At 74.3% G+C, this 54,275-nt stretch carries 58 protein-coding genes and 2 pseudogenes; 37 read left to right on the top strand and 23 right to left on the bottom strand.

The annotated features are described in order from the left end of the window. Positions 1-203 (top strand): annotated as a pseudogene (locus ACL02R_RS25155) (SAM-dependent methyltransferase); the annotation flags it as partial. A gap of 149 nt (positions 204-352) precedes the next feature. Here ACL02R_RS25155 and ACL02R_RS25150 read toward each other — a convergent pair. Continuing rightward, positions 353-829, bottom strand: a complete 477-nt coding sequence (locus ACL02R_RS25150) for an SRPBCC family protein (RefSeq protein WP_412799245.1) — start codon at positions 827-829, stop codon at positions 353-355. 16 nt (positions 830-845) lie between these two features. Between ACL02R_RS25150 and ACL02R_RS25145 the strand changes: the two genes are divergently transcribed. Next, a complete protein-coding gene (locus ACL02R_RS25145; protein ID WP_412799244.1) occupies positions 846-1,181 on the top strand; it encodes an ArsR/SmtB family transcription factor in 336 nt (111 codons plus the stop codon). Between the two features lie 24 nt (positions 1,182-1,205). Next, positions 1,206-1,667 (top strand): nuclear transport factor 2 family protein, encoded by a 462-nt coding sequence (locus ACL02R_RS25140; RefSeq protein WP_412799243.1) that lies wholly within the window; start codon positions 1,206-1,208, stop codon positions 1,665-1,667. A gap of 8 nt (positions 1,668-1,675) precedes the next feature. On the opposite strand, the gene ACL02R_RS25135 is transcribed toward ACL02R_RS25140, so the two are convergent. The 4 genes from ACL02R_RS25135 to ACL02R_RS25120 form a co-directional block, all read right to left on the bottom strand. Then, the gene (locus ACL02R_RS25135) at positions 1,676-2,407 is read right to left on the bottom strand and encodes a hypothetical protein (protein WP_412799242.1); all 732 of its coding nucleotides are present in this window, start codon (positions 2,405-2,407) and stop codon (positions 1,676-1,678) included. 112 nt (positions 2,408-2,519) lie between these two features. Then, positions 2,520-3,455: an ABC transporter substrate-binding protein gene (locus tag ACL02R_RS25130; protein WP_412799247.1), complete on the bottom strand. Its 936-nt coding sequence runs from the start codon at positions 3,453-3,455 to the stop codon at positions 2,520-2,522. A 65-nt stretch (positions 3,456-3,520) separates the two neighbouring features. Then, positions 3,521-4,258 (bottom strand): ABC transporter permease, encoded by a 738-nt coding sequence (locus ACL02R_RS25125; RefSeq protein WP_412799241.1) that lies wholly within the window; start codon positions 4,256-4,258, stop codon positions 3,521-3,523. Between the two features lies 1 nt (position 4,259). Further along, positions 4,260-5,006: an ABC transporter permease gene (locus tag ACL02R_RS25120; RefSeq protein WP_412799240.1), complete on the bottom strand. Its 747-nt coding sequence runs from the start codon at positions 5,004-5,006 to the stop codon at positions 4,260-4,262. A gap of 41 nt (positions 5,007-5,047) precedes the next feature. Between ACL02R_RS25120 and ACL02R_RS25115 the strand changes: the two genes are divergently transcribed. Further along, a complete protein-coding gene (locus ACL02R_RS25115; protein WP_412799239.1) occupies positions 5,048-6,229 on the top strand; it encodes an ABC transporter ATP-binding protein in 1,182 nt (393 codons plus the stop codon). Between the two features lie 100 nt (positions 6,230-6,329). Here the strand turns inward: ACL02R_RS25115 and ACL02R_RS25110 are convergent. From ACL02R_RS25110 to folB, 4 genes and pseudogenes are all read right to left on the bottom strand, one after another. Next, positions 6,330-6,425: pseudogene (locus ACL02R_RS25110) on the bottom strand (TetR/AcrR family transcriptional regulator); the annotation flags it as partial. Positions 6,426-6,490: 65 nt separating this feature from the next. Beyond that, positions 6,491-6,994 carry a DUF3180 domain-containing protein gene (locus ACL02R_RS25105; RefSeq protein WP_412799238.1) on the bottom strand — a complete coding sequence of 168 codons (504 nt, stop codon included), beginning with the start codon at positions 6,992-6,994 and terminating at the stop codon, positions 6,491-6,493. Between the two features lie 53 nt (positions 6,995-7,047). Next, a complete protein-coding gene (gene folK, locus ACL02R_RS25100; protein ID WP_362960795.1) occupies positions 7,048-7,656 on the bottom strand; it encodes a 2-amino-4-hydroxy-6-hydroxymethyldihydropteridine diphosphokinase in 609 nt (202 codons plus the stop codon). Then, positions 7,653-8,012: a dihydroneopterin aldolase gene (gene folB, locus ACL02R_RS25095; RefSeq protein ID WP_412799237.1), complete on the bottom strand. Its 360-nt coding sequence runs from the start codon at positions 8,010-8,012 to the stop codon at positions 7,653-7,655. The genes folK and folB overlap by 4 nt, the downstream gene beginning before the upstream one ends. Positions 8,013-8,195: 183 nt before the next feature. Between folB and folP the strand changes: the two genes are divergently transcribed. Together folP and ACL02R_RS25085 are read left to right on the top strand one after the other, a co-directional pair. Further along, positions 8,196-9,053 carry a dihydropteroate synthase gene (gene folP / locus ACL02R_RS25090; RefSeq protein WP_412799236.1) on the top strand — a complete coding sequence of 286 codons (858 nt, stop codon included), beginning with the start codon at positions 8,196-8,198 and terminating at the stop codon, positions 9,051-9,053. Next, a complete protein-coding gene (locus tag ACL02R_RS25085; RefSeq protein ID WP_412799235.1) occupies positions 9,050-9,574 on the top strand; it encodes a nuclear transport factor 2 family protein in 525 nt (174 codons plus the stop codon). Before folP ends, ACL02R_RS25085 begins: the two co-directional genes overlap by 4 nt. A gap of 11 nt (positions 9,575-9,585) precedes the next feature. Here the strand turns inward: ACL02R_RS25085 and ACL02R_RS25080 are convergent, their stop codons facing one another. Beyond that, a complete protein-coding gene (locus tag ACL02R_RS25080; RefSeq protein ID WP_412799234.1) occupies positions 9,586-10,953 on the bottom strand; it encodes a PH domain-containing protein in 1,368 nt (455 codons plus the stop codon). After that, a complete protein-coding gene (locus ACL02R_RS25075) occupies positions 10,950-11,462 on the bottom strand; it encodes a PH domain-containing protein (protein WP_412799233.1) in 513 nt (170 codons plus the stop codon). The genes ACL02R_RS25080 and ACL02R_RS25075 overlap by 4 nt, the downstream gene beginning before the upstream one ends. A 71-nt stretch (positions 11,463-11,533) precedes the next feature. Between ACL02R_RS25075 and ACL02R_RS25070 the strand changes: the two genes are divergently transcribed. Next, a complete protein-coding gene (locus tag ACL02R_RS25070) occupies positions 11,534-12,688 on the top strand; it encodes an NADH-quinone oxidoreductase subunit D (RefSeq protein ID WP_412799232.1) in 1,155 nt (384 codons plus the stop codon). 15 nt (positions 12,689-12,703) lie between these two features. Here ACL02R_RS25070 and ACL02R_RS25065 read toward each other — a convergent pair whose 3' ends face one another. Next, complete coding sequence (locus ACL02R_RS25065) at positions 12,704-13,663, bottom strand: SAM-dependent methyltransferase (RefSeq protein WP_412799231.1); 960 nt, start codon at positions 13,661-13,663, stop codon at positions 12,704-12,706. A gap of 97 nt (positions 13,664-13,760) precedes the next feature. Between ACL02R_RS25065 and ACL02R_RS25060 the strand changes: the two genes are divergently transcribed. The 13 genes from ACL02R_RS25060 (at position 13,761) to ACL02R_RS25000 (ending at position 26,790) form a co-directional block, all read left to right on the top strand. Beyond that, positions 13,761-15,038, top strand: a complete 1,278-nt coding sequence (locus ACL02R_RS25060) for a sensor histidine kinase (protein ID WP_412799230.1) — start codon at positions 13,761-13,763, stop codon at positions 15,036-15,038. A gap of 48 nt (positions 15,039-15,086) precedes the next feature. Beyond that, the gene (locus tag ACL02R_RS25055) at positions 15,087-15,764 is read left to right on the top strand and encodes a response regulator (RefSeq protein ID WP_412799229.1); all 678 of its coding nucleotides are present in this window, start codon (positions 15,087-15,089) and stop codon (positions 15,762-15,764) included. A gap of 116 nt (positions 15,765-15,880) precedes the next feature. Continuing rightward, a complete protein-coding gene (locus tag ACL02R_RS25050; protein ID WP_412799228.1) occupies positions 15,881-16,816 on the top strand; it encodes a Rossmann-like and DUF2520 domain-containing protein in 936 nt (311 codons plus the stop codon). Continuing rightward, entirely contained in the window at positions 16,813-17,685 is an 873-nt protein-coding gene (gene panC, locus ACL02R_RS25045; RefSeq protein ID WP_412799227.1) for a pantoate--beta-alanine ligase, read from the top strand. The genes ACL02R_RS25050 and panC overlap by 4 nt, the downstream gene beginning before the upstream one ends. A gap of 44 nt (positions 17,686-17,729) precedes the next feature. Next, a complete protein-coding gene (locus tag ACL02R_RS25040; RefSeq protein ID WP_412799246.1) occupies positions 17,730-19,466 on the top strand; it encodes an L-aspartate oxidase in 1,737 nt (578 codons plus the stop codon). Then, the gene (nadC, locus tag ACL02R_RS25035) at positions 19,463-20,512 is read left to right on the top strand and encodes a carboxylating nicotinate-nucleotide diphosphorylase (protein ID WP_412799226.1); all 1,050 of its coding nucleotides are present in this window, start codon (positions 19,463-19,465) and stop codon (positions 20,510-20,512) included. The genes ACL02R_RS25040 and nadC overlap by 4 nt, the downstream gene beginning before the upstream one ends. Before the next feature lie 2 nt (positions 20,513-20,514). Continuing rightward, positions 20,515-21,312, top strand: coding sequence for a type III pantothenate kinase (locus ACL02R_RS25030; protein ID WP_362960765.1), 798 nt, complete (start codon positions 20,515-20,517; stop codon positions 21,310-21,312). 84 nt (positions 21,313-21,396) lie between these two features. After that, entirely contained in the window at positions 21,397-21,660 is a 264-nt protein-coding gene (locus ACL02R_RS25025; RefSeq protein WP_412799225.1) for a hypothetical protein, read from the top strand. A 103-nt stretch (positions 21,661-21,763) separates the two neighbouring features. Continuing rightward, positions 21,764-21,937 carry a hypothetical protein gene (locus ACL02R_RS25020; RefSeq protein WP_412799224.1) on the top strand — a complete coding sequence of 58 codons (174 nt, stop codon included), beginning with the start codon at positions 21,764-21,766 and terminating at the stop codon, positions 21,935-21,937. Positions 21,938-22,164: 227 nt separating this feature from the next. Then, the gene (locus ACL02R_RS25015; RefSeq protein ID WP_412799223.1) at positions 22,165-22,584 is read left to right on the top strand and encodes a BlaI/MecI/CopY family transcriptional regulator; all 420 of its coding nucleotides are present in this window, start codon (positions 22,165-22,167) and stop codon (positions 22,582-22,584) included. A gap of 9 nt (positions 22,585-22,593) precedes the next feature. Further along, complete coding sequence (locus ACL02R_RS25010; protein ID WP_412799222.1) at positions 22,594-23,112, top strand: amino-acid N-acetyltransferase; 519 nt, start codon at positions 22,594-22,596, stop codon at positions 23,110-23,112. Between the two features lie 198 nt (positions 23,113-23,310). Beyond that, the gene (locus ACL02R_RS25005) at positions 23,311-23,670 is read left to right on the top strand and encodes a histone-like nucleoid-structuring protein Lsr2 (RefSeq protein WP_412799221.1); all 360 of its coding nucleotides are present in this window, start codon (positions 23,311-23,313) and stop codon (positions 23,668-23,670) included. Between the two features lie 597 nt (positions 23,671-24,267). After that, positions 24,268-26,790: an ATP-dependent Clp protease ATP-binding subunit gene (locus tag ACL02R_RS25000; protein WP_412799220.1), complete on the top strand. Its 2,523-nt coding sequence runs from the start codon at positions 24,268-24,270 to the stop codon at positions 26,788-26,790. A gap of 72 nt (positions 26,791-26,862) precedes the next feature. Here the strand turns inward: ACL02R_RS25000 and ACL02R_RS24995 are convergent, their stop codons facing one another. Then, positions 26,863-27,540, bottom strand: coding sequence for a flavin reductase family protein (locus ACL02R_RS24995; protein ID WP_412799219.1), 678 nt, complete (start codon positions 27,538-27,540; stop codon positions 26,863-26,865). A 145-nt stretch (positions 27,541-27,685) separates the two neighbouring features. On the opposite strand from ACL02R_RS24995, the gene ACL02R_RS24990 reads away from it, so the two are divergent. The 4 genes from ACL02R_RS24990 (at position 27,686) to ACL02R_RS24975 (ending at position 30,092) form a co-directional block, all read left to right on the top strand. Continuing rightward, positions 27,686-27,934 (top strand): hypothetical protein, encoded by a 249-nt coding sequence (locus ACL02R_RS24990; protein ID WP_412799218.1) that lies wholly within the window; start codon positions 27,686-27,688, stop codon positions 27,932-27,934. Positions 27,935-28,003: 69 nt separating this feature from the next. Then, entirely contained in the window at positions 28,004-28,594 is a 591-nt protein-coding gene (locus ACL02R_RS24985) for a DNA-3-methyladenine glycosylase I (RefSeq protein ID WP_412799217.1), read from the top strand. Between the two features lie 31 nt (positions 28,595-28,625). Further along, entirely contained in the window at positions 28,626-29,117 is a 492-nt protein-coding gene (locus tag ACL02R_RS24980) for a tetratricopeptide repeat protein (protein WP_362960738.1), read from the top strand. A gap of 549 nt (positions 29,118-29,666) precedes the next feature. Next, positions 29,667-30,092, top strand: a complete 426-nt coding sequence (locus ACL02R_RS24975) for an ATP-binding protein (protein WP_412799216.1) — start codon at positions 29,667-29,669, stop codon at positions 30,090-30,092. Positions 30,093-30,108: 16 nt separating this feature from the next. On the opposite strand, the gene ACL02R_RS24970 is transcribed toward ACL02R_RS24975, so the two are convergent. Beyond that, positions 30,109-30,474 carry a winged helix-turn-helix transcriptional regulator gene (locus ACL02R_RS24970; RefSeq protein ID WP_412799215.1) on the bottom strand — a complete coding sequence of 122 codons (366 nt, stop codon included), beginning with the start codon at positions 30,472-30,474 and terminating at the stop codon, positions 30,109-30,111. Between the two features lie 118 nt (positions 30,475-30,592). On the opposite strand from ACL02R_RS24970, the gene ACL02R_RS24965 reads away from it, so the two are divergent. Next, positions 30,593-31,234 carry an NADPH-dependent F420 reductase gene (locus ACL02R_RS24965; protein WP_412799214.1) on the top strand — a complete coding sequence of 214 codons (642 nt, stop codon included), beginning with the start codon at positions 30,593-30,595 and terminating at the stop codon, positions 31,232-31,234. A gap of 18 nt (positions 31,235-31,252) precedes the next feature. Here ACL02R_RS24965 and ACL02R_RS24960 read toward each other — a convergent pair whose 3' ends face one another. After that, entirely contained in the window at positions 31,253-32,185 is a 933-nt protein-coding gene (locus ACL02R_RS24960) for an A/G-specific adenine glycosylase (protein ID WP_412799213.1), read from the bottom strand. Between the two features lie 190 nt (positions 32,186-32,375). Here ACL02R_RS24960 and ACL02R_RS24955 point away from each other — a divergent pair, with 190 nt between their 5' ends. After that, positions 32,376-33,143, top strand: coding sequence for a hypothetical protein (locus tag ACL02R_RS24955; RefSeq protein WP_412799212.1), 768 nt, complete (start codon positions 32,376-32,378; stop codon positions 33,141-33,143). 30 nt (positions 33,144-33,173) lie between these two features. Beyond that, positions 33,174-33,605, top strand: a complete 432-nt coding sequence (locus ACL02R_RS24950) for a GNAT family N-acetyltransferase (RefSeq protein ID WP_412799211.1) — start codon at positions 33,174-33,176, stop codon at positions 33,603-33,605. A 260-nt stretch (positions 33,606-33,865) separates the two neighbouring features. On the opposite strand, the gene disA is transcribed toward ACL02R_RS24950, so the two are convergent. Together disA and radA are read right to left on the bottom strand one after the other, a co-directional pair. Further along, entirely contained in the window at positions 33,866-34,990 is a 1,125-nt protein-coding gene (gene disA, locus ACL02R_RS24945) for a DNA integrity scanning diadenylate cyclase DisA (RefSeq protein ID WP_412799210.1), read from the bottom strand. 42 nt (positions 34,991-35,032) lie between these two features. Further along, positions 35,033-36,442: a DNA repair protein RadA gene (gene radA / locus ACL02R_RS24940; RefSeq protein WP_412799209.1), complete on the bottom strand. Its 1,410-nt coding sequence runs from the start codon at positions 36,440-36,442 to the stop codon at positions 35,033-35,035. A gap of 125 nt (positions 36,443-36,567) precedes the next feature. Here radA and ACL02R_RS24935 point away from each other — a divergent pair, with 125 nt between their 5' ends. Next, positions 36,568-38,229 carry a BACON domain-containing protein gene (locus ACL02R_RS24935; protein WP_412799208.1) on the top strand — a complete coding sequence of 554 codons (1,662 nt, stop codon included), beginning with the start codon at positions 36,568-36,570 and terminating at the stop codon, positions 38,227-38,229. A 250-nt stretch (positions 38,230-38,479) separates the two neighbouring features. Here ACL02R_RS24935 and ACL02R_RS24930 read toward each other — a convergent pair whose 3' ends face one another. Together ACL02R_RS24930 and ACL02R_RS24925 are read right to left on the bottom strand one after the other, a co-directional pair. Next, entirely contained in the window at positions 38,480-39,139 is a 660-nt protein-coding gene (locus ACL02R_RS24930) for a TetR family transcriptional regulator (protein WP_412799207.1), read from the bottom strand. Further along, on the bottom strand, positions 39,136-39,969 hold the full coding sequence (locus ACL02R_RS24925; protein ID WP_412799206.1) for a sugar phosphate isomerase/epimerase family protein: 834 nt from the start codon (positions 39,967-39,969) through the stop codon (positions 39,136-39,138). Before ACL02R_RS24925 ends, ACL02R_RS24930 begins: the two co-directional genes overlap by 4 nt. 91 nt (positions 39,970-40,060) lie before the next feature. On the opposite strand from ACL02R_RS24925, the gene ACL02R_RS24920 reads away from it, so the two are divergent. Continuing rightward, the gene (locus ACL02R_RS24920; protein WP_412799205.1) at positions 40,061-40,855 is read left to right on the top strand and encodes an ABC transporter ATP-binding protein; all 795 of its coding nucleotides are present in this window, start codon (positions 40,061-40,063) and stop codon (positions 40,853-40,855) included. Further along, positions 40,852-41,589 carry an ABC transporter permease gene (locus tag ACL02R_RS24915; RefSeq protein ID WP_412799204.1) on the top strand — a complete coding sequence of 246 codons (738 nt, stop codon included), beginning with the start codon at positions 40,852-40,854 and terminating at the stop codon, positions 41,587-41,589. Before ACL02R_RS24920 ends, ACL02R_RS24915 begins: the two co-directional genes overlap by 4 nt. A 40-nt stretch (positions 41,590-41,629) precedes the next feature. Here ACL02R_RS24915 and ACL02R_RS24910 read toward each other — a convergent pair whose 3' ends face one another. Further along, positions 41,630-42,562, bottom strand: a complete 933-nt coding sequence (locus ACL02R_RS24910; protein WP_412799203.1) for a Ppx/GppA family phosphatase — start codon at positions 42,560-42,562, stop codon at positions 41,630-41,632. A 35-nt stretch (positions 42,563-42,597) separates the two neighbouring features. On the opposite strand from ACL02R_RS24910, the gene ACL02R_RS24905 reads away from it, so the two are divergent. Both ACL02R_RS24905 and ilvD read left to right on the top strand, forming a co-directional pair. Continuing rightward, the gene (locus ACL02R_RS24905) at positions 42,598-43,461 is read left to right on the top strand and encodes a hypothetical protein (protein ID WP_412799202.1); all 864 of its coding nucleotides are present in this window, start codon (positions 42,598-42,600) and stop codon (positions 43,459-43,461) included. Positions 43,462-43,603: 142 nt separating this feature from the next. Next, positions 43,604-45,445 (top strand): dihydroxy-acid dehydratase, encoded by a 1,842-nt coding sequence (ilvD, locus tag ACL02R_RS24900; RefSeq protein WP_412799201.1) that lies wholly within the window; start codon positions 43,604-43,606, stop codon positions 45,443-45,445. Positions 45,446-45,522: 77 nt separating this feature from the next. Here ilvD and ACL02R_RS24895 read toward each other — a convergent pair whose 3' ends face one another. Then, a complete protein-coding gene (locus tag ACL02R_RS24895; protein WP_412799200.1) occupies positions 45,523-46,290 on the bottom strand; it encodes a hypothetical protein in 768 nt (255 codons plus the stop codon). Positions 46,291-46,322: 32 nt separating this feature from the next. Continuing rightward, positions 46,323-48,461 carry a protein kinase domain-containing protein gene (locus tag ACL02R_RS24890; RefSeq protein WP_412799199.1) on the bottom strand — a complete coding sequence of 713 codons (2,139 nt, stop codon included), beginning with the start codon at positions 48,459-48,461 and terminating at the stop codon, positions 46,323-46,325. An 84-nt stretch (positions 48,462-48,545) separates the two neighbouring features. Between ACL02R_RS24890 and ACL02R_RS24885 the strand changes: the two genes are divergently transcribed. The 5 genes from ACL02R_RS24885 (at position 48,546) to proC (ending at position 51,712) form a co-directional block, all read left to right on the top strand. After that, positions 48,546-49,049: a hypothetical protein gene (locus tag ACL02R_RS24885; RefSeq protein ID WP_412799198.1), complete on the top strand. Its 504-nt coding sequence runs from the start codon at positions 48,546-48,548 to the stop codon at positions 49,047-49,049. 163 nt (positions 49,050-49,212) lie between these two features. Beyond that, the gene (locus tag ACL02R_RS24880) at positions 49,213-49,671 is read left to right on the top strand and encodes an ArsR/SmtB family transcription factor (RefSeq protein WP_412799197.1); all 459 of its coding nucleotides are present in this window, start codon (positions 49,213-49,215) and stop codon (positions 49,669-49,671) included. Next, positions 49,668-49,964 (top strand): hypothetical protein, encoded by a 297-nt coding sequence (locus ACL02R_RS24875; protein WP_412799196.1) that lies wholly within the window; start codon positions 49,668-49,670, stop codon positions 49,962-49,964. The genes ACL02R_RS24880 and ACL02R_RS24875 overlap by 4 nt, the downstream gene beginning before the upstream one ends. 64 nt (positions 49,965-50,028) lie before the next feature. Then, on the top strand, positions 50,029-50,862 hold the full coding sequence (locus tag ACL02R_RS24870; protein WP_412799195.1) for a class I SAM-dependent methyltransferase: 834 nt from the start codon (positions 50,029-50,031) through the stop codon (positions 50,860-50,862). A gap of 4 nt (positions 50,863-50,866) precedes the next feature. Further along, positions 50,867-51,712 (top strand): pyrroline-5-carboxylate reductase, encoded by an 846-nt coding sequence (gene proC / locus ACL02R_RS24865; RefSeq protein ID WP_412799194.1) that lies wholly within the window; start codon positions 50,867-50,869, stop codon positions 51,710-51,712. Positions 51,713-51,775: 63 nt separating this feature from the next. On the opposite strand, the gene ACL02R_RS24860 is transcribed toward proC, so the two are convergent. Beyond that, positions 51,776-54,275 (bottom strand): FtsX-like permease family protein (locus ACL02R_RS24860; protein WP_412799193.1); only part of this gene is annotated, 2,500 nt, incomplete at its 5' end.

Raw genomic sequence — 54,275 nt, 5'->3', positions numbered from 1 at the left:
AGGCGATCCTCACGCCGGACGGCGAGGACTGGCGCGTCGGGGAGCGCGGTCCCGTTCACCTGTGGAGCCGTGTGGAAGACGTACTCGACGCCTACGACGCCGCCGGTGCCCCAGGGGCGGCGGACTTCACACTCACCGTGACCCGAGACGGCCAACACCTCCAGCACCCCAAGATGCCCCGACTCTCCCTACCGCCCGCCTGAGAGCGTGGACGCCGGACATCGCCCTCCCCGCACCACAGGGAACGGCTGCTCCCTCGTGGACTTCACGCGAGAGGGGGAGTAGCGCCCTGGGGACACCCCCGAGTGTGGCCGGGGTTGGCCCAAGGGCGTTGTCTTGGAGGGCCGGTGGGTCAGCGGTAGAAGCCTTCGCGGAGGTTGATGCCGTGTTCGAGCCATGCCTTGAGTGCGGTGAGCATGCCCGTCCAGCCCTCGCAGTTGCCGAAGGCCGCCTTGGCGCCTTCGGGGGTGGGCTGCCATGAGGTCTCGGTGATCGTCACCAGCGTGCGCCGGCCCGCGTCGATGGGCTCGAACTCGAAGACCGTGCGCGTGGTGCCCTGCTCGCCGGTGGTCGCGCTGCCGTCCCACTCGATGGCCAGCCGCCGGGGCGGGGCCGCCTCGGTCACGGTGACGGGGAACGCGCCGGGGAAGTCGGCGAAGTCCCACGTCACCTCCCCGCCCGGTTCGAGGCGGCCCTTGGCGCCGCCGGTGGTGAAGTAGCGGGACAGCTGGTCCGGGTCGGCGACGGCTTCGTAGACCTGCTCGACGGGCCGTGCGACGCGTCCCGAGACGGTGAAGGACAGTTCGGTGAGGGGTGCGTTCGATGTCATGTTGTAAAGTTACAACATGATTGGCTCGACTGACGAGGACGCGGACGACGACCGCGTGTTCAAGGCCCTCGCCTCGCCGGTGCGGCGGCGCATGCTCGACGCGCTCAAGGCGGCCACCCGCACCACCGGGGAACTGTGCGCGCTGCTGCCCGAACTCGACCGCACCACCGTGCTCCAGCACCTCCGCGTGCTGGAACAGGCCGGGCTCGTCACCGGCCGGCGGCTGGGACGGGAGCGCCACCTGTCGCTCGCGCCCCTGCCCATCAAGCGCATCCACGATCGCTGGATCAGCGGCTACATGGCCGCCGCCGTGGACCTGCTCGACGCACTCGACCGGGACGCCCGGGAGTAGCGCCCCGGACAGCGGTGTGGCGGGATGGCGATGTCATCAGCTACGGACTCAGTGACGGTCCTCACCGGTATGTACGCGGCCGAGGCGGAGTATCTGGCGGCGGGAGGCCCCGGCCGGGCCTCGTTCGACCTGCTCGCGCCCTTCTTCGCACCCGATGTCGTGCTGCACCAGGCGGACGCCCTGCCCTACGGCGGCACCTGGCGCGGGCACGACGGCATGGCGCGGTTCTTCCTCGCGATGGCGGAGGCGTGGGAGTCGTTCGAGATGGAGGAGCAGGAGTTCCTCGCCACCGGGGAAACGGCGGTGGTGCTCACGCAGATCCGTGCCCGCGCGCGGGCCACCGGCCGCGAACTCGGCTTCCCCGTACTCCAGACGATCCGGGTCGAGGACGGGCGGATCGCCGAGGTCTACCCGTTCTACTGGGACACGCGGGCGATCGCCGACGCCTGCCGAACGGGCGGCGTGCCACGTCCGTTCGGCGGGTGAGGCGGGCGTCAGCGCGAGCCGGTTCCGGTGCTGGTGCCGAAGAAGTCGAAGCCGCCGCCCGTGCGCTGGATCGACGCGGGCTTGCGGGGTGACGGGGGGAGTTGGCGGCGTGCGGCCGGCTCCGGCTCCGGCTCCGGGGCGGCGGGCTCGGGAGCGGGCGCGGGGGCCGGGCGGGCGAGGCGGGTGAGCGCGTCGTGGGCCAGCCGGTACGTCAGCGGGGTCGGCGCCCCGGCGTGCGTACGGTGGTCGGCGGGCCCGGCGGCCAGGGCGCGCGGGGGTTCCGCCGCTTCGAGCGCGAGACGGCGGCGGCCCTCCAGGGCGCGGGCGCGTTCGCTCTCGGCGGTCGCGTAACGGCGCAGCAGGTCGGCGTGCTCGGAGCGCAGGCTTCCCAGCTCGGCGCGTTTGTCGCGGACCTTGTCCTCCAGCGCGGCGACCAGCTCCCGCGCCTCCTCCAGCTGGGACTCGCGCTCCTCGGCGCGCCAGCTGAGACCGGCCTTGTCGGCCCGTTCGCGGGCGACCTGGCGGCTCGCCTCGGCGTCCCAGCGGCGCAGCAGCGCGGCGCCGGCGACGGCGGCGAAGGCGGCCGCCGCGACGAGGACGCGGAGGACGAGGGCATCGCGGTCGGCGGGTTCGCCGCCGACCAGCCATGCGACGGCCGCGCACAGCAGCGCGACGCTGCCGAGCGCGGCCGGGATCAGCACACGGTGCAGTGCCGAAGTGCGGTGACGTCCACGGGCCATGGGGCGAAACTTACCGTGGTCGCGCAGGCCCGGGGGAGTGGCCCCGGAGGGTTGTGCCCTGCTGGTTATCAACAGCCGTGCGGGACGGTCCCTCCGGGGTTCCGGCGGGCGGTCAGGAGCCGATGAGGCCCTTCTCCTCCAGGTACTCGCGGGCGACGTCCTCGGCCTGGCGGCGCTCGCCGTCGACCTGGAGGTTGAGCCGGCTGAGGTCCTCGGTGGTGAGGGTCGCGGTCAGCTCGTTCAGCGCCTCGGCGATGGCCGGGTCACCGGCGCTCTCGGTGTTGAGGACGGGCAGCAGGTTGTCGGCGAGCTGGAGCTGCTTGTCGTCCTCCAGCAGGACCAGGCCGAACTGCTCCAGCGTCGCGTCGGTCGTGGTGACGAGCGCGAGCTGGTCGTCGCCGTCCGCGACGGCCTGCTTCGACTGGACGGTGCCGACGCCGCGCGGGTCGATCTCCGTGATGTCGATGCCGTAGACCTCTTCGAGGCCCGGCTCGCAGAAGTAGCGCTCGGGGCACTCGTCGCCCGCGGCGAGGACGATGGGCAGGCCCGACTCGCCCAGGTCGGTGAGCGTCCGCAGGTCGTGCTCCTCGGCGAACTCCTGGCTGACGGCGAACGCGTTCTGGTCCACCGCGTCGCCCGCGTCCAGCACGGTCAGGCCGCGCGGCTCGGCCAGCTCGCGCAGGGCGGCGACCGTCTCGTCCGCGTCGGAGGTGGCGACGGGCTCGGCGTCGGGGCCGTTGACCTGCGCGTTGAGGAACTCGGCCATCGTCGCCGCGTACTCGGGCACGATGTCGATGCCGCCGCTCTCCAGCTCCGGCTCGTACAGCTCGCGGCCCTGGACGGTGGCGATGTCCGTGTCGAACCCGGCGTCGGCCAGGACCTGGGAGTACAGCTCGGCCATGATGGTGGCCTCGGTGAAGTTGGCGCCGCCGATGGTCAGCGAGCCGCCGCCGCCCGCACCGCCCTCACCGGGCTCGGTGCTGCCGCCACCGCCGCCGCTGCCCTCCTCCTCCAGGCTGTCGCCGCCGCCGCAGGCGCTGAGCGTCATGGACAGCGCGGCGATGCCGCCGGCGGCGAGCAGCGCGGTGCGGTGACGGCGCTTGGGTGTCGAGGTCACGAGATTCTCCGTCCAACAGGTTCTGACTGGGTGGTTCTTGACGTACGGCGACGGGGCGCGGTACGGCGGGGGTTCGGGTCGAGCAGGCGCTGTGCGAGCACGAGCAGCCCCTCGATGGCGAGGGCCAGCAGGGCGACGAGCGCGGCGCCCGCCACCACCTGACCCGTCCGGTAGGTGGCGAAACCCGCCGTGATCAGGCGGCCGAGGCCGCCGCCGCCCGGCAGCGCGGCCAGGGTCGCGGTGGCGACGATCTGCACGGCGGCGGTGCGCACGCCGGTCATGATCAGCGGGAACGCGAGGGGCACCTCGACGCGGCCGAGCAGCTGCCACCGCGACATGCCCATGCCCCGCGCGGCCTGCACGACGTCGCGGTCGGCCGTGGAGACGCCGACGTACGCGTTGGTCAGCAGCGGCGGCACGGCGAACAGGACGAGCGCGATGATCGTCGGCAGTTCGCCCTGGCGGCCGAGCGGGCTGAGGGTGAGCAGGACGAGGACGGCGAAGGTGGGGACGGCGCGGCCCGCGTTCGAGATGTTGATGGCGACGGCGCCGCCGACGCGGCGGCCGCCGTTGTGGCCGAGCCACAGGGCGAGCGGCAGGGCGATGGCGCAGGAGATCAGCAGGCACAGGCCGGTGAGCTGGAGGTGCTCGTTCAGGCGGTGCCAGATGCCCGCCGATCCCGACCAGTTGGCGCCGTCGGCGAGCCAGTTCCAGGCTTCCTCGACACTTCCCATGTCACACCGCCTCCGGGGTCGCGAGCGCCGCGTCCTGGCGTACGGCGGAGCGCCGCCGCCACCGTCGCCGTCCGCCGGCGCGTTCCCAGGGCGTCAGCAGGCGCTGCGCGAGGAGCAGCAGCAGGTCGGACGCGACGGCGAGGGCGACGCACAGGACGGACGCGGTGAGGACCTGGGCCTTGAAGTAGCTGTCCATGCCCGAGTAGATGAGGTTGCCGAGCCCGCCGTAGCCGACGATCGCGCCGACCGTCGTCAGCGAGACGGCCGAGACGGTCGCGATCCTGACGCCCGCCAGCAGGGCGGGGAGGGCGAGGGGCAGCTCGACGGTGAGCAGCAGCCGCAGCCGCCCGTAGCCGAGGCCGCGGGCCGCCTCCCGTGCCTCGTCGGGGACCGCGCGCAAACCCTCCAAGGTGTTGCGGACGAGAATCGTGAGGGAGTAGAGGACAAGGCCGCAGACCACCACCGACATGGAGATGCCGAACACCGGCAGCAGCAGCGCGTACATGGCGAGGGTCGGCACGGTGTAGAGGATCGTCGTCACCCCCAGGATGCCGCCCGCGGCGAGGCGCCAGCGCCGCGCGAGCAGCGCCAGCGGGAAGGCGACGACGATGGCGATGCCGATCGCGGTCGCTGTGATGACGAGGTGCTCCACCGTGGCATCGGTGAGCTCGTCGGCGCGGTCGCGGACGTACTCGCCGCAGATCCACTCGTTCGCCTGTAGGCAGCTCACGCTGCTCACCGCACTCATGTACAACGACCCTAGTCGTTAAACCTGACAGAATGATGAACATGTTGCGGTTCGAGAATGTCACCAAGCGTTATCAGGACGGCACGGTTGCCGTCGATGACCTGAACCTGGAGGTGGCCGAGGGTGAGATCGTGACCCTCGTCGGGCCCTCGGGTTGTGGGAAGACCACCACGATGCGGATGGTCAACCGGCTGGAGGAGCCCACCTCGGGCCGCGTCCTGTTCGACGGCAAGGACGTCGCCGACCACGACCCGGTGAAGCTGCGCCGCCGGATCGGGTACGTCATCCAGCAGGTCGGCCTCTTCCCGCACCGCACCGTCCTCGACAACACGGCGACCGTCCCCGTCCTCCTCGGCGAGCGCCGCGCCACCGCCCGCCGCCGGGCCGCGGAACTGCTCGAACTGGTCGGTCTCGACCCGGCCGTGCACGGCGACCGCTACCCCGACCAGCTCTCCGGCGGCCAGCGCCAGCGCGTCGGCGTCGCCCGCGCCCTGGCCGCCGACCCGCCCGTCCTGCTGATGGACGAGCCCTTCGGCGCCGTCGATCCGGTCGTCCGCGAACGTTTGCAGAACGAATTCCTCCGGCTCCAGGCGGAGATGCGCAAGACCGTGCTCTTCGTCACGCACGACATCGAGGAGGCCGTCCGGCTCGGCGACCGGATGGCCGTCTACGGGCAGGGCCGCATCGAGCAGTTCGACTCCCCGGCCGCCGTGCTCGGCGCGCCCGCCACCGACTACGTCGCGTCGTTCGTCGGCAGCGACCGCGGCCTGAAGCGGCTGTCCGTCACGCCGGTGGAGCGCGGCGACCTCGAACAGCCGCCGGTCGTCCACCTCGCCGACCCGATGAGCGCCGCCGTCGCCGGGATGCGCGAGTCCGGCGCCCGCTGGGCCGTCGTCCTCGACGGCGACGACACGCTGCACGGCTGGGTGCCGATACCCGGTGGCCAGGACGGTGCCGCGCCGGCCGAGGGGCCGGTCTCCGCGCACGCCCGCCGCATGGAGGCGTGGCTGCCGCTCGGCGCCTCGCTGAAGACGGCGTTCAGCACCATGCTCCAGTACGACGCGGGCTGGATCGCCGTCCTCGACCCGGCGGACAACGACCGCTTCCTCGGCGTGCTGACCCCCTCCAGCCTGCACGAGGCCCTGCGCCGCTCCATCGACGCGGACGCCAACGCGATCGAGCGCGCCGATGTCGAGCTGGACATCGTCACCGCGGTCGGCTGACGGAGGCACGGGCACACCGGCCGAACGGGCGCTGCGGTACGTCGCGTCCCGTTCGGCCGGCGGCCCGCCGGACCCGGCGACCCGACCACGCGGTGGCCGACGCCGTGCGGCGGCAGCCGGTGAGGAGGGCGGCGACCATGTGCTTCGCGTCGGCCCGGTCGTGGCCGGGGCCGGTGACACAGAGGTTCCCGATGGCGCCCTGGGCCGCCCTCGCGGGCGGCGGCACGTGGAGCGTCGTCGGCAAGTGATCGGGCGGCGCGATCAGGCCGGGTGGCGCAGCGGGCCGCCGCCCCCGTCGTCGTCCTCGTCGCCGTCCGGCAGGCGGCAGACCCGTTCCAGCAGCAGCGCCGCCGCGATCACGGCCACCGCCGCGACGACCGCGAGACCCGCGTACAGCGCCTGGTCACGGCGGTTGGGCACGTCCATCCGGTACAGCACGAAGTACAGCCCGAGCCCGCCGTACGCGCCCCCGACCAGCGCCGACACCAGCGCGCTCGCCTGCCCGAAGACGACGGCCCGCGCCACCATCATGCGGTCGAGCGGCCTGGCGCGCGGGCGGCCCTCCCGCTCGGCCCGCAGCCTGCCGCGCAGCGACAGCGCCGTGGCCAGCAGCACGCCCGCGATCAGCGCCAGGATGACCGGGGCGAGCAGCGGGACGGCCGGGAGCGTGTTGTCCAGCGACTCCCACAGCCCGGAGGCCGCCCAGCACAGGGCGAAGGCACCGGCGAACAGTACGGCCAGCGTCCTGATCCGCAGTTGGTTCACAGCAGTCGGGGTCCGTCGTGGTCGGGGGCGGGTGGGAGTGACGCGGGTGCGGGTCAGTCCGGCAGGACGAGCGCCAGGTCGGGCCTGGCCGTCACCCCCCGCTCGGCGATCTCCGCGAGCAGCGACGCGACCGTGCCGTGGCCCGGCACCTCCGCGTCCGGATCGACATCGTGCCACGGTACGAGGACGAACGCCCGCTCGTGCGCCCGGGGATGGGGGAGCGTCAGCGCCGGGTCGCCCGACGTCACGCCCTGGTAGCTGAGGATGTCCACGTCCAGCGTGCGCGGCCCCCACCGGGTGTCGCGCACGCGCCGGTACGCCTCCTCGATCGCGTGCGCCCGCTCCAGCAGCGACGCCGGGGGCAGCGTGGTCTTCACGAGCACCACCGCGTTGAAGTACGTCGGCTGGCTGCCCGGATCGACGCCCCAGGGCTCCGTCTCGTACACCGGCGACACCGCTTTGACGCGGACGCCCGGCGTGTCCTCCAGCGCGTCCACGGCGCCCTGGAGGGTTTCGAGGCGGTTGCCGAGGTTGCTGCCGAGGGAGAGGACGGCGCGGCGCGGGTTGTGCAGCGTGGCGTCGGCGGCGTCCACCTGGCGGACGACGGAGGCAGGCACCGGCTGGACGGTCGGGTCGGGGGAGGACGCGTGCGAGGGTGTCATGTTCGGCTCCGCTTGATGGTGATGGTCACGTCGTCGAAGGGGACGGTGATCGGCGCCTGGGGTTTGTGCACCGTGACCTCCGCCTCCTGTACGGCCCTCTGCGCGAGGCACCGGTCCGCGATGCGCTGGGCCAGGGTCTCGACCAGATCGCACGGTTCACCGGTGACGACCGAGTGGATCTGCTCCGCCACCACCCCGTAGTCCACCGTGCGCGCGAGGTCGTCGCTGTCGGCGGCAGGGCGGGTGTCGAGGCCGAGGACGACATCGACGACGAACGTCTGTCCTTCCTCACGTTCCCTCGGGTGCACCCCGTGGAATCCTCTGCCGCTCAGTCCGCGCAGGGCTATGCGGTCCACGGCGCTCACTCCCTCTCACCAGTCGTGCACGGTCGTCCTGACCCCCTGCACCGCCTGGTGCGGCGGGCGGGGGTAATCGAATCTACCTGCGAGGTGCGGACAGCCCGGTTCAGCGCCGCACCGCCCCCGGATGTTCCCGTCCGGCGGCGCCGGGAGCGCCGTGCCTGCCCCTACCCTGGTGCCATGAGCATCTCGCACGGCCAGGTGGCAGGACTCCCCGGGTGGGACCGCTGCGCGGTGATGGGGGTGGTCAACGTCACGCCCGACTCGTTCTCGGACGGCGGGCGCTGGTTCGACACGGACCTCGCCGTCAAGCGGGGGCTCGACCTGGTCGCGCAGGGCGCGGACCTCGTGGACGTCGGCGGGGAATCGACCCGACCGGGCGCCAGCCGGGTGGACGAGGCGGAGGAACTGCGCCGCGTGGTGCCGGTGGTCGGGGCGCTGGCCGCCGAGGGGGTACGGGTCAGCGTGGACACGATGCGCGCCTCCGTGGCGGGGCGCGCCGTCGCCGCCGGTGCCGTGCTCGTGAACGACGTGAGCGGCGGCCGCGCCGACCCCGCGATGATCCCGGCGGTCGCCGAGACGGGCGTCCCGTTCGTCGTCATGCACTGGCGCGGCCAGAGCGCCGACATGAACGAGCGCGCAGTGTACGGCGACGTCGTCGGCGAGGTGCTGGACGAACTGCGCCGCGCGCTCGACGCCGCCGCCGCGGGCGGCATCGCCGAGGACCGGCTGATCGCCGACCCCGGCCTCGGCTTCGCCAAGACGGCGGAGCACGACCTCGCGCTCGTCGCCGCCACCGCGCGGCTGCGCGCCGAGCTGGGCAGGCCGCTGCTGGTCGCCGCGTCGCGCAAACGGTTCCTCGGGCATGTGCTGGCCGGGCCGGGCGGCACCCCGCCCCGGGCGCGGGAACGCGACGCCGCCACCGCCGCCGTCAGCGCGCTCGCCGCGTCGGCGGGGGCGTGGGCGGTGCGGGTCCACGAGGTGCGGGCCAGCGCGGACGCCGTACGGGTCGTCGCGGCGGTCGGGGCGGCGGGATGAGCGGCGCCGGCACGGACGCCGAGGCGGTCACGGCCGCCAACACCGCGCTGTACGAGGCGCTGGAGAGCGCCGACCTCGACGCGCTGGGCGCCCGCTGGCTCGACCACGAGGGCATCAGCGTCGTCCACCCCGGCTGGCCGGTCATCAGCGGACGCGGCGAGGTGCTGCGGTCGTATGCGCTGATCATGGCGAACACCGAGTACATCCAGTTCTTCCTGACGGACGTCCAGGTGTCCGTCCTCGCCGACACCGCGCTCGTCACCTGCACCGAGAACATCCTCAGCGGCGGGCCCGCCGAGGCGGACGGCTCGGCCGGGCCGCTGGTCGGCGGCCTCGTTGTGGCGACCAACGTCTTCCGGCGCGGTGAGGACGGCGGCTGGCGGCTGTGGAGCCACCACGGGTCGCCGGTGCTGATCGAGGGCGACGACGAGGACGAGGACGGGGACGGGGACGGCACCCCGGACGGGAACGGCGACGGCGCCGCCCCGGACGACGGCCTGGGCCCGACGCGCTTCTCCTGACCCGCGCGGGGTCAGGGGCCCGTCAGCCAGCGGTCGGGGGTGGCCGTGCGGCGGCCGAGGCGGGAGCGGTCCGCCTGCGCGGCGACCTCGGCCGCCGCGTGACGCGCGTCGAGCAGGCGCGCCGTCGCCGTGCCGTTCGCCCCGTGGTCGACGTGGACGTTCGCCAGCCGCAGCAGGCGGGCGCGCGGTCCCTGCGTGAGCCGTACGCTCTGCACCTTCGCGTGCGGCACCAGCTCGTGCGTCCGCCGCAGCCGCCCGCGCCGGGCGACGAACAGCGTCGGCGTCGCCGCGTACCCGTACCCCGTCCGCCACACCGGTGCCGCCCAGCGCGCGCGGTCGGGCGCCGGGCGCACCGCGTCGAGCGCCGCCCGCACGTCCACCTGCGGCAGCACGCGGCCGAGCAGCGCGGCGGCCTCGGTGCGCGGGGCGACGGGCAGGAGGAGGCCCTTGCGGTTGCCCGTCCCCGTGCCCGCGACATCCAGCTCGACCCGGACCCAGCCGCGCCGCCGCCACAGCAGCGGCTCCACGAGCCGTACGCACTGCACCCGCCCCGGGGGAACGGTCGCGTGGTCCCGCTGGAGGAGGCCGTGGTCGAGGCGCAGGCCGTCGGGTGATTCGCTGACGGTCCAGCCGTACAGCGTCAGGTAGCTGCCGACGCTCGCCCGCCAGTACACCGTGACCAGTGGCAGCAGGACGAGCAGGGACGCGAGGACGCTGTTGGTCGTCACCCACAGCAGTGGCAGCACGCACGCGCCCGTCAGCAGGAACGCCCACGTCCCGCCGCGCAGTACGAGCGACCACGCGAGCATCTTCGGGTCCACCTCGTGCAGCGTCAGCGCCGGGGCCTCGCCCGCGCTGGGCGCGGCCTCGGGTGCGATGCCCGCAGCGCGCGCGAGCAGTTCGGCGCGCAGGTCGCGGGCCTCGGCCTCGCCCAGGAACGCCAGTTCGTCGGCCGACTTGGAACCGACGACCTCCATGCGCAGCTTCGCCACCCCCAGCAGCCGGGCCAGCAGCGGGCGGCTCACGTCGATCGACTGGATGCGGTCCAGCCGCAGATGGGCGGAACGCCGGAACAGCAGGCCGGTGCGGATGCGCAGTTCCGTGTCGGTGACGAGGAAGCGCGTCACGCGCCACGACAGGAAGCCGTAGAGCCCCGCGCACGCGAGCAGCAGCCCGAGCGACAGCAGCAGCCACCCCACCGCGACGGACGACGTCCAGCGGCGCAGCTCCTCCACGTTCTGCGCCATCACGGCGAAGAGCCCGGCGAGCGGTGCCCATGCGCGGCGCCAGGGGGTCAGCGGGTGCAGGCGGCGCCCCTGCCCGGCGGGGATCTCGCCCCCCGGCACGGCCGCCGCGCCGCGCACGGCCTCGCCGCTCACAGCCCCGCCGAACGGGCCTCGCCCAGCTCCGTGAGCCGGTCGCGCAGCCGTTCCGCCTCCGCCGGGGCCAGGCCAGGCACGGTCGCGTCCGTCGCGGCGGCCGCCGTGTGCAGCTGGAGCCGCGCCAGCCCGAAGCGCCGCTCCAGCGGCCCCGACGTCACCTCGACGAGCTGCATCCGCCCGTACGGCACGACCGTCAGCTGCCGCCACAGCACGCCGCGCTGGATGAGCAGGTCATCGTCGCGCTCCTGGTAGCACCACGAACGCCAGTTGCGCCCCAGCGCCCACCAGCCCCACACGGCGGCGGCGACCGGCGGCAGCGCCGTCAGCGCCCACACCGGGCCGCCCAGCAGCGGCGGCAGCAGCGCGGCGAGCAGCGCGGGCGGCGCGAGCCAGCAGACGAGGAGCAGCCGCCGCATCGTCAGCAGGCCCGGCATCACCGGCCGCCAGGTCTCGCCCGACGCCGCCCCCGGCGGGGGCTGTCCCGCCTCCGCTGCCACCCAGTCCATGCCGTCGAGCTTAGAGTCCCCGCGCCGCGGGCGGTGGGCCGCGCGGCGGCCGGGGTGACAGACTGGCGCGCATGACGGAGACCGTGGTCGGGGTCGGCGGGGCGAGCGCGGGGTTCGACGGCAGCACGGACATGGTGCTGAACATCGGGCCGCAGCACCCGTCCACCCATGGCGTCCTGCGCCTGCGGCTCGTGCTCGACGGCGAGCGGATCGCGCGGGCCGAGCCCGTCGTCGGGTACATGCACCGGGGCGCGGAGAAACTGTTCGAGGCGCGGGACTACCGGCAGATCATCGTGCTGGCGAACCGGCACGACTGGCTGTCGGCTTTCTCCAACGAGCTGGGCGTCGTCCTGGCCGTCGAGCGCATGCTCGGCATGGAGGTCCCGGAGCGCGCCGTCTGGCTGCGCACGCTGCTCGCCGAGCTGAACCGGGTGCTGAACCACCTGATGTTCCTCGGCTCCTACCCGCTCGAACTGGGCGGCCTGACGCCGATCTTCTACGCCTTCACCGAGCGCGAGACGCTCCAGCACGTCATGGAGGAGGTCTCGGGCGGCCGGATGCACTACATGTTCAACCGCGTCGGCGGCCTCAAGGAGGACCTCCCGGCCGGCTGGACCGACCGCGCCCGGCAGGCCGTCGCCGGGGTGCGCGCCGGGATGCCGCGGCTGGACGGCCTGGTGCTGGGGAACGAGGTGTTCCGCGCCAGGACGCGCGGCGTCGGCGTGCTCGACGCGGCGGCGGTCCACGCGTACGGCGTCTCCGGGCCGATCGCGCGGGCCAGCGGCGTGGACTTCGACCTGCGGCGCGACGAGCCGTACCTCGCGTACCGCGAGCTGGGCGGCGTGCTGCGCGTCGCGACGCGGACGGCGGGCGACTGCCTGGCGCGCTTCGAGGTGCTGCTCGACCAGACGCGCAACGCGCTCGACCTCGCCGACGCCTGCCTCGACCGCCTCGCCGAGCTGCCGCCTGGGCCCGTCAACCAGCGGCTGCCGAAGGTGCTGAAGGCCCCCGAGGGCGCGACGTACGCGTGGACGGAGAACCCGCTCGGGCTCAACGGGTACTACCTCGTCTCGCGCGGCGAGCGGACGCCGTACCGGCTGAAGCTGCGCTCGGCGTCGTTCAACAACATCCAGGCGCTCGGCGCGCTGCTGCCCGGCACGCTGGTCGCGGACATGGTGGCGATCCTGGGATCGTTCTTCTTCGTCGTCGGGGACATCGACAAGTAGCGGACGAGCAACCGCTCACAGTGGTGACGCGATGCCCACCGGCCGCGCGAGCCAGGTGAAGCCGCCGAGCCCCGCCGCGTCCGTCAGCTCCGCCGCCTCGCCCGCCGCCGCGAGGGCCCGTACGTAGGCGGGCGGGTCCGCCGACGCCAGCGCCAGCGGCGGCCTGCCGCCGTCCACGCCCAGGGCACGCAGCGCGTCCCGCTGCGGCAGCAGCACGTCCCCCGGCGCGGCACAGGCGTCGAACGCGACGTGCGCCGTCAGGTCGCAGGACCCGTCGGGTACGGGCGCCACCTGCCGTCCCGCGCGGTAGCCGGTGAGCGTGCCGAGCGGGGGCCGCGTCTCCCGCGTGTGCCCGTAGTCCACGGCCACGGCCAGGCCGCGCGCCAGCGACGCCACCGCCCCGGCCCACGCCGCGTCGCGCGGCCTGCCGATCTCCGCCCGCCCGCCGGGCGCGAGCGGCCACCAGCGGCGCAGCCACGCCGCGTCCTCGCCGTCCACCGGCTCGCCCAGCCGTTCCCGGCCTCCGCGGGTGACGAGGACGCGCCGCGCGACGCCGTCCCCGTCCGCCTCGGCGACGTCCACCGGCACGTTGTCCAGCCACTCGTTGGCGAACAGCAGCCCCACCGCCCCCTCGGGCGGCCGTGCGCACCAGGTGATCCGCCCGTCCAGACCCGAGGGGCGCGCGGCGCGCTCCACCGCGTACGCGCGCACCCGCGCGCACACCCCCTCGGGGAGCGCGCGCAGCACGCCGCGCACCAGCTCGCCGCGCCCCGCGCCCAGGTCGGTGAACGCCAGCTCCGCCGGGCGCCCCAGCGCCTCGTCCACCCTGGTCAGCAGCCGTGCCACCGCCTGCGCGAACAGCGGCGAGACATGCGCCGACGTCCGGAAATGCGCCACCGGCGCCTCCCGCAGGAAGAAACCGCCCGGCCCGTACAGCGCCCGCTCGGCGGCCGCACGCCACCCCGTCTCCCGCATCCGCCGCGCTCCCTCCACCCCAAGGAGTAGTTGACGACCGCATGTATCGGCCGTCCGGTTGATTCCCGAGCCGCACGCCATGCCTACTCTGGGTGACGTGAACCGGCTCTACGACTTCCTGCGCCGTCACCCCACTGCGGTGGACGGCAGCTGGGCGTTCGGTCTGCTGGTGGCCACACTCCTGTTCGCGGCCTCGGCCAGGGAGGACGTGTGGCGCTGCTCGGCGTTCGCCGTCGCCATGGCGGTCGCGCTCGCCGTGCTCGGCACGCTGCGCCGCCGGTGGCCCGAGGCCGTGCTGCTCGCCTGCTTCGCGGCCGGCCTCGCCCAGCTCGCGCTGGACGTCGAACCGCTGCCGGGCGACGTCGTGTTCCTCGTCGTCGCGTTCACCATCGCCTCACGGCCCCACCGTACGTACTCCCGGCTCGCGCTCGCCGGCTGCCTCGTCGCGCCCACCCTGGCCCAGCTGCGCTGGCCCGACGGCGGCGACCAGGACAGCAGCCTCGCCGCCGAGATCTTCGGCACCGGGCTGCTCACCATCACGTTCTGCCTCGCCTGGGTGCTGGGCGACTCGCTGCGCACCCGCCGCGCCTACTACTCGGAGCTGGAACGCCGCGCCGAACGCCTCGAACGCGAACGGGAGACGCAGGCGCGCATGGCCGTCACCGCAGAGCGCGCCCGCATAGCGCGCGAGCTGCACGACGTCGTCGCCCACAACGTGTCGGTGATGGTCGTCCAGGCGGACGGCGCCGCGTACGTCCTGGACAGCTCGCCCGAGCTGACCCGCAGCGCGCTGCACACCATCTCGGGCACCGGCCGCCAGGCGCTGACGGAGATGCGCCGGCTGCTCGGCGTGCTGCGCAGCGAGGACGGCGGCGCCGCGGACGCCGGGGACTACGTGCCGCAGCCGGGCATCGAGCAGCTCGCCGACCTCGTGGACCAGGCGCGCGCCGCCGGACTGCCCGTCGACTACCGCGTCGAGGGCACCCCGCGCGCGCTGCCCAGCGGCGTCGGGCTCACCGCGTACCGCATCGTCCAGGAGGCGCTGACCAACTCGCGCAAGCACGGCGGCCCCGGCGTCGGCGCGACGGTGCGGCTGCGCTACGGCCGGGACGCGCTCACCGTCCTGGCCGACGACGACGGGCGGGGCACGCAGGCGGTGCTGTACGAGGAACGCGGCGAGGACGGCCTCGGGCACGGGCTGATCGGCATGCGGGAGCGGGTCGGTATGGTCGGGGGCGTGCTGGTGGCGGGCCCGCGGCCCGGCGGCGGCTTCCGCATCAGCGCGACGCTGCCCCTGGCCGGTGCGGCGGACGACGCGCCCGCCGCGCGGTGCGGCGCCGCCGACACCCCCGAGACCCGCACCGACCCGGCCTGACCGCCCGACGACCGATCGGCTCTGGCCGCCGGTGAGAGGAGAAGACCCATGGCGATCAAGGTGATGCTCGTCGACGATCAGGCGCTCCTGCGCACCGGCTTCAAGATGGTGCTGTCCGCCCAGCCCGACATGGTCGTCACCGCCGAGGCGGGCGACGGCGTCGAGGCGCTCGACGTGCTGCGCGCCACGGCCGTGGACGTCGTGCTGATGGACGTCCGCATGCCCCGGCTCGACGGCGTCGAGACGACCCGCCGGATATGCCAGGAGGGCGGCGGCGGCCCCGGCGACCCGAAGGTCCTCATCCTCACCACCTTCGACCTGGACGAGTACGCGTTCTCCGGGCTGAAGGCGGGCGCGGCCGGATTCCTGCTGAAGGACGTCCCGCCGGACGAGCTGCTCGGCGCCATCCGCGCCGTCCACAGCGGCGACGCCGTCGTCGCGCCGTCCACGACCCGCCGCCTCCTGGACCGCTTCGTGGATCTCCTTCCCGCGGGCCCCGGCACGCCCCACCCCGAGATCGACCTGCTCACCGACCGCGAGCGCGAGGTCCTGATGCTGATCGCGCAGGGCCTGTCCAACGGGGAGATCGCCGCCCAGCTGTTCGTCTCCGAGGCGACGGTGAAGACGCACGTCGGCCGCATCCTCGGCAAGCTCGGCCTGCGCGACCGCGTCCAGGCCGTCGTCCTCGCGTACGAGACGGGCCTGGTGCGCGCGGGCGGCCACTGACCCCGCGCCGATCCCCGCACCCGCCCGGCCGCCGTAGCATGGTCGGGACGTCCGGCACCGGCATACGGGCTGGAACGTACCAAAGGGACAAAGCGGACGAAAGAGGCTGCCCAGCCGTGAACGCCGACGACGGACACGCACCCCGGGTCACCGAGGCACGCGACCGCCCCGCCCGCCTCACGGTCGGCGTCGTCGGCGCGGGGCGCGTCGGCCCCGCCCTCGCCGCCGCGCTCGCCCTCGCGGGCCACCGGCCGGTCGCCGCGTCCGGCGTCTCCGAGGCGTCGCGCCGCCGCGCCGAGACGCTGCTGCCCGGCGTCCCCCTCGTCACCCCCGACGAGGTCCTGGCCCGCGCCGACCTCGTCCTGCTGAGCGTCCCCGACGACGCCCTGCCGGGACTCGTCGCCGGACTCGCCGAGACCGGCGCCGTACGCCCAGGACAGCTGCTCGTGCACTGCTCCGGCCGCTTCGGCACCGGCGTCCTCGACCCCGCCCTGCGCGCCGGGGCCCTGCCGCTCGCCCTGCACCCCGTGATGACGTTCACCGGCACAGCCGTGGACGTGCAGCGGCTCGCGGGCTGCTCGTTCGGCGTCACCGCGCCCGCCGAGCTGCGCACGGCCGCCGAGGCCCTCGTCATCGAGATGGGCGGCGAGCCCGAGTGGATCGAGGAACGCGACCGGCCGCTCTACCACGCCGCGCTCGCCCTCGGCGCCAACCACCTCGTCACCCTCGTCGCCCAGTCGCTCGAACTGCTCCGGCACGCGGGGGTCGCCGCCCCCGACCGCATGCTCGGCCCGCTCCTCGGCGCCGCGCTGGACAACGCGCTGCGCTCCGGCGACGCCGCCCTCACCGGGCCGGTCGCGCGCGGCGACGCGGGCACCGTCGCCGCACACGTCGCCGAACTGCGCGCGCACGCCCCCGGCGCCCTCGCCGGCTACCTCGCCATGGCCCGCGTGACGGCGGACCGGGCCCTGGACCACGGCCTGCTCAGACCCGAGCTGGCCGAGGCGCTGCTCGACGTCCTCGCCGACGGCGCCGAGGAAGGAGAGCGATGACCATATCCGTGGCCCGCACGGCGGACGAGCTGAGGAGCCTGTACGCCCCCGGCGCCGACCGCGCCGTGGTCATGACGATGGGCGCGCTGCACGAGGGGCACCTCGCCAACATGCGCACGGCCAGGCAGCGCCTCACGCCCGCCGGACAGCTCGTCGTCACCGTCTACGTCAACCCGCTCCAGTTCGGCCCCGGCGAGGACTTCGACCGCTACCCGCGCCAGCTCGACGCCGACGTGGCACTGGCCGAGGAGGGCGGCGCCGACATCGTCTTCGCCCCGTCCGACGCCGAGATGTACCCGGACGGCCGCCCCCGCGTCACGCTGACCGCCGGACCGATGGGCGCGGGATTCGAGGGCGCGGAGCGCCCCGGCCACTTCGACGGCATGCTGACCGTCGTCGCCAAGCTGCTGCACCTCACCCGGCCCGACTACGCCACCTTCGGTGAGAAGGATGCGCAGCAACTCGCGCTCGTACGCCGCATGGTCCGCGACCTCGACTTCCCCGTCGAGATCCTGCCGGTCCCCACACTGCGCGACCCCGACGGCCTCGCCCGCTCCAGCCGCAACCGCTACCTGTCGCCCGCCGAGCGCACGACCGCCCTCGCCCTGTCCCGCGCCCTGTTCGCCGCCCGCGACACCACCGGCGGCCCCGCCGGACGCCTCGCCGCCGCCCGCGCCGTCCTGGACGCCGCCGCCACCGCGCGGCCGCCCCTTGCGCTCGGCTACCTCGCGCTGATCGACCCGTCCGACTTCACCGAGATCGGTCCCGACACCGCCCACGCCGGCGAGGCCGTCCTCGCCGTCGCCGCCCGCGTCGGCACCACCCGCCTCATCGACAACGTCCGGCTCACCCTGGGGACCGCCGCGTGACCACCGCACCCATCACCCCGCTCACCCCGCCCGCACACGAGACCCTGCCCCTGCCCACCGCGCTGCCCGCCCCCGCCCCCGGCTGGTCCCTCGACGCCGAGGTCGCCGTCGTCGGCTCGGGCATCGCCGGGCTGACCGTCGCCCTGCGCTGCGCCGCCGCGGGCCTGCGCACCGTCATCGTCACCAAGGCGCGGCTCGACGACGGCTCCACCCGCTGGGCCCAGGGCGGCATCGCCGCCGCGCTCGGCGAGGGCGACACCCCCGCCCAGCACCTGGACGACACCCTCGTCGCGGGCGTCGGCCTGTGCGACGAGGCCGCCGTCACCGCGCTCGTCACCGAGGCCCCGGACGCCGTACGCCGCCTCATCGGCCTCGGCGCCCGCTTCGACACCGCCGAGGACGGCGCCCTCTCCCTCACCCGCGAGGGCGGCCACCACCGCCGCCGCATCGCCCACGCGGGCGGTGACGCCACGGGCGCCGAGGTCTCCCGCGCCCTGGTCGCCGCCGTGCGCGCCGCCGGGATCGAGACCGTCGAGAACGCCCTCGCGCTCGACCTGCTCAAGGACGCGGACGGCCACACCGCCGGCGTGACCCTGCACGTGATGGGCGAGGGCAGGCACGACGGCGTCGGCGCCGTCCGCGCCCCCGCCGTCGTCCTCGCCACCGGCGGCCTGGGCCAGGTCTTCTCCGCCACCACCAACCCGGCCGTCTCCACGGGCGACGGCGTCGCCCTGGCGCTGCGCGCGGGCGCCGAGGTGTCCGACCTGGAGTTCGTCCAGTTCCACCCGACGTCGCTGTGGCTGGGCCCCGACGCCGAGGGGCAGCAGCCGCTCGTCTCCGAGGCCGTACGCGGCGAGGGCGCGTATCTCGTGGACAGGGCGGACGGCACCGGCACGCGCTTCCTCCTCGGACAGCACGAACTCGCCGAACTGGCCCCCCGCGACATCGTCGCCAAGGCCATCACCCGCCGCATGCACGAACTGGGCGCCGACCACATGTACCTCGACGCCCGCCACTTCGGCGCCGACATGTGGGCCCGCCGCTTCCCCACGATCCTCGCCGCCTGCCGCGCCCACGGCATCGACCCCGTGACCGAGCCCATCCCCATCGCACCCGCCGCGCACTACGCGTCCGGCGGTGTCCGCACCGACCTGTCCGGCCGCACGACCGTCCCCGGCCTGTACGCGTGCGGCGAGACCGCCTGCACCGGCGTGCACGGCGCCAACCGCCTGGCGTCCAACTCCCTCCTCGAAGGACTGGTCTTCGCCGGACGTATCGCCACCGCCATCACGTCGAGTCCCCTTCCGCGCGCCGCCGCGCCCGTCACCGCACCCCCCGCGCCGGGCCCCGCCCTGCTGCCGCCCGAGGCCAGGACCGCCGTCCAGCGCGTGATGACCAGGGGCGCGGGCGTCCTCCGTTCGGCCGACAGCCTCGCCGAGGCGGCCCGCGCCCTGGACGCCCTGGCCCTGGACGACGACCGCAAGCCCGCCGAGCCGGGCGCGGACACGTGGGAGACGGCTAATCTGCATCTCGTCGCCAGGGTGCTCGTCACCGCCGCCCTGCACCGCACGGAGACCCGTGGCTGCCACTGGCGCGAGGACCACCCCGAGCGGGACGACGCACGGTGGCGCCGCCACCTGGTCGCCACCCTGGGCCGGGACCCCGCGGGGGCCGCCCTGTCCCTCGGGACCACCCGTACGACCGCCTTCCCGCCCACGGCGCACCCCGCCACCGGCGGCGACCGGCAGCGCGACAGCCACCAAGGAGACCCGACCCCGTGACCAGCCCCCAGACACCGGCGCCGCAGCGCGTGGAGCTGACCCTGCTGCCCCTCGGCACCCGGCCGACCGACGACGACGGGCCCGCGGGCGGCTGCGGCGCCGGCTGCGCGTGCGGCGACGGCGGCGGCGAGGAGGAGTACGACCCGCTGGAGTGCGGCCTCGACCCCGACCTCGCCGCGCTGCTGGCCGACGCCGGGCTCGACCCCGTGCTCGTGGAGGACGTCGCGCACCTCGCCATCGAGGAGGACCTCGACAACGGCGTGGACATCACCACCGTCGCGACCGTCCCGGAAGAGGCCGTCGCCGTCGGCGACTTCACCGCACGCCAGGCCGGTACGGTCGCCGGGCTGCGCATCGCGGAAGCCGTGCTGTCCGTCGTGTGCACCGCCGAGTTCGAAGTGGAGCGGCACGTCGAGGACGGCGACGCCGTGGAGGCCGGGCAGGTCCTCCTCACCGTCACCAGCCGCACCCGCGACCTGCTGACCGGCGAACGCAGCGCCCTCAACCTCCTGTGCCGCCTCTCCGGCATCGCCACCGCCACCCGCGCCTGGGCCGACGTCCTCGCCGGGACCCGTACGCGCGTCCGCGACACCCGCAAGACCACGCCGGGGCTGCGCGCCCTGGAGAAGTACGCGGTGCGCTGCGGCGGCGGGCTCAACCACCGCATGTCGCTGTCGGACGCCGCGCTGGTCAAGGACAACCACGTCATCGCGGCGGGCGGCGTCGCCGAGGCGTTCCGCGCGGTCCGCGCGGAGTTCCCCGGCGTGCCGGTCGAGGTGGAGGTGGACCGGCTCGACCAGATCGAGCCCGTGCTTGCCGAGGGCGCCGACCTGATCCTGCTGGACAACTTCACGCCCGAGCAGACCCGCGCCGCCGTCGAGCTGGTCGCGGGCCGGGCCGTGCTGGAGTCGTCGGGCGGCCTCACCCTCGGCACGGCACGCGCGTACGCCGACGCGGGCGTGGACTACGTCGCGGTCGGCGGCCTCACCCATTCGGCCCCCATCCTCGACATCGGCCTCGACCTGCGTCCCGAGAGGCACGCCTGACCATGCTGCTCACCATCGACGTCGGCAACACGCACACGGTCCTCGGCCTCTTCGACGGCGAGGAGATCGTCGAGCACTGGCGCATCTCCACGGACGCGCGCCGCACGGCCGACGAGCTGGCCGTGCTCCTCCAGGGCCTCATGGGCATGCACCCGCTGCTCGGCGACGAACTGGGCGACGGCATCGACGGCATCGCCATCTGCTCGACCGTCCCGTCCGTCCTGCACGAGCTGCGGGAGGTCACCCGGCGGTACTACGGCGACATCCCGTCCGTCCTGGTCGAGCCGGGCGTGAAGACGGGCGTGCCGATCCTCACCGACAACCCGAAGGAGGTCGGCGCCGACCGCATCATCAACGCGGTCGCGGCCGTCGAGCTGTACGGCGGGCCCTGCATCGTCGTGGACTTCGGCACGGCGACGACGTACGACGCCGTGTCCGCGCGCGGGGAGTACGCGGGCGGGGCCATCGCGCCGGGCATCGAGATTTCCGTCGAGGCGCTGGGGATGCGCGGCGCGCAGCTGCGGAAGGTCGAGCTGGCCAGGCCGCGGCACGTGATCGGCAAGAACACCGTCGAGTCCATGCAGTCCGGCATCCTGTACGGCTTCGCCGGGCAGGTGGACGGCATGGTCGAGCGGATGTCGCGCGAGCTGGCCGACGACCCGGACGACGTGACGGTGATCGCCACCGGCGGCCTCGCCCCGATGGTCCTGCGGGAGTCCACGGTGATCGACGAGCACGAGCCCTGGCTGACGCTGATCGGCCTGCGTCTGGTCTACGAGCGGAACGTCTCCCGTTCCTGACCGTCGGCTCCTCCTCCCCGACTGAACACGCCCGCCGTCGCCCCAATCGCTGCGATTTGTCTGCTTACCACTTAATGTCGGTCCATGGCTACGTCCCAGGGTTCCCCCACCCCCCGCGGTGGCGGGGACGAGAACGGTGAGCAGCAGCAGCGCCGGCCCGAGGCGCCCCGCCCGGTGCCGACCCCGGCGGACGTCTTCCCGCCGCGCGGCGGGCGCCGCCCGGCGGCCCGCCCGCCCCAGGAACCGGCCGACCGGGACCGGCGGGACGGCGAGGGGCGTGCGGGCCGGGACGGCGACGGCGGCGGCGACGGGAGGGGTGGGGAGAACTCCTCCCAAGACGGGCGGTAGGCCCCACAGCGGACGGCGGACGGCCGCTCGGTAGGCTGGGACCGGCCCGCCCGGCAGCGCGGCGGGCCCAGCCGTTCCCACGCCGCCCAGGAGGCCGATCGCTGTGGACTACATCGCCGCACTCTTCCCGCCCGCGGTGATGGCCGTGGGCTTCATCTGGCTGATCGTGACGATCATCCGGTCGCAGGGGGGCAGCAACAAGTTCAAGGAGGACGCCGCCGTGGACGCGGCCCTCGCCGCGCGCGCCGCCGAGGGCGGCGACCGGCCCGCCGCCTGAGCGGCGCCCCTCCGCCCTCGCCGCACACCCCCCGCGCCGCCCGCGGCCACGCCCCGGGCGGCGCGTGCCGGGCCGCTGCGCGCGCCGCGCGTCCCCCGGGCGGCGGATGCCCCCGAGACGGCCGGATTCCGCCGTTCCCCGGCCCTCCCGCGCCCCGGCCTCCCGTCCCGGTAGCTCCCGCTGTGCGAAACCTGCCCGTTTTGTCGCGCCACGGTTATTCTTCCCGTGTGCCTCGACCACTGGGAGAGCTGGAAGACGCGGTGATGACCCGCGTATGGGAGTGGAACCGCCCCGTCACCGTGCGGGAAGTGCTCGAAGATCTGCGGGAGCAGCGTTCGATCGCCTATACGACGGTGATGACCGTCCTCGACAACCTGCATCAGAAGGGCTGGGTCCGCCGCGAGCAGGAGGGGCGGGCCTATCGCTATGAGGCGATCTCGACACGCGCCGCGTACTCCGCCGCTTTGATGAATGACGCATGGGCCGAGAGCGACAACGCGGCGGCGGCCCTCGTCGCTTTCTTCGGCATGATGTCGGCAGAGCAGACCGAGGCATTGCGTGACGCCTTGCGTGTGGTCGATGTCGGAGAAGTACCGGGAGAGCGGCGTGACGGACCCGAAGCCCGCGCCGGAGAGAGCTCGGGATAGCCTCTCGCTGTGTCGGAAAGCTCAACAGAAGTCACTGTGCGCCGCGCCAGGACTACAGATGTCACGTCGATCAGGCGGCTGATCGACCGCTACTCGCGTGATGGCATCCTGCTCGACAAGGCGACCGTGACGCTTTACGAGGACATTCAGGAGTTCTGGGTGGCCGAGCGGGACCATGACGCCGAGGTGGTCGGCTGCGGGGCCCTGCATGTCATGTGGGACGACCTCGCCGAAGTGCGGACACTGGCCGTCGATCCCCGGCTGACGGGGCACGGCGTGGGCCATCGCGTACTGGAGAAGCTGCTGGGCACGGCCAGGTGGCTGGGGGTGCAGCGTATTTTCTGCCTCACCTTCGAAGTGGAGTTCTTCGCGCGTCACGGGTTCAAGGAGATCGCCGATGCGCCGGTCGCCGGTGATGTCTACAGCGAGCTCCTCCGTTCCTATGACGAAGGCGTCGCGGAGTTCTTGGGTCTGGAACGCGTGAAGCCCAACACATTGGGTAACACTCGGATGCTGCTGCATCTCTGAGAGTGCATCTCCACGAGAACAGGCCCGGCGGCTTATGTCCGAATCGTCCCAGCGTGTCTTATCGGGCTCCCGGTAATCCCGGGGCCGGGGTTTGTGTTTTCCCGGTCATGGCTGTTTGATGACATCCCAGTACTCGATTACATCCCGGTACGCAGACGATATTCTTCGGCGACGACGAAATGGAAGAGGAGCAGCCCGGTGGCACAGAAGGTTCAGGTCCTTCTCCTCGACGACCTCAGCGGTGGCGAGGCGGAGGAGACCGTCACGTTCGCGCTCGACGGCAAGACGTACGAGATCGATCTCAACGCGGAAAACGCCGACCGGCTCCGCAACGCGCTCGACCCCTATGTGAAGGCGGGGCGCCGCGCGGGCGGCGGCCGTGCGGCCCGTGGCCGCGGCCGCGCCGCCGCGAACGCGGGGGGCGCCGGCGGTGAGGACACCGCGAAGATCCGCGCGTGGGCCAAGGAGAACGGCTACGAGGTCAACGACCGGGGCCGTGTTCCCGCCAGTATCCGCGAGGCCTACCAGAAGGCCGGGGCCGAGAAGGCCGGAGTCTGACGGCCGCGGTTCCGAACGTCGCACCGAGCCGGTCCCCGCGGGGCCGGCGGCTCGCGTCCCTGTCCGGGGGGCCGCCCTCCCCGGGCGGCCCCCCGGGGCCGTTCCCGGGGCGGGAGTGCCCTGACGGGCCCCGGCGGGCGCATGCGGAAGAGTGACGTCCTGCCCCTGCCCCGGTCCCGCTGCGCGCACGTCCGGTCGCACAGGGTTTTCCCGTTCGCCTGTAGCGGATGTCCATGGCGCGTACGGCATGGAGTGTCAGCCTTGAAGGGTAGGCAGTTCTTTGAGAACGATGGGCCTGGACGAGGGGCCCTGAGGACGATGGACCCCAATGGATGAGGGGGCGGTGGGAACGGGTCCAGGTACGGACCCCCGGGTGCGTTCGCCGACGGCGTAGCTGTTCCGGGGCCCCATACCTGGCCTGCGGGAACATCGTCTCGCACCATCGGGTTGGAACTGATGTCGCCTGTTCGGGGCATGGCGCCGGGGGCAGGAGCAGACAGTTGGAATGAGCGGTCCCCCGTTGCGGGACTAAGCTGCGGAAGGACAGGGAGGGGACCGACCCCTTTACTGCCTGACCGCTCTGAGGAGCGATTAACGATGTTCGAGAGGTTCACCGACCGCGCGCGGCGGGTTGTCGTCCTGGCTCAGGAAGAAGCCCGGATGCTCAACCACAACTACATCGGCACCGAGCACATCCTTCTGGGCCTGATCCACGAGGGTGAGGGTGTCGCCGCTAAGGCCCTGGAGAGCCTCGGGATCTCGCTTGAGGCGGTCCGCCAGCAGGTGGAGGAGATCATCGGGCAGGGCCAGCAGGCGCCGTCCGGCCACATCCCCTTCACGCCCCGGGCCAAGAAGGTCCTGGAGCTCTCGCTCCGCGAGGCGCTCCAGCTCGGTCACAACTACATCGGCACCGAGCACATCCTGCTCGGCCTGATCCGCGAGGGCGAGGGCGTCGCCGCCCAGGTCCTCGTGAAGCTGGGCGCCGACCTGAACAGGGTGCGCCAGCAGGTCATCCAGCTGCTGTCCGGGTACTCCGGCGGCAAGGAGGCCGCGACCGCGGGCGCCCCGTCCGAGGGGACGCCGTCCACCTCGCTGGTGCTCGACCAGTTCGGCCGCAACCTGACGCAGGCGGCGCGCGAGTCCAAGCTCGACCCGGTCATCGGGCGCGAGAACGAGATCGAGCGCGTCATGCAGGTGCTCTCCCGGCGCACCAAGAACAACCCGGTGCTGATCGGTGAGCCCGGCGTCGGCAAGACCGCCGTCGTCGAGGGTCTGGCGCAGGCCATCGTCAAGGGCGAGGTGCCCGAGACCCTCAAGGACAAGCACCTCTACACCCTGGACCTGGGCGCGCTGGTCGCCGGCTCGCGCTACCGCGGTGACTTCGAGGAGCGCCTGAAGAAGGTGCTCAAGGAGATCCGCACGCGCGGCGACATCATCCTGTTCATCGACGAGCTGCACACCCTGGTGGGCGCGGGCGCGGCCGAGGGCGCGATCGACGCCGCCAGCATCCTCAAGCCGATGCTGGCCCGCGGCGAGCTCCAGACCATCGGCGCGACGACGCTGGACGAGTACCGCAAGTACCTGGAGAAGGACGCGGCTCTCGAACGCCGCTTCCAGCCGATCCAGGTCGCGGAGCCGTCCCTGCCGCACACGATCGAGATCCTGAAGGGCCTGCGCGACCGGTACGAGGCGCACCACCGCGTCTCCATCACCGACGCCGCGCTGGTGGCCGCCGCCCAGCTGGCCGACCGGTACATCTCGGACCGTTTCCTCCCGGACAAGGCCATCGACCTCATCGACGAGGCCGGGTCCCGGATGCGCATCCGCCGGATGACCGCGCCGCCGGACCTGCGCGAGTTCGACGAGAAGATTGCCGGCGTGCGCCGCGAGAAGGAGTCCGCGATCGACTCGCAGGACTTCGAGAAGGCCGCCTCGCTGCGCGACAACGAGAAGCAGCTGCTCGCGGCGAAGGCACAGCGCGAGAAGGAGTGGAAGTCCGGCGACATGGACGTCGTCGCGGAGGTGGACGAGGAGCTGATCGCCGAGGTCCTCGCCGCGTCCACGGGCATCCCGGTCTTCAAGCTGACCGAGGAGGAGTCCTCGCGCCTGCTGCGCATGGAGGACGAGCTGCACAAGCGCGTCATCGGCCAGGAGGACGCCATCAAGGCGCTCTCGCAGGCCATCAGGCGCACGCGTGCCGGCCTCAAGGACCCGAAGCGCCCCGGCGGCTCGTTCATCTTCGCCGGCCCCTCGGGTGTCGGTAAGACCGAGCTGTCGAAGACGCTGGCGGAGTTCCTCTTCGGCGACGAGGACGCGCTGATCTCCCTCGACATGTCGGAGTTCGGCGAGAAGCACACCGTCTCCCGCCTGTTCGGCTCCCCGCCCGGCTACGTCGGGTACGAGGAGGGCGGCCAGCTGACGGAGAAGGTGCGCCGCAAGCCGTTCTCGGTCGTGCTGTTCGACGAGGTCGAGAAGGCCCACCCGGACATCTTCAACTCGCTGCTCCAGATCCTGGAGGACGGCCGCCTGACCGACTCCCAGGGCCGGGTCGTGGACTTCAAGAACACCGTCATCATCATGACGACGAACCTGGGCACCCGCGACATCTCCAAGGGCTTCAACATGGGCTTCGCGGTGGCCGGCGACGTCGCCACCGGGTACGACCGGATGAAGGCCAAGGTCAACGACGAGCTGAAGCAGCACTTCCGCCCCGAGTTCCTGAACCGCGTCGACGACACCGTCGTCTTCCACCAGCTCACGCAGGACGACATCATCAAGATCGTGGATCTGATGGTCGCCCAGGTGGACGACCGGCTCAAGGACCGGGACATGGCCATCGAGCTGAGCACGGACGCCAAGCAGCTCCTCGCGAAGCGCGGCTACGACCCGGTGCTCGGCGCCAGGCCGCTGCGCCGGACGATCCAGCGGGACATCGAGGACATCCTGTCCGAGAAGATCCTGTTCGGCGAGCTGCGCCCCGGCCACATCGTGGTCGTGGACACCGAGGGCGAGGGGAACGACAAGGCGTTCACCTTCCGCGGCGAGGAGAAGTCCTCGCTGCCGGACGCCCCGCCGGTGGAGCAGGCGGCCGGTGGCGGCCCGAACCTGGCCAAGGAGTGACGGCTCCGGCCCGTACGTCCTGAACGGCGACCGCGCCCCCCCACGGCTCCGGCTGTGGGGGGCGCGGCCCGTTCAGAGGTACAGCTCCTCGTCGATCGTGGCCAGCGCGGACGGCCGCAGGCGCGGGCCGAGACCGTAGAACTGCTGGAAGCTCATGATCAGCGGCCGCCAGGCGTCCGGGTCGATCCGGTCGGCCGTCCCCGGCAGCCGGAGCGCGTCGGTCACATGGACGCGCGTCACCTCGGCCTCGAACGCGATCACCCCGCCGCGCGCCGCCGGGTCGTCCTCCGCCACCGGGTGCGCGGCGCGTACGACCGCCTCCATGTGGACCGGGCACTCCGTCACGCGCGGCGGCGCCACCGTCTCGGACGGCGTGGCGCCGAGGCCGGCGCGCCCGAACTTGTCCCGCACGTGCCGGTAGCCGCGCCGTGCCTTCGTGGGCGGCACGGGGTCGGCGGCCGTCGTCAGCGCCAGGCGGTCCACGGCGGACGCGAGGTCGTCCGACGGCAGGTTGAGGACGCACTCGCCGGTGCGCAGCAGGTTCCGGGCGGTCGCCGAGCGGGCGCCGATGCCGAGGACGGCCCGGCGGCCGAGCCAGAAGACGGACGAGAACGGTGCCAGGTTGGGCGTGCCGTCCTCGTTCCGCGTGGACAGGAGCACGACGGGCGTGCCGAAGTAGAGGATCGCCGGGTCGATCGGCCGGTGCGCGGCGTCCTGGGCGGGCGGTGCGGAGAGGGACGTTTCGTGCATGCGGCCCAGCATCCGGGCGGGCCCAGGGCCGGCGCTGGCGGATTACGGACGCCTCGTCCCCGATCGGCTCGCCCGGATCGCCGAGCGGCGGGAACCGGCCCACGATGGGGGGAGGAGCGCCCGGCGGAGGAGTGGGAGGTGCGGTGTGCGGCACACGATGCGCGCCGAGTACGTCGAGGAGACGCGCGGCGAGGACCGCGAGCCCGACGTGAAGACCTGGCACATGGTCCGCGGCGACGGGGACGCCACCACCGCCCTGTGCGGGCGCGAGCTGTCCGCCGGCGCGCGGACGCTGCCCGAGCGCGAGTGGGGGCACACGGACGAGCTGGAGTGCCACACGTGCGGGGCGCTGTACTTCCGCGAGGTGCCGTCGAGCGGGTCGGAGACCGGCTGAGCCGCGCGGTGCCGTCCGTGCGGGGTCGCCGGTGCGGAATTGTCAGTGCTCTCGGGCAGACTGCACGGCATGGACGAAACACTGGCGGCGGCGGGTGAGGACGGGCTGCTCCGCTGCCCTTGGGGGATCGCGCCGGACGACTACCGGGAGTACCACGACACGGAATGGGGGGTTCCGGTCAGGGGCGACCGGGCGCTGTTCGAACGGATGTCGCTCGAAGCGTTCCAGTCCGGCCTGTCCTGGCTGACGATCCTGCGCCGCCGGGACGGCTTCCGGGCGGCGTTCGCCGACTTCGACATGGGGCGGATCGCCGCGTTCACCGAGGAGGACGTCACCCGGCTGCTCCAGGACCCCGGCATCATCCGCAACCGGCAGAAGATCGAGGCGACGGTCTCCAACGCGCGGATCGCCGCCGGATGGGCCGACGGCGACCTGACGGAGCTGATCTGGTCGCACGCGCCCGACCCCGCCGAGCGTCCCGCGCCGCGCGGCAACGGCGACGTCCTGGCCATCACCCCCGAGTCCACCGCGCTGTCCGTGGCGCTGCGGAAACATGGCTTCCGTTTCGTCGGTCCGACCACCGCCCACGCCCTCATGCAGGCCTGCGGTCTGGTCAACGACCATCTGGCGGACTGCCACTTCCGGGGTATCGGCCGGTGACACTCCGTCGGAGAGCTGCGAGGATGCTGCGATGATCACGACCGACGATGACTGGGAGCGGCGTGTCGCACGGTTGTGGGACGAGTTCGACTCCCGGGACGAGGCCGCCTTCCGGGCGGCGATGAAGGAACTGGTCGCCGAACGGCCCCCCGAGGACCCCGCCGGGCTCTTCGAGCTGGCGTCCGCGCTGGACGCGACCGACCAGGAGTCCGAGGCCGCGCACCTCTACCGGCGCGCGCTGGCCGCGGGGCTGGCGGGGCCGCGGCGGCGGCAGGCCGTCATCCAGCTCGCGAGCACGCTGCGGAACCTCGGCCGGTCCGAGGAGAGTGTCTCCCTCCTGCGGGCCGAGCGCGCCGTCGCCTCGGACGACCTGGACGACGCGCTGGCGGCGTTCCTCGCCCTGTCCCTGACCGACGCGGGCCGGGAGCGCGAAGCGGTCTCCCTGCTGCTGGCCGCGCTCTCACGGCACCTGCCGCGCTACCGCCGCTCGGTGGAACGGTACGCGGGCGACCTGCTGGGTTAGGACGCGCGCCGCACCGGGGCGTGGTGCCGCACCGCGGCGCCCACCCCGTTCGCCGGCCACGGCCTGGCAGACCACCGGTTCCAGGTAGGCACGCACGGTGTCGCGGCGCGCCCGTTCCACCACCTCCCCGTTCCCGCCCGGCAGTGCGCGCGCCGCACCACGACATGCCGAGGCGCACCCGCCAGGCGGGCACCCCGCGCAGCGGCAGCGCGGCGGCGAAGGCCGTCTCCGTGGCCGGCGCGTCCATCATGTGCCAGGTGCCGATCAGCGGCGCGGGCCCGCCGGAGTACGGTGCGGCCGGTGACGGCCTCGGGGAGCGGGGGCTGCGTCGCGTTCATGGGCCGACGGCAGGCACGGCGCCGCCCGCGCCGGAAGTCCCGTCTGCCGCAAGCAGATCGCGCCGGGCGCACGACCCGGGGAACGAACGTTCCTCCCGAACTGCCTGGCTTCCGTGTGAAATTCACGTTTGGCCGCTCCTCCCTGATTGAGCCGCCGTGGAAAAGGAACCCGTAAGACATCGGACCCACCGAGCACGAGAGGAGCACGGCCATGTGCCTCGTCCCCGAACGCTCCGGGAACGCCGATTTCGCTCTGCGCTTCCCGGCCCACCCCGCCTGGGTGCGCAACGTGCGCCAGGCCATGCGGACCGCCCTCGACACGACGGTCCCCCGCAACGGCGAACTGATCGACACCGCCGTCCTGTTGACCTCCGAGGTGGTCAGCAACGCGGTCAAGGCCTCGCTGCACTGCCCCACCCCGCCGCCGGTGGACGTCCAGGTCTGCTGGTCCCAGGAGGGCAACCTCCAGGTCATCGTCCACGACCGCGCCCCCGGCACCCTCGACCCGCCGGACCGCGCCCCCGCCGACGAGGACGAACACGGCCGCGGCCTGCTCCTGCTGACGCGCTGCGCCCGCCGCTGGGAGGTGTGCAGCCACACGCCGGGCCAGGGCAAGACGGTGTCGTTCCAGCTGTGACGGGCAGCGCCCGCGCTCAGCCCTCGCGCCGGAGCCGCCCCCCGCGCGCCCGCTCCCGCGCCGCCACCACCGCGTCGCCGTGCTCGGCCGCCCAGTCGCCGACCGCCTCCAGCGGGCCGAGCAGCGTGCGGCCCAGCGCCGTCAGCTCGTACTCGACGCGGGGCGGCGCCTCGCGGTAGCGCCGGTGCGTCACCAGGCCGTGCGCCTCAAGACGGCGCAGCGTCTCGTTCAGCACCTTGGGGCTGATGCCCCCGACGCGGCGCCGCAGCGCGTACGGGCGGCAGGGGCCGTCGCGCAGGGCCCACAGCAGCACGCCGTTCCAGGTGTTCGCCAGCAGGTCGAAGCCGACCCGGGCGCGGCAGTCGGCGATGAAGTCCGGCACGGTCCGTCCCTCCTGTCCGTCGGACACCGAACGGTGCCCATCGGATTCTCTACCGTCGGTCCCGGCGGGCCGTGCGACGGCCGCCCGCCCACCCACCGTGCGAGAAGAGGAACACCCCATGCGCATCGGCATACTCGGCTCCGGCGGACTCGGCACCGCCCTCGCCGCCCGCTGGACCGCCGCCGGACACGACGTGCTGACCAGCGGACGCGATCCCGGGCGTACGGGCCGCGGCTTCGCCGACGCGGCGGCGCACGGCACAGACGCCGTCCTGGTCGCCGTCCCCGACCACGCCGCCCTCGGCGTCCTCGCCACGATCGGCGCGGGCGACGGCGCGCTGGCCGGACGCACCGTCGTCGACTGCACGGTCCCGCTCGTCCCCGGCACGCTCACGCTGTCCACGGCGGGCGGCCCCTCGATGGCGGAACGGATCGCCGCCGCCGCACCGGGCGCCCACGTCGTCAAGGCCTTCACGTTCGCCCCCGCCGCCGTGTGGGCGGCCGCGGAACCGCCGGTCTTCGACGGCGCGCCACTCGGCGTCCCGCTGTCCGGCGACGACCCGGGGGCGCTGGCGGCCGCCGGGCGGCTCGTCACCGACCTCGGCGCCACCCCGGTCGCGGGCGGCGGACTCGACCGCGCCGGGCTCGCCGAGGCGGCGTCCGCGTATCTGATCGGGCTGTGGGCGGGCGGCGCCGACGCCAGGACCGTCCTGCCCCGCGTGGGCCGGGACACCGCCCGGCCCACGCTCGGCCGCCGCTGAGGAACCGGGCGCGGGGCCTCAGTCGGCGCCCGGCAGCCGGTAGCGCCCGTCCGGCAGACGCTCGACGAGGCCGTCCGACAGCAGCCCGGCCAGGGCGCGGTTGCGCTGCTCCGGCTCGTGCCACACCCGGTCGAGCAGCGGCCTGGGGACGGGCCCGACCGCCTCCCGCAGCACCGCGAGCAGCTTCCCGCGTACCTGCCGGTCGGTGCCCGCGTACGTCTGGGTGCGCCGTGGCGGGCCCTCGTGCGCGGGGGAACCGGCCGTACGCCACGCGCACAGGTCCGCGATCGGGCAGCGGCCGCACTCGGGGGCGCGGGCGGTGCACAGCAGGGCGCCCAGCTCCATCGTCGCGGCGGCCCAGCGGGCGGCCGTCGCGGCCTCCTCGGGCAGCAGCATGCGGGCGAGCTTGCGTTCGGCGGCCGTCGTGGCGTTCGGCGGGTACTGCGTGCCGGTGACGGCCCGCGCGAAGACCCGCCGCACGTTCGTGTCGAGCACGGCGTGCCGCTGGCCGTAGGCGAACGAGGCGACGGCGGCGGCGGTGTACTCGCCGACGCCGGGCAGCGCGAGGAGCTGGTGGTGGTCGGTGGGCACCTCGCCGCCGTGCCGTTCCGCTATGGCGGCGGCGGCGCTGTGCAGCCGCAGGGCACGGCGCGGGTAGCCGAGCCGGCCCCAGGCGCGTACCGCCTCGCCGGGGGCCTCGGCCGCCAGGTCGGCGGGGCGCGGCCAGCGTTTCAGCCATTCCTCATAGACCGGCAGCACGCGGCTGACGGGCGTCTGCTGGAGCATGAACTCGCTGACCATGACCCCCCAGGCGCCCGCCTCGGGGCGGCGCCAGGGCAGGTCGCGGGCGTGGTTGTCGAACCAGTCGATGACCGGGGAGTGCAGGGCCGTGTGGCCGGAGCCGGCCGTCGTCGCTGTCGTCGTCGCTGTCGTCGCTGTCGTCGCAGTCATGGCAAGGCGATCCTGGCATGCCGGGGGCACGGCACAAAGCGGCCCGCGCCGCGCGTCTCGGTGCAGCCCGGAGGCGAGGGTGGGGCGATCGGGCGTGACCGATGTCTCGTAAGGTTTCCGCGTGGGATCTCTGCGCACTCCGGTCGGGCCTCTGCCGTCCTCCATCTACTGGCGGCGCAGGGCAGTTGTCATGTTGCTCGTCGCCGTCGTCGCCCTGCTGGTGCTGTGGGCGCTGCGGCCGTGGGGCGGCGGCGGGGGTCCTGAGGCCGCCGGAGACGGCGACGGGCCCGCCGAGTCCATCACGCCGGGGCCCACGCCGTCCGAGTCGCTGATCGACGAGCGGCCCGGCGGCCGTGACGAGGCGTCGGGCGGCACGGACGGCACGGACGGCACGGACGGCGGGCCGGACGCCGGGAACGCGGACGGCGGCGCGGGCTCGTCGGACGGTGACGCGGCGAACGGCGAGGACGGCGGGGGCGGCGACGGCGGCTCCCCGGACGGCGGCACGGGCGGCGGCGGCGACGGCGACGGGCAGGGCGACATCACCGCCGCCGGGCTCCCGGCCTGCCGCCCCGCGGACGTCACGCTCTCGCTGCGCAGCGACGCCAACGAGTACCCCCAGGGCCGGCACCCCGTGCTGCGCCTCAGCGTCCACAACGACGGCGACGCCCCCTGCCGCGTCGACTTCGGCGTCCAGGCGCTGACCGTCACCCTCGCCGACGTGGACGACGAGCGGATCTGGTCGTCCGCCGAGTGCCCGGACAACGAGGGCGCGATCCCGGTGGGCGTCACGGCCGGCGGCACCAGCTCCCACACCCTGGCCTGGGACCGGCGGGCGTCCGTCACCGACTGCGACGCGGGCCCCGGCCCGGCCGCCGCGCCCGGCACGTACCTCGCCGAGGCCGAACTGGCCGGCTTCCCCGTCGCACAGACGTCGTTCCGCCTCGACGAGGACTGAGCGGGCGTGCGGGAGGGAAGCGGTAGGGACGTGCTCCGCTACACCGACGACATGACCGAGGTCGCCGAGGACATGCTCGCCGGCTTCTTCCAGGGGTGGCCGCGCGCCGCCTCCCCGGCCCAGCACCTGGCGGTGCTGCGCGGCAGCTACCGGGCGGTGGTCGCCGTCGACCGGGCGGCGGGCCGCGTGGTCGGCTTCGTCACCATGATCAGCGACGGCGTGCTGACGGCCTCGATCCCGTGGCTCGAAGTGCTGCCCGCCTGGCAGGGGCGCGGCATCGGCACGGAGCTGATGCGGCGTGTGCTGGAGGGCAGCGAGCGGTTCTACTCGGTGGACCTGCTGTGCGACGCGCCTCTCCAGCCGTACTACGACCGGCTCGGCATGTCCCCGGTGCCCGGCATGACACTGCGGCACCCGGCGGCACTCCAGGGCGGCCCCAGGGAACGCCCCGGCAAGCCCTGACACCGGCCCCGGCGGGCGTCGCAGGGGAACCCGGCGCCCTGGGCGCACGGTCGGCGGGAGCTCCCTCACGCGCGCCCGCACAGCCCTCTTCCCGATGCCGTGCCGACGGACGGCGGCTCGGCGTCACCCGGCCGCCGTCGGCGCCGGGCACCGACCGGGCGGCGGATGACGGCCGGCGCGGCTCCGCCCGATGTCCTGGCGGGGCGGGTGACGACGCGTTCCGGGCGAACGCCGTGAGCGTCGGCGCGCACCCGTGCGCGTCAGACGTAGCGTTCCAGGATGGACGACTCCGCCAGGCGGGACAGGCCCTCGCGTACGGAGCGGGCGCGCGTCTCGCCGACGCCGTCCACCGCCTGGAGGTCGTCCACGCTCGCGGCCAGCAGCTTCTGGAGCGTCCCGAAGTGGTCCACCAGCCGGTCGATCACCAGGCCGGGGAGCCGGGGGATCTTCGCCAGCAGCCGGAAGCCGCGCGGCGAGACCGCCGCGTCCAGCGCCTCCGGCGCCGAGCCCGCGCCCAGCACGCGGCCGACCGCCGCCAGCTCCAGCAGCTCGACGCGGTCGAGCGAGTCCAGCTCGGCCAGCGCCGTGCCGACCTTCCTGGACCGCTTGCCGCCCCCGTCGGGGAGGTAGTCGCGGACGAGCAGCTGCCGTTCCGGCTCGACGCCCGCGATCAGCTCGTCCAGCTGGAGCGACAGCAGCCTGCCGTCCGTGCCCAGTTCCACGACGTACTCGGCGATCTCGGCCGCGATCCGGCGGACCATCTCCAGGCGCTGCGCGACCGCCGCGACGTCGCGGACCGTCACCAGGTCCTCGATCTCCAGCGCGGACAGGGTGCCCGTCACCTCGTCGAGCCGCAGCTTGTACCGCTCCAGCGTGGCGAGCGCCTGGTTGGCCCGGGACAGGATCGCGCCCGAGTCCTCCAGCACGCGGCGCTGGCCGTCCAGGTAGAGCGCCACCAGCCGCATCGACTGGCTGACCGAGACGACGGGGAAGCCCGTCTGGATGGACACCCGCTGCGCCGTGCGGTGCCGCGTGCCCGTCTCCTCCGTGGGGATGCTCGGGTCGGGCACCAGCTGCACGCCCGCCCGCACGATGCGGGAGATGTCCCGGTCCACGACGACCGCGCCGTCCAGCTTGCACAGCTCGCGCAGCCGCGTCGCCGTGAACTCGACGTCCAGCACGAAGCCGCCCGTACACAGGGACTCGACCGTGCGGTCGATGCCCAGCACGATCAGCCCGCCCGTGTTGCCCCGCAGGATGCGCTCCAGACCGTCCCGCAGCGGGGTGCCGGGCGCCACCGCGCTCAGCGCCGCGCGCAACGGGGTGTCACCCCCGGGGGCACCACCCGGCCTGCCGGTGCTCGCCGGCCGGTCGCTGGCTGCCATGCGTTCCTCCGGGGGACGAATCTGCGCTTAGTGCGCACGAGTCTACCGGCGCGCCTCCTCGCGCCCGCCGGACTCCGCCCTCCGCCGCTCCCTGCCGCCGGGCAGTACGCGCAGGGCCTCCCCTATGTCGGCGACCTCCAGGACCCGCATCCCCGGCGGCCGTTCCCCCGAGTCCGCCGGGACCAGCGCGTGCGTGAAACCGAGCCGCGACGCCTCCGCCAGCCGCCGCTGCACGCCCGTCACCCGCCGCACCTCGCCCGCGAGCCCCACCTCGCCGATCGCCACCAGGTTCTTCGGCAGCGGGGTGTCGCTCGCCGCGCTGGCCAGCGCCAGCGCCACCGCCAGGTCGGCGGCGGGCTCCGACAGGCGGACGCCGCCGACCGTCGCCGTGTAGATGTCGTTCTTCCCCAGCGCCGAGATCTGCCCCCGCTGCTCCAGCACCGCCAGCATCATCGACACCCGGGACGTCTCCAGACCCGACGTCGTACGGCGCGGTGACGGGATCTGGCTGGCCACGGTCAGCGACTGCACCTCGGCGACCAGCGGGCGGCGCCCCTCAAGCGTCACGGTCAGGCACGTGCCGGGGACCGGCTCGTCGCGCCGCGTCAGGAAGAGCCCCGACGGGTCGGCGAGCGAGGTGATGCCCCTGTCGTGCAGCTCGAAGCAGCCGACCTCGTCGGTCGCGCCGTACCGGTTCTTCACGCCGCGCACCAGCCGCAGCCGCGCGTGCCGGTCACCCTCGAAGTTCAGCACCACGTCCACCAGGTGCTCCAGCAGCCGCGGGCCCGCGATCGCGCCGTCCTTCGTGACGTGCCCGACGAGCAGCGTGGACATGCCGCGCTCCTTCGACGCCCGGATCACCGCCCCCGCCACCTCGCGCACCTGCGCCATGCCGCCGGGAGCCCCGTCCACCTCCGCCGAGGCGATGGTCTGCACCGAGTCGAGGATCAGCAGCCCCGGCTTCACCGCGTCCAACTGCCCGAGGACCGAGCCGAGGTCCGTCTCGGCCGCGAGGTAGAGGTGGTCGTGCAGCGCCCCGATGCGGTCCGCCCGCATCCGCACCTGGCCGGCCGACTCCTCGCCCGTCACATACAGCGTCCGGTGGTCCGCCGACGCCGCCTTGGCCGCCACGTCCAGCAGCAGCGTGGACTTCCCCACGCCCGGCTCGCCCGCGAGCAGCACCACCGCCCCCGGCACGAGACCGCCGCCGAGCACCCGGTCCAGCTCGGGCACCCCCGTGCTGCGCGCCGCCATCTGGAGGCCGCTCACCTGGCCGATCGGCACGGCGGGCGTGGCCACGCGGGTCACGGCGGCCGTCCGCACGGCCGGTGCCGCGCCGACCTCCTCGACCGTGCCCCACGCGTGGCACTCGGGGCAGCGGCCGAGCCACTTCGCGGTGGACCAGCCGCATTCCGTGCACCGGTAGGCGGGACGATCAGCTTTACGAGCCATGACCGGAACGCTACAGCCGCCCACTGACAGCCCCGCCGTCCGTACCGGCCCAGGCAGTCACCCGTTTGAGGGAACCTCCCCGCTCAGGGCCCGTCCCGCCCCCGCCGGGCGCCTACGGTCGCCGGGTGAGGACCAGCAGCCGCGACCGGGCGCCGCACACGACACCCCGCACCGACCCCACCGCCCCAGCCGACCCCACCGGCCCCGGCGCACCGGAGCCGGTCCCCGCCCCGCCCGGCACGGCGTACGACGACGCGCACCTCGACGGACTGTTCACGTACTGCCTGTCCATCCTGGGCGAGCACGACGCCGCGACCGCCGCACTCGGCGAGGCCCTCGCCCTGGCCGAGCGGCAGGACGGACGCGGCCGCCGCCCCACCGCGCCCGCCCTCCTGCGGCCCTGGCTCTACGCGCTCGCACGCTGGTCCTGCCTCCGCCGCCTCTCCACCCGCCGCGGCACCACGGCCGACACCCGCCCGGAAGCCCCCCACGTCGTGGGCGACGACACCGAGGCCAGGCGCCGCCGCCGCGAACTCGCCGCGCTCTCCTGGCCGGAGGCCGCCGGGACGACCCAGCCGCAGCACGAGGCGCTGGAACTGGCCGTCCGCCACCAGCTGCCCGTGCGGGACGTCGCCCGCGTCCTGCGCCTGTCCGAGAGCGCCGCGCACACCCTCGTCACCACCGGCGCCCGCGAGGTCGAACGCACCCGCGCCGCCCTCGCCGCCCTGGAGTCGGCGGGCTGCCCGGCCACCGCCGCCCTCGCCGGTGACGACCGGGGGCTCCTCCTCGGCTCCGGCATGCGCCGCGAACTGATCCGGCACGTGGACGACTGCCCCGCCTGCCGCCTCGTGGCCCAGCGCGCCATGGCCGCCGTCTCCTGGCCGGGCGGCAGGCCCGCCGCGCAGACGCGGCTCGTCGTCCTGCCCGCCCCGCGCGCGGCGGTCGAGGCGGCCCGCCTGGCGATCCGCAGGGCGCGCGCCCAGCACACGCCGCGCTATGACCGCGCCGGTTTCCCCGTGGACGAGAAGGAGCGCGCCGCGCGCCGCGAGAAGCTGCGCGGACGTGCCCTGACGACCACGGTCGTCGCCGCCGTGGTGGCCGCGCCGGTGCTGGCGCTGTGGGCGGCGTACGAGGGGGGCGCGCCGGCGGAGGAACGGGCGCGGGGCGAGGACGCGGCGGCGACGGCGCAGGACGGCGTGCTCGCCGGGGCAGGTGGCGGTGGGGAGTTGCGGTACGGCGGCGTCGGCGGCGGGGGCACGGTGGAGGACGGTGCGGCGGGCGACGGGCGTGACCGTACGGGCGGTGACGACAGGGCGACGGCGCAGGACGGTGACGATCCGTCGGCCGAGCCGGACACCGGCCAGGACGCGGCGGACAGTGAGGGGACGCCGGGGGAGGGCGACGCGGACCCCGGGCGGATCACCGCGGAGGCCGCCCCCACGGGAGAGGGCACGCGCATCACGCTCACCGCGTCGGGCGGCGAGCCGGTCACGTGGACCCTCACCTCCGACGCCGACTGGCTGTTGCCGAGCCGCACGTCGGGGACGCTGCGGCCGGGAGAGAGCGAGGTCGTCGAGGTGACGGTCGATCCCGCGCGTGAACCGGCCGGGCCGTGGCGCGGGCGCATCACGGTGGAACCGGCCGCCGCGGTCATCACGGTCGAGGGCGGCGGCGCCCCGGAGCCGGGCCCCTCCCCGAGCCAGCCGCAGCCCACCGAACCGGAGGAACCGGCGGAGCCCACCCCGACCGGCACGGCGTCCCCCGACCCGGAGCCCGATCCCGTCTGACCCGCGAGGCCACGGGCGTCGGCGCGCGCCCTGCCACCGCCGGGCGCCGTCTCACCCTCCGCGGGGACGAGCCGGCGCCGTCCGCCCCGTCTGTCCCGGTGCGCGACGACGGACGCCACCTCGTCGGCCTGGACGGCTGCGGACGCGTCCGGTCCGCCGGCGGAGCGCGGGCCGTTCCCGGTGGTGGACGGAGTGGAGCTGCGGGCCCCCGGCCCGGCAGGCCGCCGGATGCTGCCGCGGCCGGTACGCGTCAGGCGGGCATCGTGCCGGGGGTGCCGGTGAGGTGGTGCTGCACCACGGGCGCCAGCCGCGCGACCAGCTCTCCGGCGTCCGCGCTCGCCAGCGGCTCGATCCGCAGCGCGTACCGCATCAGCACCACGCCGATCAGCTGCCCGGCCGCCAGCTCGGCGCGCATCTCGGCGTCCGGCGCGTCCAGCCCCCCGGCCACCCGGGACAGCAGTTCGTCGCGCACGAAACGCTGGAAGATGCGGGCGGCTGCCTCGTTGTCCAGCGCGGAACGCACCACCGCGAGCAGCGGCGTCCGCGTCGCCTCGTCCTCCCAGATCCCGAAGAACAGCCGCGTGAAGCGCACCCCGAACTCCGCCGCGGGGAAGCCCGCCCCGTCCGGCAGCGCCTGTGCCGCGGGCCGCGCGGCGGCGGCCACGGCGGCGGCGAAGACGCCTTCCTTGGTGCCGAAGTAGTGGTGCACGAGCGCCGGGTTGACCTCCGCGCCGCGCGCGATGGCGCGGATCGACGCCCGGTCGTACCCCCGCTCGCCGAACTCGGCGCGCGCCGACGTCAGGATGCGTTCCCGCGTCCCGGGCGCCTCGTCCCCGTCGCGGCTGCGCGGCGGCCTGCCGGGGCCGCGCCGCCGCTCCCCGCCCGGCGTGCCGCCCGCCGGTGCGGTCACGGCCGTGTCTCGCGCGGGACGCTGCCCGCCGGGGCGGCGAGGTGCAGCCGGATGAACGCCAGCGCCTCCGCGAGGTCCGCCTCGCGCTGCGCGGACGAGGCGGCGCGCCGGGTGTTGATCTCGGCGACGACATGGCCGCCGTACCCGGCGGTGGCCAGGCCTTCGAGCAGTTCCGCGCACGGCTGCGAGCCGCGCCCCGGCACCAGGTGTTCGTCCTTGCCGGAGCCGGTGCCGTCGGCGATGTGGACGTGCCCGAGGCGGTCGCCCATCCGGGCCGCCATGGCCAGCGCGTCGGAGCGCGAGGTGGCGGTGTGGGACAGGTCGAGGGTGTAGGTGGGGAAGTCGTCGTCCGTGGGGTCCCAGCCGGGGGCGTAGGCCTGGAGTTCGCGGTCGCGGTAGCGCCAGGGATACATGTTCTCGACGGCGAACGTGATGTCCGTCTCCTCCGCGATGCGGTGCATGCCGGTGACGAAGTCCCGGACGTACGAGCGCTGCCAGCGGAACGGCGGGTGCACGACCACGGTGGAGGCGCCGAGCCGTTCGGCCGCGGCGCGCGCCGTCGTGAGCTTCCGCCACGGGTCGGTGGTCCACACGCGCTGGGTGACCAGCAGGCAGGGGGCGTGCACGGCCAGGATGGGGACGCCGTGCAGGTCGGACAGGCGCCGCAGCGCCTCGACGTCCTGGCTCACCGGGTCGGTCCAGACCATGACCTCGACCCCGTCGTAGCCGAGCCGCCCGGCTATCTCGAACGCCGCCTCGGTGTTCTCCGGATACACCGAGGCGGTGGAGAGCGCGACCTTCGCGGCCGGGACGCGTACCTGTGGGACCACGCCGCCAAGCGTACGGGGCCGTGCGGCGGTCCGGCCGGGAGCGGGCGTCCGGCGGCTTGACGGCGGCCGCTCAGGGTGATTAATTAAACGCATGATGAATAAACAGCCGACGGGCGGAGCGCCGGACGGGCCCGCCGTCCGTGCCCGCGGCCTCGCCGTGCGCCGCGGCACCGCGCGGGTGCTCAAAGGGATCGACTTCGCCGTCACCGCCGGGACCGTCACCGGGCTCCTCGGCCCCTCCGGCTGCGGGAAGACGACGCTGATGCGCGCCGTCGTCGGCGCCCAGGCCAAGGTCACGGGCGAGCTGACCGTCCTCGGCAGCCCGGCCGGCGCCCCGGCCCTGCGCCACCGCATCGGCTACGTCACCCAGGCGCCGTCCGTCTACCGCGACCTCACCGTCCGCCAGAACCTCGACTACTACGCCGCCGTGCTGGGCATCCCGCGCCCCGAGCGGCGCGACCGCGTGGAGCGGACGCTCGCGGACGTGGACCTCACCCGCCACACCGACGCCCTCACCGGCGTGCTCTCCGGCGGCCAGCGCTCCCGTGTCTCCCTCGCCGTCGCGCTGCTCGGCACCCCGGACCTGCTGGTCCTGGACGAGCCGACCGTCGGCCTCGATCCCGTGCTGCGCCGCAGCCTGTGGGACCTCTTCCACCGCCTCGCCGCCGAGCGCGGGGCGACGTTGCTCATCTCGTCGCACGTGATGGACGAGGCCGACCGCTGCGACCGGCTCCTGCTGCTGCGCGAGGGCCGCCTGCTCGCCGAGGGCAGCCCGGCGGAACTGCGCGAGCGCACCGGCGCCGGAACGGTGGAGGACGCGTTCCTGCGCCTCGTCGCCGACGCGGAGGACGCCGACGACACCGCAGAGGGGAACGACGCCCGATGAACGCCGCCCGTACGCTCGCCACTGCCCACCGCGTCCTGCGCCAGCTGCGCCACGACCCCCGCACCATCGCGCTGCTGATCCTGGTCCCGGTGCTGCTGCTGGTGATCCTCTTCTACGTCTTCGACGCCGACCGCGCCGCCTTCGACCGCATCGGCAGTTCCCTGCTCGGCATCTTCCCGATGGTCACGATGTTCCTGGTGACGTCCATCGCCACCCTGCGCGAACGCACCTCCGGCACGCTGGAGCGGCTGCTGACCATGCCGCTGGGCAAGGGCGACCTGATCGCCGGTTACGCGCTGGCGTTCGGCGCGTTCGCCGTCGTGCAGGCGGGGGTCGCCACCGGCGTCGCCCTGTGGTTCCTGGACCTGGACGTCGCGGGCTCACCGTGGTTCCTGCTGCTCGTCGCCCTGCTCAACGCGCTGCTGGGCACGGCACTGGGCCTGTTCGTCTCCGCCTTCGCCGCATCGGAGTTCCAGGCTGTGCAGTTCATGCCCGCCATGATCTTCCCGCAGATCCTGCTGTGCGGCCTCTTCGCACCCCGCGACACCATGCAGCCCGTGCTGGAGTACGCCTCCAACGTCCTGCCGATGTCCTACTCGGTGGACGGCATGGAGCAGGTGCTGCGCCACACCGACCTGACCGGTGACTACTGGCGTGACATCGTCATCGTCGCCGCCTACGCCATCGGACTGCTCGGCCTGGGCGCCGCGACCTTGCGCCGCCGCACCGCCTGACCCGCGCGCGCCCCTCCCGGCCTGACGCGCACCCGCCGCGTCAGGCCGACCGCATCCCGTCCAGCTGCCGCAGGATCACGCCCTCCCGCAGCGCCCACGGGCAGACCTCAAGCACCTCCACCCCGAACAGGTCCATCGCCGCCTCCGCGACCAGCGCCCCCGCCAGCAGCTGACGCGCACGCCCCTCCGACACCCCCGGCAGCAGCAGTCGTTCCCGCACCGGCATCCCCGCCAGCTTCTGCTGCCACGTCCGCAGGTCGGAACGGCTCAGCTCCCGCCGCACGTACAGCCCGTCGGCCGACCGCGCCGCGCCCGCCATCCGCGCGAGCTGCTTGAACGTCTTCGACGTCCCCACCACCCGGTCGGGACGCCCCAGCCGCGTGAAGTCCCGCACCACGTCCGCGACCTGCGACCGCACGTCCCGCCGCAGCGCCCGTACGTCCGCCGGGTCCGGCGGATCGCCCGGCAGCCGCGCCGCCGTCAGCCGCCCCGCGCCCAGCGGCAGCGACACCGCCGCGTCCGGCTCCTCGTCCACCCCGAAGGCGATCTCCAGGGACCCGCCGCCGATGTCGAACATCAGCAGCCGCCCCGACGACCAGCCCAGCCACCGCCGCGCCGCCAGGAACGTCAGCCGCGCCTCGTCGGGACCGGACACCACCCGCAGATCGACGCCCGTCTCCAGGACCACCCGCCGCAGCACCTCGTCCGCGTTGGCCGCCTCCCGCACCGCCGAGGTGGCGAACGGCAGCAGGTCCGCCACGCCCTGGTCCTCCGCAACCACGAGGGCCTCGCGCACCGTGGCCACCAGCCGGTCCACCCCGTCCGGGCCGATCGCGCCGTGTCCGTCAAGCAGTTCGGCGAGCCGCAGCTCGGTCTTGTGGGAGTACGCGGGCAGGGGACGCGCCCCTGGGTGCGCGTCCACCACCAGCAGGTGAACTGTGTTCGAACCGACGTCGAGAACACCGAGTCTCATGACGGTCAACGCTACCGCCCCACTACTCTGGCCGTGTGGCGAAGACGAAGAGGGCGAAGCCGGGCAAGGCGCACAAGCAGCTCGACGGCGCGCGGCGGCGCGCGGCGGGCGAGGAGGTCGCGCTCGACCACGCCAGGGCGTGGGTCGAGTTCCCCGACCCCGCCGACGCCGAGCAGGTGTTCCGCTGCGACCTCACCTGGCTCACGTCCCGCTGGAACTGCGTCTTCGGCCGCGGCTGCCAGGGCATCCAGGCGGGCCGCGCCGGCGACGGCTGCTGCTCCCTCGGCGCGCACTTCTCCGACGAGGACGACGAACGCCGCGTCGCCGGGCATGCCGAGCGCCTCACCCCGGAGACCTGGCAGTTCCACGACGAGGCCAAGGGCCCCGACGGCTGGACCGAGCCCGACGAGGACGGCGAGCTGCGCACCCGCCGCTTCGAGGGCGCCTGCATCTTCCTCAACCGCCCCGGATTCCCCGGCGGCGAGGGCTGCGCGCTGCACACCCTGGCGCTCGCCGAGGGCCGCCAGCCCCTGGAGACCAAGCCCGACGTGTGCTGGCAGCTCCCCGTGCGCCGCACGTACGACTGGGTGGACCTCCCGGACGGCGAGCAGGTCCTGCACGTGTCCATCGGCGAGTACGACCGCAGGGGCTGGGGCGGCGGCGGCCACGACCTGCACTGGTGGTGCACCGGCGCCCCCGCCGCGCACACGGCGAGCGAGCCGCTGTACGTCACGTACCGTCCGGAACTGGTCGAGATGATGGGCAAGGAGGGCTACGACGTCCTCGCCCAGATGTGCGAGGCCCGGCTCGCCGCCCAGGCCGCGACCCCGCCCGGCGCCCGCCTCCTGCCGCTGCTCGCCCCGCACCCGGCCGACCCGGTACCGGACCCGACCTCCTGACCCCGACCTCCTGACCCCACGGGGGACGCCCCGGCGTGACGGGCCGCACGTCTCGTATCGCGATATCGCGGTCCCGGAACGCGGGCGCAAGGCGTAGCCTCGACCGGGTAGCCGCACAGCCTCGTGAGGAGAGCAGATCACCATGGCGACACTGAGGTCCCGCACCGTCACCCACGGCCGCAACGCGGCAGGCGCCCGCGCCCTGCTCCAGGCCGCCGGCGTAGCGCGTGAGGACTTCGGCAAGCCGATCATCGCGGTCGCCAACAGCTTCACCGAGTTCGTGCCCGGCCACACGCACCTCCAGCCGGTCGGCCGGATCGTGTCCGAGGCGATCAAGGCGGCGGGCGGCGTGCCCCGCGAGTTCAACACCATCGCCGTGGACGACGGCATCGCGATGGGCCACGGCGGCATGCTCTACTCGCTGCCCTCCCGCGACCTGATCGCCGACTCCGTCGAGTACATGGTGGAGGCGCACTGCGCGGACGCGCTGATCTGCATCTCCAACTGCGACAAGATCACCCCCGGCATGCTGATGGCGGCGATGCGCCTCGACATCCCGACGGTCTTCGTGTCCGGCGGCCCCATGGAGTCCGGCACGGCCACGCTGGTGGACGGCACCGTCCGCAAGCTCGACCTGATCAACGCCATCGCCGACGCCGCCGACGAGAAGGTCTCCGACGAGGACCTGCTGCGCATCGAGAACAACGCCTGCCCCACCTGCGGGTCCTGTTCCGGCATGTTCACCGCCAACTCGATGAACTGCCTCACCGAGGCCATCGGCCTCTCCCTGCCCGGCAACGGCTCGGTCCTCGCCACCCACACCGCCCGCCGCGCCCTGTACGAGGACGCCGGGCGCACCGTGGTCGAGCTGGCCAGGCGCTTCTACGACGAGGACGACACGACCGTCCTGCCCCGCGCCGTCGGCTCCCGCGCCGCGTTCGAGAACGCCATGGCCCTCGACATCGCCATGGGCGGCTCCACCAACACGATCCTCCACCTGCTGGCCGCCGCCCAGGAGGCCGGACTGGACTTCGGCCTCCAGGACATCGACGCCCTGTCGCGCCGCGTGCCCTGCCTCTCCAAGGTCGCGCCCAACGGCTCGTACTACATGGAGGACGTCCACCGCGCCGGCGGTATCCCCGCGATCCTGGGCGAGATGTACCGGGGCGGGCTGCTGAACGAGGACGTCCACACCGTCCACAGCGACTCCCTGGCCGACTGGCTGAAGACCTGGGACATCCGCGGCGGCTCCCCCTCGCCCGAGGCGGTCGAGCTGTTCCACGCCGCGCCCGGCTGCGTCCGCTCGGCCAGCGCGTTCTCCCAGTCCGAGCGCTGGGACACCCTGGACACCGACGCGGCGAACGGCTGCATCCGCGACATGGCCCACGCCTACTCCGCCGAGGGCGGCCTCGCCGTCCTGTACGGCAACCTCGCCGAGGACGGCGCGGTCGTGAAGACCGCGGGCGTGGACGAGTCGATCTGGCTCTTCGAGGGCCCGGCCCTCGTCGTGGACTCGCAGGAGGACGCGGTGGACGCCATCCTCACCAAGCGCGTGAAGGAGGGCGACGTCATCGTCATCCGCTACGAGGGCCCGCGCGGCGGCCCCGGCATGCAGGAGATGCTGCACCCCACGTCGTTCCTCAAGGGCCGCGGCCTCGGCAAGAAGTGCGCGCTGGTGACGGACGGCCGCTTCTCCGGCGGCACCTCCGGCCTGTCCATCGGCCACGCCTCGCCCGAGGCGGCGGCCGGGGGCACCATCGCGCTGGTCCGCGACGGCGACCCGATCCGCATCGACATCCCCAGCCGGCGCATGGAGCTGCTGGTCCCCGAGGAGGAGCTGGCCGCGCGCCGCGAGGCACTCGGCGGCCGGTACGCGCCGGAGTCCCGCGACCGCAAGGTCTCCCTGGCGCTGCGGGCGTACGCGGCGATGGCGACCAGCGCCGACAAGGGCGCCGTCCGTGACGTGACGCTGCTGGAGGGCTGACACCCGGTACGCCGTACGCACCGGAGCGCCCGCGCCCCCCCGGGGGTACGCGGGCGCTCCGCCGTCCTGCGGGCGTTTCAGCCCCACAGCCAGGCGGACAGCCGTTCGCGGAAGGCGCCCTCCTCCCGGGTGGCGCGGAGCTCGCGGGTCTCCCGGTGGAAGGCCAGGGTCACGCCGCTGACGGGCACGGGCGGATGGCCGGGGAGCGTCATCGACGTCCCGGCGGGCATCCCGAACCGCCGCCGGCCCCACGCGCCGCCCCCAGGGGAGACCTCGGTCTCCTCCTCCCACTCCAGCACGGCGCGCAGGCCCTCGAACGACGAGAACGCGACCCCTCGCGCGTCACGGAACACCGCGCGGTCGGCATCGGCGTGCACGGACGACCACCGGTCCTCGCCGATCGCGGCGGCGTCCCGCGGCTGCGTGAACTCCTGGGACGACAGCACGGAGCGGTCGTAGCCCCAGCGGCCCCCTTCCAGCTCGCGCACGCTCAGAATCCGCACGCCCCGCAGGCAGGCAGCCTGGACCGCCTCCGCCGACGGCACGCGGCGCGTGCAGACGAACGCCGCGGGCTTGCCCTTCTCCAGCGGCGCGGCGCCCACGCGGGCGGCGAGGTCCGCGACCCGCGCGACGTCGTCCACGGTGACCGTCGCGTCGAGCGCCCGCGCGTCGACGAGCGCCACCAGCCGGGCGTCCGGGGCCGACCGGTACTCGACGACGGTGCGCGCCACCAGCGCCGACCCGTCCGCCACCGCCTCGAAGCGCCACTCGTCGTCCTCCTCGCCCCACAGCCTGGCGAGGGTGTCGAGGAACTGCCGTGCCCCAGTGGGCTCTTCCGCGATCATGGCCGACGATCGTAGCGGGGCGGTGCCCACCGTCAGCCGACCGGCGTCGCGTACAAGGTGTTGCCCAGCGTCACCACGTACGCCACGCCCTCGTCCGTCACCACAGGGGCCGGCGCCCAGCCGTCGCTGCCCAGGCCCGGCGACCCGGGGTGCGGTTCCCCGCGCCAGGCGACCGAGCCGTCCGCCGCGTCCACCCGGTACAGCCGCCCCTCCGCGTCCGACAGGTACAGCGACCCGTCCTCCACGGCGGGCGCCGACGGCGTCCGCACCCCGGTGTCCACGTCCCACAGCACCTCGCCCGCCACCGGGTCCACCGCCGTGACCTGCCCGTTCATCGACGACACGTACACCACGCCGTCCCCCAGCACGCCGCGCGGCTCGGACGGGTACGGCAGCTCCGTACGCGTCCAGCCGCCGCCGACGCCCACGTCGAGCGCCAGGACGGCCGTGATGACCGGCACCTCAGGGTCGTGCTCCTGGAAGTACGCCGTCGCGCCGTCCATGCCGATCAGGTCCAGCATCCCGGCCGCCTCGGGCGGCGGCGCCACCGGCAGCGGCCAGACCTCCTGCCCCGTCGCGTCGAGCAGCATCAGCTGCGGGTCGCCGCCCGACGCGTCGTCCCGCGTCTCCACGAGCAGCCGGTCGCCGTGCGCCGCGGTGCCGGTGACATAGCGGCCCGGGGCCTCCCACAGACCGGCCTGCCCGCGGTCCGCCGTCCGGTAGAAGCGCAGGGTGCTGTCGCCGTTCTGGAGGGCGAGGACGCCGCCGAGGTCGTGGAGGGTGCCCATCAGCTGCGGCGCGTCGATCTCCCACAGCTCCGCGCCCTCCGCGTCGAGCGCGACCAGGCCCTTGTCCGAACGGGTGTAGACCGCGCCGTCCTCGCCCGGGATGCCGGCCGGGCCGAGCAGCGCGTCGCGCGGCCCGTGGTGCCGGAAACGCTCCTCGCCGTTCTTGTCGAGCACGACGGACAGCTCACCGCCGGTGGTGCACAGCAGCCGGGACGCGGCGTCGTCGCAGGAGAAGCCGCCCGTGGCGGCGTCGAGCACGCCGAAATCCCGCAGGTCCTTCTCCCAGGGCCGGAACTCCGCCGACGCCGACCCCGACGGCCCCTCGCCCTCACCCGCGACCGTCCCGCCCCCGCCGTTCCCCCCGTCACCCCACGGCTCCGCCAGCCACACCCCGACGCCCGCCACCGCGAGCACCGCGCCCGCCGCCACCGCCGCCGTCCAGCGCCTGCGGCGCCGCGCGGGCACCCCGGGCGCCGTGTCCGGCAGCGGCACCGGGACGCGCTGCTGCCCGCCCGCCGGTTCCGGCCAGTACGCGGGCCCGCCAGGCGCCGCACGCTCCCGGCTGTCCGCCGCCACCGCCATGCGCAGCAGCTCCGGCACGTCCGGCCGCCGCGCCGGGTCCTTGGCCAGGCAGCGCGTCACCAGGTCGAGCAGCGCGTCCGGCACGTCGTCCACGTCCGGCTCCTCGTGCACCACGCGGTACGCCGCCGCCAGCAGGTCCCCGCCCGACTCGAACGGACTGCGGCCCGTCACCGCGTACGCCACCACCGCGCCCAGCGCGAACACGTCCGCCGCCGCCGTCACCTCGGCGCCCCCGGTGAGCTGCTCCGGCGCCATGAACGGCGGCGAGCCGAGCACCGCCCCGTCCTCTGTCAGCCGGTGACTGTCGCTCAGCGCCCGCGAGATGCCGAAGTCGATCAGCCGCACGCCGTCCTCGGCCAGCAGCACGTTCCCCGGCTTGAGGTCCCGGTGGACCAGGCCGCAGCGGTGGATGTCCCGCAGTGCCTCCGCGAGCTGCGCCCCCAGCCGCGCCGCCTCGGCGGGCGACAGGGGACCGTCCCTGTCGATCCGGTCCGTCAGCGAGCCGCCCGGCACGTACAGGGTGGCCAGCCACGGCGGGTCGCCGTCCGGGTCCGCGTCCACCACCGGCGCCGTGAACGCGCCGCTGACCCGCCGCGCCGCCTCCACCTCCCGGCGGAAACGCGCCCGGAAACCCGGGTCGCGCGCGTACTCCGGCCTGACCACCTTCACGGCCAGCGCCCGCCCGCCGACCGTGCGCGCGAGATGCACCACCCCCATGCCGCCGCTGCCCAGGCGCCGTTCCAACACATACTCGCCCAGGCGCTCCGGCGCTGTACCCCGGCTGCCCCGGTCGTCCGTCATGGCAACTCCCCCCGGTATGCCGCGTTGCGGGGGACAGCGTACTGGGGTGCGGGCGCCCCGCACGGTGCCGACATAATCGACCGCATGTCCAAGTCTGCGCGGCCCCCCGCTCCCGACGCCGACCGGCAGCCGGCGCCCGACCCGATCCGGTTCTACGGCACGACGTGGGTCGACCACTCCGGCGGCTACGCCCTGCGCCGCGTCCTGCTGACGCTCGCCGCGACCGTGCTGACGCTGCTCGGCCTGCTCCTGCTGTGGCTGTGCGTCCTGGCCCTGACCGGCACGGACACCGCGTCCTGGCTGCGCTCCCTGGTGATCCTGGCGCTGGTGCTGTGCACCGCCATCGCGTTCACCCGCGCGTGGACCGGCTACGTGCGCCCCCGGCCCGCGAACGCCACGGACGAGTCGGCGTTCCGCAGCATCAAGATCGTCGGCTTCGTCGGCCTGCTGCTGGCGTACGCGCTGCGCAGCACCGTCGAGGCGCCGGGCGAGAAGCTGCTGCGGCGGGACCACGAGGCCGCGCTCGAACGCCACCGCCGCCGCACCGTGCGCAGGTCCGGCAACCCCAAGCGCCGCAAGCGCCGCTGACGTTCCTCAGGGGAAACCCCGAGGCGTCCCGGAACCTACCCCGACACCTGTCAGAAAACATTGACGGGTCACCGCCGCGCCTGCGAGCCTTCTGCTGTGCCGCCGCCGGACGCGACGGCACGCGACACCGACCGGGACGCGCGGGCAGAGGGGACGGGACGGCATGGGCGGCGGAGGCGACGGGCAGGTCCGCCCCGCACACGAGCCCGACGCCGCGCCCACCGGGAACCAGCTGCTCGCCGTCCTGGCCGCCCTGAACAACCCGCACCGCATGCGCATCCTGGCCGCCCTCGCCGAGCGGCGGAACTACGTCAGCCGCCTCGCCCGCGAGATCGGCATCGGCCGCCCGCTGCTCCACATGCACCTCCAGCGCCTGGAGGCCGCCGGACTCGTCACCGGAACGACGGAGACCGGCGCGGACGGCAAGGCGATGAAGTACTTCGAAGTCACGCCGTTCGTCTACGAACTGACGCCCGCCACCCTCGCGGAGGCGGCGCGCACCCTCACCCTCCCCACCCCGACCGCTCCCCCAGAGGACCCGGCCCCCCGGCCGGACGGCGACGCGTCACCCGGCACGCCCGGGACATCCGGCACGTCCGCCAGGAAAGCGAGAAGAGCATGACCCCCGCGAACGACTCGATGGTGACCCTGGCCGGCGACCCGGCGGGCACATGGGCCGCCGCCGCCGGTTCCATAGGCGTCTTCGTCCTGCTCATCGTCATCGTCTGGCAGGTCTCCGCCGCCTGGCGCGCCCGCGTCGGCGGTCGCCGCGAGGACGACTACCACCGCCTCGCCGCCAAGTACGCGGAGCTGCTTGAGGACAACACCGAGATCCTCCGCCGCTACACCGACGAGCTGGCCGAGACCCGCAAGTCCGTCTCCTCCATGGAACGGATGATGCGCGAGCTCGACTGACCGCCCGACCGCCCGACCGCCCGACCGCCCGACCGGCCGCGGTGCCTGCCGGAGAATGGCCGGCATGCCCCGCCCCGAACCCCGCCCCGCCTCCGGCCTCCCGGACGACCTGCGCCCGTACGCCACGTCCTTCGACACCATCGCGGCCGACTACGCCGCCGCACGCCCCACCTACCCGCCCGCGCTCTACGACGCCGTCGAACTGCTCACCGGCCGCCCCCTGGCCGGCGCCGACGTCCTCGACATCGGCGCGGGCACCGGCCTCGGCACCCGCCCGCTGCACGGGCGCGGGGCCCGCGTCACGGCAGCCGAGCCGGGGCCCGGCATGGCCGCGCAGTTCCGCGCCGCGCTCCCCGGCGTCCCGCTGGTCCGCGCGGACGGCAACCGGCTGCCGTTCGCCCCCGCCTCGTTCGACCTCGTCACCTACGCCCAGGCGTGGCACTGGACCGACCCCGCCCGTTCCGTCCCCGAAGCCCTCCGCGTGCTGCGCCCCACCGGCGCCCTCGCCCTGTGGTGGAACATCTCCGACCCCGCCGACCCGTGGGCCACCGCCCAGGAGGACCGCGTACGCCGGGGCCTCCCGCACTACCACGGCCACGACATGAGCCGCCGCGCCCAGGACGTCATCCGTGACCTGGGACTCCCCGTCACCGTCTCCACGCGCGAGGTCCCCTGGCAGCGCACCGTCACCATCGACGCCCACCTCGCGAATCTGGCCTCCCACTCCTACTTCACCGTCGCCGGCCCCGCAGCCGCCGCGCTGCTGGACGCCGAACGCCGCGCCGCCGCCGATGCGTTCCCCGACGGCCAGGTCACCGAGCGCTACGTCGTACGCCTCACCGTCGCCGCCCACAAGGCGGACGCCGCCGGAACCGGGGCCGCGTCGGTGCGAGGATGACGCCATGAGCAGCCCCACGCCCTCTTCCACAAGCCCCTCCGCACCGCCGCAGATCGCCATCCTCGGCACGGGCAAGATCGGCGAGGCCCTGCTCGGCGGCCTGCTCAGGTCGGGCCGCACTCCCGCGGACCTCCTCGCCACCACCCGCCGCCCCGAACGCGCCGCCGCCCTGCGCGAGCGCTACGGCGTCGAGACCACCGACACCGCCGCGGCCGCCAAGAGCGCCGGCATCCTGATCCTCGCCGTGAAGCCGCAGGACATGGCGGCCCTCCTGGACGAACTGGCCCCCGGCCTGCCGCCCGACCGCCTCGTCATCTCGGCCGCGGCGGGCGTCACCACCGCGTTCATCGAGGACCGGCTGCCCGCCGGCACCCCGGTCGTCCGCGTCATGCCCAACACCCCGGCGCTGGTGGACGAGGCCATGTCCGTCATCTCCGGCGGCGCCCACGCCACCGCCGAGCACCTCGCCTGGGCCGAGGACATCTTCGGCAGCGTCGGCCGGACGATGCGCCTGCCCGAGCACCAGCAGGACGCCGCCACCGCCCTGTCCGGCTCCGGGCCCGCGTACTTCTACTTCCTCGTCGAGGCGATGATCGACGCCGGCATCCTCCTCGGCCTGCCCCGCGACAAGGCGCACGCCCTGATCGTCCAGTCCGCCGTCGGCGCCTCCGTGATGCTCCGCGACAGCGGCGAGCACCCCGTACGGCTGCGCGAGGCCGTCACCTCGCCCGGCGGCACGACGATCAGCGCCATCCGCGAGCTGGAGAACCACGGCGTACGGGCCGCGCTCATCGCCGCGCTCGAAGCCGCCCACGACCGCAGCCGCGCCCTCGGCGGCGGGCAGCGCTGACCCCGCGCGCGCCACGGGCCCGTCCCCCGTACGGGTGAACGGGCCCGTGGCGGGGGCCGCGCGTCAGTCGGCCGCGACCGCCCGCAGCACGTTCATCCGCCCCGCCCGGAACGCGGGCAGCAGCGCCGCCGCGAGACCCACCACCGCCGAGCCCGCGAAGACCGCGCCGATCGTCACCCACGGGACCTCCAGCACCCCGAAGCCCTGCGGCGCCAGCACCCGCTGCGCCACCACGCCCCAGGTGAGCCCGATCCCCAGGCCGAGCAGCGCGCCGAACAGCGCGATCACCACCGACTCAAGCCGCACCATCCGCCGCAGCTGCCGCCGCGACAGCCCCACGGCCCGCATCAGCCCGATCTCCCGCGTCCGCTCCACGACCGACAGCGTCAGCGTGTTCACGACGCCGAGGACCGCCACGACGATCGCCAGCCCCAGCAGGGCGTACACCAGGTTCAGCATCTGCCCGATCGAATCCTGGAGCAGTTCCTTGTAGTCCGCCTGGTTGCGCACGCTGAACTGGGGGAACGGCGCCAGTGCCGCGCGCAGTGCCGCGTGCGCCGCCTCCTCCTGCCCGTCCACCGCCGACACGAACAGCACCGAACTGAGCGGCACCAGATCCGCCGGCAGGTGCGCGCGCGCCGTGTCCAGCGAGACGTACTTCGCCGACGCGTCGAGCAGCGTGTCCCGCGACGTGATCGCCGCCACCCGCAGCGCCACCGTGTCCCCGCCGACGAACCGCACCGACAGCTCGTCCCCCACACGCACGCCGTGCTCCTCCGCGAACGCCTCACCCACCGACATCGCGTCCCGCCCGTACGCGTCGGCCAGTTCCCCCGCCACCGTCTCCGCGCGCATGTCCTCCGCGTACGACGGATCGGCCGCCACGACCTCGTCCGCCGTCTCCGCACCGTCCGGCGTGGTGATCCCCACCGACACCGTCGACACATGCGTCACCCGCGCCACCTCGGGAACGCCCTCCACCGCGGCCTCGACCTCCGGCGTGAAGTGCTGCTCCGTCGCCGTGTCCAGGATGAAGTCCGCGCCCACCGACCGGTCCAGCTGCTCCGACGCCGACGCGACGACGGACGAGCCGATCACCGACAGCGCACCGACCAGCGCCAGGCCGATCATCAGCGCGGCGGCCGTCGCACCCGTACGCCGCGGGTTGCGCACCGCGTTACGCCCGGCCATCCGCCCCACAGGACCGAACAGCCGCAGCACCACCGCGCCCACCCCCCGCACCACCACCCCCGCGAGCAACGGACCGACGACCACGGCACCCACCAGCGTCAGCAGCACACCGCCCGCCAGGTACATCCCCCCGTCCGCCGTGTCCTCCGCACCCACCGCAGCGGCCAGCGCCACCCCGCCGAGCCCGCACAGCAGCATTCCCAGCACGCCCCGCACCCGGCCCGCCCGTTCCCGCCCCGCCGACGCCGCCTCCCGCAGCGCCGCCATCGGGCTGACACGGGACGCGCGCCGCGCCGGGAGCCACGCGGCCACCACGGTCGTCAGCACCCCGGTCACCATGCCCGTCACCGGCGTCACCGCCGAGACCGTCAGCTGCGACAGGTCCACCTCCACACCCGCCGCCGACAACAGCCGCAGCAGGAGCGCGGCGAGCCCGATCCCCGCCCCGACACCCACCGCCGAGCCGACGATGCCGAGGAGCAGCGCCTCGGTGAGCACGGACCTGTTGATCTGGCGGCGGCCCGCCCCGAGGGCCCGGAGCAGGCCGATCTCGCGGGTGCGCTGCGCGACGAGCATCGAGAACGTGTTGACGATCAGGAAGATCCCCACCAGCACGGCCAGACCGGCGAACCCGAGCATCCCGTACCGCACGTACTCCAGGGAGCCCACCTCCGCCACCAGATCGTCCTCCACCTCCGCCGCCGTCCGCACCTCGAACGCGCCCGCCCCCAGCGCCTCACCGACCCGCCGCGCCAGCTCCGCGTCCGCCACGCCGTCCGCCGCCGTGACGTGCACCTCGCTCACCGCGTCCGCCGCGCCGAGCAGGAGCTCACGGGCCGCGCCCGGGGCGAGCAGCACGACCGACACCCCCGGGTTGGCCGTGGTGAACCGGGCGATCCCGCTCACCGTCACGTCGGACGAGCCGGGCGCGGCGACGATCCGCAACGGGTCGCCGACCGCGATGCCGCGCCGCTCCGCCGTGTCCGCGTCGAGCAGCGCCTCACGCGGCCCGTCCGGCTCGCGGCCCGCCACCAGTTCCATCGACCGCCGGACGGCCGGGCCCCAGTCACCGGCCCGCGTGGGCGCGCCGCTGTCCCCGGTGACGTCCTCACCGTCGCCGTCCACGACGGTGACGTCCGTGACGGACACGACGCCCTCCGCGCCGGCCACCCCGTCGATCCCGCGCACCCGCTCGGCGAGCGAGCCGGGGACCGTACGCGCGCGGCCGGTGTCCTGCCCGTGCCCGTCGTCGGCCGGGCCCACGGTGACGTCGGGGGTCGTGGACGCGAAGAACCGGTCGAAGGTCCGGTCGAGCGTGTCGCTGAAGACGAGGGTGCCGCAGACGAAGGCGACGGACAGGACGATGGCGATT

The organism is Streptomyces sp. MS19 (genome assembly GCF_047200595.1).
In the GTDB taxonomy this organism is placed as follows: domain Bacteria; phylum Actinomycetota; class Actinomycetes; order Streptomycetales; family Streptomycetaceae; genus Streptomyces.
This window is presented reverse-complemented; position numbering and strand designations above follow the sequence as displayed.

Coding starts and splice junctions, on each gene's coding strand:
- ACL02R_RS25150 (WP_412799245.1), bottom strand. CDS start 829: ATGACATCGAACGCACCCCTCACCGAACTGTCCTTCACCGTCTCGGGA.
- ACL02R_RS25145 (WP_412799244.1), top strand. CDS start 846: ATGATTGGCTCGACTGACGAGGACGCGGACGACGACCGCGTGTTCAAG.
- ACL02R_RS25140 (WP_412799243.1), top strand. CDS start 1,206: ATGGCGATGTCATCAGCTACGGACTCAGTGACGGTCCTCACCGGTATG.
- ACL02R_RS25135 (WP_412799242.1), bottom strand. CDS start 2,407: ATGGCCCGTGGACGTCACCGCACTTCGGCACTGCACCGTGTGCTGATC.
- ACL02R_RS25130 (WP_412799247.1), bottom strand. CDS start 3,455: ATGACGCTCAGCGCCTGCGGCGGCGGCGACAGCCTGGAGGAGGAGGGC.
- ACL02R_RS25125 (WP_412799241.1), bottom strand. CDS start 4,258: ATGGGAAGTGTCGAGGAAGCCTGGAACTGGCTCGCCGACGGCGCCAAC.
- ACL02R_RS25120 (WP_412799240.1), bottom strand. CDS start 5,006: ATGAGTGCGGTGAGCAGCGTGAGCTGCCTACAGGCGAACGAGTGGATC.
- ACL02R_RS25115 (WP_412799239.1), top strand. CDS start 5,048: ATGTTGCGGTTCGAGAATGTCACCAAGCGTTATCAGGACGGCACGGTT.
- folK (WP_362960795.1), bottom strand. CDS start 7,656: ATGACACCCTCGCACGCGTCCTCCCCCGACCCGACCGTCCAGCCGGTG.
- folP (WP_412799236.1), top strand. CDS start 8,196: ATGAGCATCTCGCACGGCCAGGTGGCAGGACTCCCCGGGTGGGACCGC.
- ACL02R_RS25085 (WP_412799235.1), top strand. CDS start 9,050: ATGAGCGGCGCCGGCACGGACGCCGAGGCGGTCACGGCCGCCAACACC.
- ACL02R_RS25075 (WP_412799233.1), bottom strand. CDS start 11,462: ATGGACTGGGTGGCAGCGGAGGCGGGACAGCCCCCGCCGGGGGCGGCG.
- ACL02R_RS25070 (WP_412799232.1), top strand. CDS start 11,534: ATGACGGAGACCGTGGTCGGGGTCGGCGGGGCGAGCGCGGGGTTCGAC.
- ACL02R_RS25065 (WP_412799231.1), bottom strand. CDS start 13,663: ATGCGGGAGACGGGGTGGCGTGCGGCCGCCGAGCGGGCGCTGTACGGG.
- ACL02R_RS25055 (WP_412799229.1), top strand. CDS start 15,087: ATGGCGATCAAGGTGATGCTCGTCGACGATCAGGCGCTCCTGCGCACC.
- panC (WP_412799227.1), top strand. CDS start 16,813: ATGACCATATCCGTGGCCCGCACGGCGGACGAGCTGAGGAGCCTGTAC.
- ACL02R_RS25030 (WP_362960765.1), top strand. CDS start 20,515: ATGCTGCTCACCATCGACGTCGGCAACACGCACACGGTCCTCGGCCTC.
- ACL02R_RS25025 (WP_412799225.1), top strand. CDS start 21,397: ATGGCTACGTCCCAGGGTTCCCCCACCCCCCGCGGTGGCGGGGACGAG.
- ACL02R_RS25000 (WP_412799220.1), top strand. CDS start 24,268: ATGTTCGAGAGGTTCACCGACCGCGCGCGGCGGGTTGTCGTCCTGGCT.
- ACL02R_RS24995 (WP_412799219.1), bottom strand. CDS start 27,540: ATGCACGAAACGTCCCTCTCCGCACCGCCCGCCCAGGACGCCGCGCAC.
- ACL02R_RS24985 (WP_412799217.1), top strand. CDS start 28,004: ATGGACGAAACACTGGCGGCGGCGGGTGAGGACGGGCTGCTCCGCTGC.
- ACL02R_RS24980 (WP_362960738.1), top strand. CDS start 28,626: ATGATCACGACCGACGATGACTGGGAGCGGCGTGTCGCACGGTTGTGG.
- ACL02R_RS24975 (WP_412799216.1), top strand. CDS start 29,667: ATGTGCCTCGTCCCCGAACGCTCCGGGAACGCCGATTTCGCTCTGCGC.
- ACL02R_RS24965 (WP_412799214.1), top strand. CDS start 30,593: ATGCGCATCGGCATACTCGGCTCCGGCGGACTCGGCACCGCCCTCGCC.
- ACL02R_RS24960 (WP_412799213.1), bottom strand. CDS start 32,185: ATGACTGCGACGACAGCGACGACAGCGACGACGACAGCGACGACGGCC.
- ACL02R_RS24955 (WP_412799212.1), top strand. CDS start 32,376: ATGTTGCTCGTCGCCGTCGTCGCCCTGCTGGTGCTGTGGGCGCTGCGG.
- disA (WP_412799210.1), bottom strand. CDS start 34,990: ATGGCAGCCAGCGACCGGCCGGCGAGCACCGGCAGGCCGGGTGGTGCC.
- radA (WP_412799209.1), bottom strand. CDS start 36,442: ATGGCTCGTAAAGCTGATCGTCCCGCCTACCGGTGCACGGAATGCGGC.
- ACL02R_RS24920 (WP_412799205.1), top strand. CDS start 40,061: ATGATGAATAAACAGCCGACGGGCGGAGCGCCGGACGGGCCCGCCGTC.
- ACL02R_RS24915 (WP_412799204.1), top strand. CDS start 40,852: ATGAACGCCGCCCGTACGCTCGCCACTGCCCACCGCGTCCTGCGCCAG.
- ACL02R_RS24910 (WP_412799203.1), bottom strand. CDS start 42,562: ATGAGACTCGGTGTTCTCGACGTCGGTTCGAACACAGTTCACCTGCTG.
- ilvD (WP_412799201.1), top strand. CDS start 43,604: ATGGCGACACTGAGGTCCCGCACCGTCACCCACGGCCGCAACGCGGCA.
- ACL02R_RS24895 (WP_412799200.1), bottom strand. CDS start 46,290: ATGATCGCGGAAGAGCCCACTGGGGCACGGCAGTTCCTCGACACCCTC.
- ACL02R_RS24890 (WP_412799199.1), bottom strand. CDS start 48,461: ATGACGGACGACCGGGGCAGCCGGGGTACAGCGCCGGAGCGCCTGGGC.
- ACL02R_RS24885 (WP_412799198.1), top strand. CDS start 48,546: ATGTCCAAGTCTGCGCGGCCCCCCGCTCCCGACGCCGACCGGCAGCCG.
- ACL02R_RS24880 (WP_412799197.1), top strand. CDS start 49,213: ATGGGCGGCGGAGGCGACGGGCAGGTCCGCCCCGCACACGAGCCCGAC.
- ACL02R_RS24875 (WP_412799196.1), top strand. CDS start 49,668: ATGACCCCCGCGAACGACTCGATGGTGACCCTGGCCGGCGACCCGGCG.
- ACL02R_RS24870 (WP_412799195.1), top strand. CDS start 50,029: ATGCCCCGCCCCGAACCCCGCCCCGCCTCCGGCCTCCCGGACGACCTG.
- proC (WP_412799194.1), top strand. CDS start 50,867: ATGAGCAGCCCCACGCCCTCTTCCACAAGCCCCTCCGCACCGCCGCAG.